Raw genomic sequence first — 57,671 nt, forward strand, 5'->3', positions numbered from 1 at the left:
AAGCAACAAGAACTAGGGCAAGAAAACCTAGATAATTGGAATAAAATGTGCCATATTGCAAAAATGATAAAAGAAGGAAAGGCATACATTGGAGCGGACAAATTCGGAAACAAGTGTGCGAAAAGAAAGGTAAGGCGGTAGTATGAACCGTGCAGAACGAAGAAGAACTGAAAGAGAATCAGCAAAAGATCCAATGATAAGCATGAGGAGAAGCGAGATTGAAGCATTGAAGAAAGAAGCAACGGACAAAGCTGTCGCAACTGCATTTACGCTCATGTTGGGCATACCGACTATGGTATTGCATGACAAGTATGCTGATCTGATGCGAAAGGTTGTAGATGGAAAATCAAGAGAAGAACGATTTACTGATTTTTGCATTGATTTGTATGATTCTTATGACAGAGGATACTTGTCTTTGGAGGATATTAAACAATATTTGCTAGATGAAACTGGTGTAAAGATTGAAAGTAAAAGATAATTAAGTGGTTATATATACAAGTTATAACCTAAATAAGTTATACAAATAAAAAGATTGGAGAATAAGAATATGAAAAAAAGATTATTAGTTTCAGAAAATTTATCAAAAGAAGCCGACAGTTTTAATGTTGTACGTCAACTTACAGTTATTAATTGCATCGAAGGAGATGTGTTGTTCCAAATGACTGGTAAGCTATCAATTACAGCAGATACAGCAGACAATCAGCTTGAGATAATAGTTGAAGATGAAAACGGTAACTATCAAAAGCACTTTGTAGGATTAAGCGACAACGTTACATATGTTGTTGAACAACTAGGGTCAAAGAATGTTTCAAAATACAAGTATACACTTAATTACAATCCGAAGATGTGGATCCCAGTTGAATTTGAGAACATTGATTAAATAAAGGTTTAGGAAAGGAATAGGTGATTATATGAAGAATACTGAATTATCACAGTTTATTGCAGAACTGATTATGTCAGAAAAGGAAACAATACTGGAAGCGTATGAGAAAGATGATATTAACATTATACGTGATGATGTATATGAGTATATTGAGAACTGCATTAATTAGTAGGTTGTAACGTCCGGCAAGTCCGGTTACATCATAGTTGCGGTAGGACAGGCTAGACCGCTACCGTAACGATTTAGTTAATGTTGGAAAGGTATAACAAGCAATTCGCTCATGTGAGCGAGATGGTAGATCATAGATCGGAGGATTAAGAATGGCATATAAACCACATATAAAAATGCAGATGCAACTAGTTAGTTCGGGAATTGCTAATATGGCATATATTGAGTTCGACGAAAAGATACTTTTACTTGATAATGTAAGAGGAACATTTATTAAGAAAGACGAAGTCGTAGTTGACTTGTCTAAGGTGCGAAAAATTGAAGATGGTGTAAAAGTAAGAGGTTTAGATATTGTGACACTTAACCCAAATGCAATCATGAAAAATAGTGTACAGGGTAAAATAACAGATCATGACGAGAAAGGATACTCGAAAGTAGATTGTGAAAACGGTAATTATGCATGGGTAAGTGATTATTACAAGAAGATATTTGGGGCAAAGGCTAGATTTTATGTACAAGGGCCAACTCTTCCTTTGTTAGTTACAGATGGAAGAAAGAAACAAATTGGAATTTTGCTACCGACAAAAGTAGCAAAATGATAGTTTAGGTAAGTAAGAATAATAAAATAGAAAGGAGTAAGAGGTTTGGTGGCCACCAGTAAAGACGTCTTTACTCCGTGAATAGAATGAACGAAAAAGAATTAACATTAGAGGAATTTAGAGAACATAAAAGAGCAAAAAAAAGCGCAAATGACAGCAATGCAACAACTTCCATATGAGGTAAAACTAAAAAGAGCAGAACAAAGAGCTTTTGAGTTTATAAGTGAGCTAGATCGTAGAGGACTGAATGCACATGTTAGCGTTGGAGGACTAGATAGTATTGTATTACTCTTATTCCTTCGAAAGATAGGCATTGATGTTCCTGCTGTATCAGTATCATCACTTGAAGATAAAAGCATTCAGAGAATACATAAAGAGTTAGGAATTATTACAATAGCTCCAGGAAAGAGCAAAGTTGAGATATTGAACGAAGTGGGATTCCCAGTAATCAGCAAAAAGATAGCAGGACGAATTGACACCTTACAGAATCCAACCGATAAGAACAAGACAGTAAGACATGCAATTATTACTGGGGAATGTGGAGAACAAGGTCACTTTGCTAAGAATAGCAGAATGAAGATGCCACAGAAATGGTTAAAGCTATTCGCTGGATATGAGAATGAAAATGAGGGAGTTAATTATCAGATAGCTCCATTCAAGGTATCAAACAAGTGTTGCCTGTACATGAAAGAACAACCTTGCGATAAATGGGCAAAAGAACATAACAGTAAACCTTTTCTTGGATTGATGGCAAGCGAGGGAGGACAAAGAGAAGAAGCATTAACAGAACATGGTTGTAATTACTTCGGGAAAACTGTTATCAGATCAGCACCATTTACTCCATTTTTGAGACAAGACTTGCTACAACTTGCACTTGATCTGAAAGCACCAATACCTGAAATCTATGGAACAATTGAAAGAAAGCCAGATGGAACACTATATACAACAGGAGCACAGAGAACAGGTTGCAGCATGTGCGGATTTGGAATACACATGGAAGCAAGACCACATCGTTTCGATATGCTAAGAGAAAGAAACGAAAAAGAGTGGGAGTTTTATATGTATCGTTGCTGTACTGACCCAGAGACAAAAGAAAAATTCGGTTGGGGCAGGGTACTAGATTATATTGGAGTTGACTGGGAAGATAGATATACAGATGTTTGCTTGAGCAATCAGATTCCTGGTCAAATGACAATAGATCAATTAATCAAGTAAATTGATCTTTAAGAGAGGTGTCAGATGGCATATACAGAACAAGAAAACATCAAACTTAATAACCAGCTTAAGAAATGGCAAGAAAAGCAGCTAAGAGCAGTAAAGCGAAACAACATAGATAATGCTTTTGCTAAGATGAATGACATTGAACGTTTAGTTTGGGAACAAATTGCAATAGCAGAAACCCATAATGAGGTTAACTATTTAGTGTGGAATATGGCAGAAAAGATAATAGACAAGTATTACAAATTAGCAAGATAAATTGATATCTATACTAGCGTAATAATTAAAATTACTAATAGAATTACAGTTAAAATAGCTGAAAAGGAAAAAGAAATAATAGAAATTATTTTTATGATTTTGGGATTATTATGAGTAGCTTTGATTATTGAATATACTACGATTGTAATCAATAGACCAAATAACAAGGGATACAAGATAGACTTCATTATAACTCACCTCTTTATTTATATGTACTATCCAATAGAGTACCATAAAAGGTTGAGTTGGTAAACTAAAATTTGAAGCTGTAAATTAAGAGATTGATATTTTTGGAAAGGAGTTTTAATTGAATGGTAATTAAAGATATGTATAGTCGCAACGCTTATTTTGTTTGCGATAGGAGCAAAAATATAGAATGCCCAAGAGTTAAAAGAAATGAACCTTGTGGTAATTGCAAAGGTACAAGAAATATAAAGTATGCAGATGAAAAAGCTTTGATGTACCCGACAATCGTGTAGGGAACAAGGAAGGAGAATAGATGTATCCAAAGAATGAAGTATGCTGCGCAACATGTAAAAACTACGATTGCGAGCAGTACAGATCAAGTCATGTGTGCGAAGGTTATACATATGACTACAGTAACTACAGTCCAGTAACGTACCATAAGTGGTACGGCGGTAAGTGGAGAAACAGAACATAAACTAAAAACAGAAAGGAGGTCGGAGCTTCCCGGGAAGATGCGCATCGGCTCCTTTCTAAAATGGGGCAACAACGAAATTGGAAAAAAGAAGAAATACAGTATTTAGAAGATAACTGGGGTAAGCTATCAATTATCTCACTAATGAAAAATCTTAATCGTACAGAGAATGCGATATTGATAAAAGCACAGAAATTAGGATTGGGGCCGTTCCTTGAAAGTGGAGACTATGTTACATGGCATCAATTACTTATAGCTTTAGGTATAGATAGCGGTGGATATAAGAATAAGTCATGGATAGAAAATAGAAACTTTCCAATACACAGAAAAAGAGTTAACAATTGCTCATTCAAAATAGTGTATATTGACGAGTTTTGGAAGTGGGCTGAGAAGAATAAATATCTGCTTGACTTTAGTAAATTTGTTGAAAATACGCTAGGAGCAGAACCAGAGTGGGCGAAAGTAAAAAGAAAACATGATTTTGAAAAGAATAGGAAATATATCATGACTCCATGGACTAAGACAGAAGATGAAAAGTTGCATTACTTACTGAAACAGTACAAGTACACATATGATGATTTGTCAAAGAAGTTGAGAAGAACGAACGGAGCAATACAAAGAAGAATATGCGACCTTGGATTCAAAGAAAGACCAATCAAGGCAGACAATCACATTAAATGGACTGATGAAGAAAAACAAAGGCTCAAGGAGTTAATTATGTTAGGCTATGGATATGAACTAATGGCTGAAATAATAGGAAAATCATCAAAAGCGTTAAGAGGTACAGTTTATAGATTCTACGGAAGTGAGAACCTTGACAAGGTTAGGAGCGTGATTGAGTGACAAAGGAGCAAAAAGAAGCAGAAAAGAGTTTGATAGATAGCTTCGCAAGATGGGATTACTTGATGGAGTACGGAGGAAGTGATCCAAATTGGGAAGATGGGTGCAACTTGAATTGTGTAAGAAACCACATCATATATCAAAAGAAAAACTTAGAAGAACTTGAATACTTTCCTGATATATACAATAGAGAAACTCCACAAGAAGTGGATAACAAGTTCATGGCAAGAGCAGACGAAATCAGAGAACATGCTAAACAATCACTAATAATCTATAAAAGAGACAGAGACTATTTGTATTTGGTTAATAACAGACACAAGGTAAATAAAAAAGATGCAGAACATATACACATAGACAATGTAATTGGATACGTAACTGGATTGGAAATGTTTATTAAACAAGACAATTTGCTAAGAATGAGATTACATGAACACCCAGAGAGGTATCAAGAATCATTCAAACAATGCAGAATCAAAATGGAGAAGCTAATTGGAGAACCCAAGGTAGAAAAGGTAGGACAATTAAGCATTATGGACCTACTTGGAACGCAATTCGACATTGTGAGTTAGGAGAGTGATCGCATGAAGAATCAAGAAGAACCAAAAACAATACATGATAGCGAGTGTTCGAGCTGCAAGAGGTTATTTATATGCAACGGAAAGCCTGTTGATGTTAAGAGATGCATCAACTACAAGGAGATGAAGGGGAAGAATGATGGATATGTGTAATTGGAGAGAAATAGACGATAATTGGAGCCACTACTGGGAAAGTGAATGCGGATTGGTTTGGTGCTTTAACGAAGATAGTACACCTAGCGAAAATGAGATGGTATATTGTCCAAAGTGCGGTAAAAAGATATCCGAACACAAGTTTGAATTTGAACAAGAAGAGGAATAAAGTAGTTAGGTAAACGATGATTTAGTGAAGGAGTGATAAAGTGACAGAGATAGAGTTAAGGCAATATACCAGTATAAAAAGAGAAATAGATGACCTGGAGAAAAGAATCGAGAAAGAGTATGGTAAAGAGATAACAGCAGTTGCAGGAAAGGTAAAAGGGTCCATGAGATGCTTCCCTTACACAGAAGTAAGGACGAGCGTATTGCTAGAAGACCCTACGGAACTTGCAACAAGGGATAAGCTGATAGCAACAAGAGAAAAGAAGAAGAAGGAGCTTGAAGCCAAGGCATTGGAGATTGAAACGTTTATTAACAGTATAGAAGAGAGCGAACTTAGATTGATATTCAGATACCGGTTTATAGATGGATTAAGGCAAACAGAGGTAGGAAATTTAGTCAACTTAGACAGGAGCAGAATATCAAGAAAAATTAGTGATTATCTCCAAAACGCACACAAAGCACAAAAATAGTATGTTATAATTATGATAGAGCAAGTATAACAGAAGATTAGTTTATATCGGATATGGTAGTATAGCTACTCCTCCTTTATCGATAGATTCACCCCGAAAGAAGCACTTATTACTTACATTGAGTAGGTAGTAGGTGCTTTTTTGTGTGGCAAAGAGGAATAAATATACATTTCTGGTTATAAATGTATCATAAAATACGGTGTTATACTAAATATTTTGCATATTAGTGAATAAAAGGAAGGAAGTGAGCCTTGTATGGCTAGATCACCAAATGAGCAAGTACAAAAGGCTCATGATTTATATAAGCAAGGTATGATGTTAGTTGAGATTGCAAGTCAACTAAACATACCAGTAGGAACCGTTCGAAGTTGGAAGAAACGATATAAATGGGAATGCAACGCAACGCAAGAGAAGAAACGCAACGTTGCAAAAGCAAAACAGAATAATAAAGTCAAGAGAGAAGCCTTTGACGATGGGATAAGGGAAACATTAAAGAATGAAAAACTTACCCATGAGCAAAGGCTTTTTTGTGTTTATTATGCCAAAGACCACAACGCAGTACAAAGCTATATCAAAGCTTATAACACAACATATCAAAACGCATGCAGCAATGCCCATAAGCTACTGAAAAATACGGAAATATGCAAAGAGATAGACGAGCTAATCGAACTTAAGGCAAAATCAGTTCACTTCTCTAGTGACGAATTAATCGAGTATCATATGAGGATAGCATTCGCAGATATAGGAAACTATGTTGAGTTCGGACGTAAAGAGATAGAAGATAAAGAGACAGGAATAAAGTTCGAGGTAAATGATGTAAGACTACACGAATCAGACAGCGTAGATACACAATTGATAAAGGAAGTATCAAAGAATGATAAAGGTGCAGTAAGCATCAAGTTGGTTGATCGTTGCGATTCATTAAAATGGTTGGAACAATACTTTATGGTTAACCCACATGATAAACACAAGTCAGAATATGAGTACAAGGAATCAGAATTAAGAATCAAGAAGATGCAACTTGATATAGCTAACCAAACAGGAGATAACAACACTAATGAAGGTATAATGGAGTTCTTAAAAGCAACGAAACCTTCGCAAGAAGATATAAATGCGTTGTACGCAGATGAAGAAGAGGTGACTTACGTTGATTAAGAAAAAGAAGAGTAAGTCATTTAAGTTTCTTCCATTCTCTCCAAAACAGAATAAACTCTTGAATTGGTGGAGGGAAGAGAGCCCACACCATGATAAGGACATGATAATAGCAGATGGTTCAATTAGATCGGGAAAGACAATAGCTTGCATTTGCTCATTCTTATTGTTCACGCAGGAGACATTTCCGAATGGTGAGAACTTCATACTTGCGGGCAAGACAATGGGAGCATTGAAGAAGAATGTAGTAAAACCAATGATACAGATACTTACCGCGTGGGGGTGGACGTACAATTACAACAGATCAGAGAACTACATTGAGATTGGTAACAATACATATTACATGTATGGAGCAAATACAGAAGCTTCACAAGATGCACTACAAGGTTTAACAGCTGCAGGAGCTTACGCAGATGAAGCAGCACTGTTCCCACAATCATTCATAGATCAGATGATAGGCCGTTGTTCAGTTGAGGGCGCAAAGGTATTTATGAACTGTAATCCAGAGGGACCTCACCACTATGTTAAGGCAGAGTTCATAGACAAAGCAAAAGAAAAGAATGTGTATCATCTACACTTCACCATGGACGATAACCTTAGCTTATCTCAGAAGGTTAAGGACAGATTCCGAAGAATGTTTACAGGAGTATTCTTCAAACGCTTTATCCTTGGTTTGTGGGTAGCAAGTGACGGATTGATTTATCAGCAGTTTGCAGATAATCCAGACGAATTTATGATTGATGATGAGTGGCTGCAGAAGAATCCAATCATGTATGGTACGATTGGAGTGGACTTCGGTGGAAACACATCAGCACATTCCTTCAAGTTTACAGGATTCACTTATCAGTACAAAGAAGTGGTAACAGTCATGGAATACTACCGACATGAGCGTATCACACCGAAACAGCTCAATGAGGATTTCATAGACTTTGTTAGGAGAGTTCAATCAAAGTATAAGTGCTATGAAGCATATTGTGATTCTGCAGAACAGACACTTATTTCAGGTATGGAAGCGGCGATTGTGGAAGCAGGTATCACATTGGATATTAAGAATGCAATCAAAGGACCAATCAATGACCGAATTGCATTCTACAACAGCATGATGGCACAAGGAAGATATAAGATACATAAGTCGTGCACACATCTTAAGAGTGCATTCGAGGAAGCTGTGTACGATGAAGATGAACCAACAAAAGATGTTCGTTTGGACGATGGTAAGATGGATATTGACTCATTGGATAGTCAAGAGTACTCCACAGAATACATCCAGAACGACATTATGTATATTAACGTAGCATAAAGGTAGGTGATGGAATGAAAACGATTAGAGAAGCATTAGAGAGTTTAGGATATACGACATCGAACAGTGAAACATATGATCATTTAGAAGAGTGGAAAGATTGGTACGAAGGATATGTAAAAGAATTTCACTCTTATAATGTCTATAATGGTGTAACAACAACAAAACAAGAACGAGAACGATTGAACATGGCTAAGACAATATGCGAAGATTGGGCAGGTTTGATACTTAATGAAAAAGTAGAAATAACAGCAGGAGAACAGCTAAAGAATGACTTAGATCATGTGTTTGAGTACAACGATTTCAGAACAAAAGCTAATCAGTTAATAGAGTTAGCATTCGCATTCGGTACAGGGGCCTTTGTTGAGTACCTTGACGAGAATAAGGAAGTTGTTATTGACTACATAAGAGCCGACATGATTTATCCTATTTCATGGGAAAATGGCTATATTAATGAATGCGCGTTTGGTTCTGTAAAGGAAGGCAAAAACGGAAAACAGATATACTTACAGATACATCGGCTTGATGATAATGCGAAGTTGTATGTAATCGAAAACCATATGCTAGATGGTGAAACAGGGGAGGAACTTGAACTATCTGAAAACATGGTTGATGAAGTTATAACGGGTTCTGATAAACCATTATTTCAGATTATATCACCTAACATTATTAATAACATTGACTTAGACAGCCCGTTGGGGATAAGCGTGTTTGGTAACGCTATAAGTCAAATTAAGGGTTGTGATCTCGTATATGACAGCTACATGAACGAGTTCAAGTTAGGAAGAAGAAGGATATTAGTACCGCTTAGTATGGCAAAAGTACAAATGTCAGAACAAGGCACAGGAAAGCCAGTGTTTGACCCTAATGATACAATGTTCTATGCCGTGCCAGATGATAGAAACAATCAGCAAAAGATTGAACCTATGGACATGTCTATACGAGCAGAAGAACATGAAAAGGGAATCAACAGAGCATTAGACATGTTATCATTTAAGTGCGGCATGGGGACAGGAAGATATAAGTTCGAGAACGGGTCAGTAAAGACAGCAACCGAGGTAATATCAAGCAAATCCGACCTGTATAGAACATTATGCAAGCATGAAATACCGATAGGACGAGCACTGAAATCACTTGTTGATAGAATAGCATTTTTACTAGGTAAATCGATCCCAAACAAGATTGATATTAAGTTTGATGATAGTATTATACAAGATGAGGACAGCGAAAGACTGAGAGACAGACAAGATGTAGCCATGGGAGTTATGAGGTTAGTTGAATATCGTGCAAAGTGGTATGGAGAAACAGAGGAAGAAGCTGCTAAGAAACTACCACAGCAAGCAGACACATTGGACGGTGATATTTAGTGTTCACACCTAGCGAATTGGAACGCTTACCAAAACAAGTAGAGCGATACATGAGAGATCTCGAGCAGACTATACTACTTGATGTTGTACATCGTATTAAGAAAAACAACGAGATTACTTCCACTGCCGACAATATGCTATATAGGCTGATGCAATATACACAGTTTGATAAAAGCGTTAAGGAGTATATTCGAAGCACATTAGAGCTTGCAAACGAAGAAATAGACAATATATTTGACAATGCGTTAAGTAGTGGTTATGCAAGAGATAAGTCGCTTTATGAAGCGAGTGGAAAACAATTCACAGAGTACAAGGATAATACTGATCTGCAACAACTTGTAAAGGCTGTAAAAGAACAAACAAAGAATGATATTAGGAACATCACTCAAACAACAGGCTTCATGGCTAATGTTAATGGTAAGAAAATGTATACACCTGCTTCCCAGTACCTTCAAGATAAGCTTGATAAGGCATCTTTTGAGGTATCTACAGGAATAAAAAGTTATGATCAAGTCATTAAAGAAACCATTACAGAATTAGCCAATAGTGGCATTCGTACAATAGATTATGCTACTGGAAGAAGCGTGAACACCGTTTCTGCAGTCCGAATGTGTGTTGTGACTGGTATTAATCAAGTTGTTGGTAAAATGACAGAGAGCAATGCTGAAAAGCTAGAAACAGAGCATTTCGAAGTTTCATGGCATGCTACCGCAAGACCTTCACATCAAGTATGGCAAGGCAGGGTATACAGTAAGGAAGAACTTAAAACGGTGTGCGGACTTGGAACACCCGCGGGACTTCTTGGAGTGAACTGTTACCATTCGTACTATCCATTTGTAAAAGGCGTATCAAAGCGCACATACACTGATAAAGAGCTTGAAGATATGCAGGCAGAGGAAAACAAGAAGGTTTCATATGGTGGCAAGGAATACACCAAATACGAAGCCACACGGCAAATGCGAAAGCTCGAGGATTTGATGCGAAAGCAACGTATGAAGATTAAGTTACTTAAAGAATCGGGCGCAAGTGCTGATGATATACTCGATGCACAATGCAAGTATAGAGCAACAAGTCAACAATATGCAAAGTTCGCAGAGAAAATGCAATTACCAATGGAAAGGCAGAGGGTTTATGCGGACGGATTAGGAAGGGTGTAAGATGAATATAACATTATGTGCTTCAGTATTTACAGTATCTTTTATAACATCAATAATAACTAATAAAATTATTGATAATAAGAGAGAGAAAAACAGCGTTAATAAAATGAAGAAAGCGTTGAAAGATGCCTATGACAAGAATAACACCAATTAAACAAAACAATAAGCTTGTAGGCTTTAAATTAGATGGTCATGCAAGCTTTAGATATTACGGTTATGACATTGTATGCGCTGCAATATCGTGCTTGTCAATTAACACGATTAACTCGTTGGAACAGATAGCGCATAAGGAAGTAGATGTATACCAAGGTAATGGATTTATCGAGTATAGATTACATTGCAAGGCAAGCGTACAGAGCAACATATTACTAGAATCGGCACGGTTAGGATATATAAGTATAGCAGAAGATTATCCTGACTATGTGCAATATGAAAGGATATGATACAATTTGAAAGCTTTGAAACAGATAGCATATAACTTATTCATGTTTGCGCTAACAATTATAGTATTAATATTAATAATGATTCTATTATAGCAAAAATAATTAATGAAAGGCGGTGATTACATGGCGTGTAAGCCAAAAGCCAAAGGAACAAAGAAACCAGGCAAGAAGAAATAGGAAGGCGGTGATCCTTTTTATCTCGTTCAAGGCATACGTTAATGTCTTATTTTTTATGTGAAAGTAGGTGCAATATGCTGAATTGGTTAAGAAAGCTACTATGCGACCATGAGCCATACAGTGGCTTAAGAAGTGAACAGGTAGCAAAGCACAAGAAAAGACACTATTACGAGTGCAAGAAGTGTGGTAAGAGAGTATATGTTGATTAGGAGGTAGTTACTTGAATATACCAGATAAAGTAAAGGTTGGATATAAGGAGTACGAAGTGCAAATGGAAAAACATCTTGATGATGAAACAAATCTATTGTACGGTTGCTGCTATTACGAAGAAGAAACAATCAAATTATGTACTAAATACACAGAGAACCAGCAAAAATGTACTCTTGTGCATGAGCTTGTACATGCTATTGACAATATGAACGATATTGGACTTACAGAAGATCAAGTTGTAAAGCTAGGTAAGGGATTATATCAATTAATCAAAGATAATCCAAATATGTTTGATTAGGTCGTGGAAACACGGCTTTTTATTATGTCCATAAACGTGCGGTGACGTTAAACTCACGGATAAAATGCTGACGAGCAAAAAACGGAAGGGAGACGCACAATGAAATTAATGAATCAAAAACTTAGATTTAACTTACAGATGTTCGCTGATGAAAGCGGTGCAGATGGCGCAGACGATGGTGCAGATAGCACTAACGATGCAGATGGTGACGATAACCAAGACGATAAGTCTAAAGAATCGGGCAAGAAAGGATTCACGCAAGAGGAAGTCGACAAAATGATTGCTGACAGACTGAAACGTGAACGTGCAAAAGAGAAGAGAGCAAAAGAAAAAGCAGAAGCTGATAAGAGCAGGACACCAGAAGATAAGAAAGCGGAAGCTGACAAAGAGCAAGCTGCCAAGGTATCTGCACTTGAAGCAAAACTTCTTTGTTTTGAACATGATGTAGCAAAAGAATCTGTTACAGATGTAGTAGCATTGGCCAAGGCTTATATTGATGAAGATACAGATTTCGAAGCTGCTATTGAGAAAGTGATTAAGAAATATCCTCAATTCGTTAAAGGTGCAAAATCAAGCAATGATGATGAAGAGGAAGAAGGAAACAACAGTAAATCATGGGGCAAGAGACAAAACGGTTCACCTAAGAAACAAGATGGAGTAGAAGCTGCGTTCCTTGCTAAAAACCCAGGACTAAAAATTGATTAATGAAAGGTTAATAAGGTGAAAGAATGAACAGATCAAGAATGATTATGAACTTACAAACATTTGCACATGAGCATCAAGAAAGATGGTCAAAGCTTGTACTAGCAAAATTAAGAAATGAATTACTTCTTAAAGATGGGGTTGTGTTCAACAATGATTACGAAGGGTCTCCAGCCGCAGGCGCTGTAAAAATTCCAGTACGTGATGGAGAAGTAGCTGTATCTGATTACGATAAAGCAAATGGAATCTCTGGAACACATGGTTCTACAGCTTACGAAACAATGACAATTGACAAGGACAAAGCGGTTAATGAAATCATTGACGGATACGATGCGAAGGCTGTCCCAGATGCATTAGTAGCTGACAGATTGGATTCTGCTACATACTCATTAGCAGCACAAGTTGATACAGACGGTTCTACTTGTCTATTAGCAGCTGCAACCGTTGATAATGAATCAAGTCTTACTTCGGACAACATCTATGACAAGATTGTAGACTTAAGAGAACGTATGTCAAAAGCTAAGATTCCAAACGATGGGAAGAGATACTTATTATGCACGCCAAGTACATATTCTTTAATCTTAAAGGACAAAGATCACTTTGTTCATGCAACTGATTTGGGAGATAAAGTTGTTGCTACTGGTGCTGTAGGTAAGATTGCAGGATTCTTAGTATTTGAATGGAACGATGAAACAGCTAATCTTGCTATGTTGGCAGGGCACCCACGTTTTGCTACTCGTGCTATGGAGTTTGCTGTACCTATTAAAGTACAAGATTTAAGTGGATCTGGTAAGTATATTGGTGCTTCTGCTGTACAAGGACGTAATGTATATGCTCATAAAGTATTACGTTCGGTTGCCATACGTGCTGTGTATGCACCTGGTTCAGTTACTATCTCACTTGCTCAAGGTGCTACAAGCGGTACTACTATCGCAACAGTAACAGGAAGCACAGGAACACTTAAATATACTGTTAATCCAACATCAAGAGCAACTTACAACCAAACAGCTACTTCATATGGTGGAACAGCATTGACTTCTGGAACAACAGAGATTGCCGTATCAGCAGGTGATGTTATTGAGGTTGTAGATCTAGTATCATCTAAAGTTGCAAAAGTTGGTTATATCACTGTAGAATCTGCGAAGATTAAATAATAAGGAGCGTGATGTGTCATGGTAACAGCACTAACAGATAGCACGTTCTACGATGGCACATACAAGGACGCAATGGGGGAATGTACAATTCCCTCTACTGCGTTCGATAAATGGTCCATCAAGGCAAGCAATATTGTTAGAGCGTACACATTCAACAATATTGACGAAACAACAACGATTTCTGAATTGGTGCAGATGTGTGTATGCGAAGTTGCTGAGCACCTTTACTCATGCTATCAACGTGACAATGGAAGTGATTCCAGTATAGCAAGTGAAAAAGATGGTTCGTGGTCGGTATCGTACAAGGATAGAAAAACAGTAGAGCAAGAGGACAATGCGAAGTCATATAATATTGTTCGTACATGGCTTGCATACACTGGTTTATTGTTTTGTGGGGTGTAGCCTATGAAGAATACAGTTAAGGTTACGATATTCCATCAAGGAGCAGATAGTAAATATACAAAGGCGGTATATGATCACTGCTTTTGGGACGAGGACCAAGCACAGGCAATCAAGAAGTCTGGACTATCAAGTGTAGATTCGTTATATGTTTCTATCCCATACACGACCGTACAGAGCCTTGATATTACAAAGGGTAAGGATTATATCATTAAAGGTGAAACAGACATTATATATGACAATACGTCGCAATCAACGCAATCTGCTAGTCTTAAGGATTTAAAAGCAAGTCACAACGTGTTTACTCTTAATTCAATATCTCTTAAGAACCATGGTAGCCGTAAGTTATGGCACTGGGAACTTAGTGGAAAGTAGGGTGATAACATGCAATTTAACGCACACCTAGACATGAAGCCTACTGCTGAAATGGTAAAATCCCACGGACTTGGAAAATATGGAGAGATACAGAAATTTGTTGATAGCGAGTGCTTACGAGTAATGTCAAATTACACTCCAATGCTAACAGGAGCCATGGAGAAATCTGCTACAGCTGGAACAGTAATAGGAAGTGGTGTAATTGAGTATATAAGCCCTTCTGCACGATTCCAGTACTATGGCAATGTCATGATTGACCCTAATACTGGTAGCACATGGGCACCAAAAGGCGGTAAGAAGGTAGTTACGGATAGAAAACTTGTACACAACAAATCTCGTCACCCACAGGCAGGTCCTTTATGGTTCGAAAGAGCCATGAAAGACCATAAAGAAGAAATACTTAAGGGTGCACAAGAAATTGCAAGTAGGGGGTAGATATGAACGTCATAGAGGTAATGAAACAAATACTTACTGATTACCCTAACATATCTGATTTTATCAATGGAGAAGTACACATTGACTTAAGTGAGGAAGCAGATCATGATTACGGATTATCCTCTACCAACGATAACTTGGTAAAGAAAGATATTTTAGGTAATCAAACAAGGGAAAACAATATGGTACTGTATGCAACGAATCAATCAGTAAATGATTATGATCGGTTGCAGAACAGTACTTTTTTATTGGACTTAGGTTATTACTTAGATGATATCAAAGGTCATCAAGTAACGGCAACTATAAACGATAAGCAATACACTGGTGAAATCACGAAGTTTTCTATTGGAAATGGAATGCCATGGACCAAGTCCGAAGATGGCCAGTATATCACATATCAATTACAGATTAAGGTTACATATACCTTGGAAAGAGAGGAATAAGCATGAAAAAGAAAAAGCTTATGAAAATGCAATTACAAACATTTGCCGATACAATGGCTACAGGTGCAAAGTTCGAAAGACAATGGCTTTTGCACTACATCGATAGTTCGTTCGGTGGCGAAACTGCATCTTATGTAAGACTAGGAACAGATCTAGAAGAGTACAACATCGAAATGAATGCAGATATTGAAACGAAAAAGAATATCCTTGGAGAAACATCGAATACCGTAAAAGGATATGAGCCAAGTTCAGAAGTCGAAACATATTACGCTCGTAAAGGTGATGCGCTGTATACGCAACTTGCAACTATCGTAAATAACAGAAGCACAGGATCAGCACTTGAAACAAAGGTTGTTGATATTCTTGTGGAATCGGACGGTACACAAGTTTGGGCATACCAAGAAGATGCAATTATTATTCCTAAATCAATCGGTGGTGATGGTGGTGGAGTTAATATCCCATTCGAGATCAAGTATAACGGTAATCGTAAAGCAGGAACATGGAACAACTCAACAAAAACATTCACAGAGACAGTAGTAGGAGAATAATATTGTAGGGCACTCGAAAGGGTGTCCTTTTCTTTAGGGAGGAATAAACATGGCAAGATTGCAGATTAATACTGGTGTTAAGTCGTATGAGATTGAAGATGAAAACGGAAAACTTCTTGGAACTATCTATATTTACCCAAATGATTTCAACTTTGGCAAGAGAGCAGAAGATGCAAGAAAGAACATTGTTACACTTGTAGAAAAAGCCGAGGAAATTGCAAACGATGAAACAAAAGATGCAGCCAATGAAATCTTTGAACTTGATCGTAAGATTAAAGCTGAATTAGATACAATGTTTAACTCTAATGTATCAGAAACCGTGTTTAATGGGCTTAATTGCCTTAATTTGAACAATGGCGAGTATTTCATCATTAGATTTCTGAATTTGATTGTACCTGTAATCACAAAAGAAATGGAAAAGTCAGCAAAAGAATCAAATAACCGCATCGACAAGTACGCTTCACAGGCATCTAAACGATGATAGGTAGATTACCAAAAACACTTGTTGTAGGTGGGACAGAATTTGAAATCAGAACTGATTATCGGGACTGTCTACTAATTTTACAAGTGTTTGATGATCCTGATATGAGCATAGATGAAATGTACGAATCTATGTTACGTATCTTGTATTATGATCGTAATCTTATCAAGGAAGAGTATACGCAAGAAGCGGTTGAAAAGGCAATTTGGTTTCTGAATTGTGGTGACAGGATAGAAGATAGTAAAAAGACATCTAGCAGGCTGTACGATTGGGAACAAGACGAACAAATGATATTCAGTGCAATAAATAAAGTAGCATGTAAGGAAGTCCGAGAGTGTGAATATGTACATTTTTGGACTTTTATTTCGTACTTTTATGAGATTGGAGAAGGACTCTTCTCTACAGTAATGAATATCAGATCTAAGAAGAATAAGCATAAGAAACTCGAAAAGCATGAACAGGAGTATTGGAACGAGAACCGTTCTTTATGCGAGCTGAAAAAGAAATATACGCATGAGCAGAAAGTAGAGATAGACCTTATTAACTCACTATATACGTAAGGAGGTGAGAACATAGATGGCAGATGGAACACTTAAGTTTGATACTAAAGTAGATAATACTGGGTTCGTTGAAGGTGTACAGAAAATGTCAAGTAAGCAAGTCAAGCTACAGAATGACATTAAAAAGACACAAGCTGAAATGAGCAAGTTAGAAAAGTCTATGAAGGACATGCAGAATACAAAGGTTCCAACACAAGAATACCAGGATATTCAGAAACAAATTGAGCAGGCAGAATCACAGCTTAACAAGTACCTTGCTACAGAAGAACGTCTTAAGGCTATTGGTGGAATCAATACAAAGTCAAAATCATGGAAAGTATTACAATACAACATAAATGAAGCTAGGGCAACATTAAATGCTGCAAAGGCAGATATGGCAGACCTTAGTGCAAGTGGTGGCGATTTTACCATTGGCGGAGATACAACAAAACTAGATGCCATGCAGTCTAAGTATAGGGTCCTATCAGATCAATTAGAACTGTATAAAATAAAACTTCAAGAAACAAATAGTGCAGAATCAATGAAGAGTGCTAAGAATGTTAAAAGTGCAATAAACAGCAAGCAATCTGTTGATCTTGATAAAACAAGCAGTTCTTCAAACAGACTTAATGCTATATTTAACAAACTAAAGATTACTTGTGGAGCTACAGCTAATGGATTAAAGAAAGTCGGTAATGTTGCAAATGTAGTAAGTCGTTCTTTTGGAACAATAGTTCGTAGTGTAGGCAAAGCAACTTCGGCTGTTGTACGTGGTGGAAAGAGAATGCTACAGGCAATGAACCCATTGAACGGTATTAAGAATATGTTTAGTGGAATGCTTGGAAGAATGATGATCATGTCATTAGGATTTATGGCATTTACTAAAGCACTGCAGGGAATTGGTGCAGGAATGTCGGCAGTAATACGAACAAGTCCTCAATTGAGCGCGAATTTGGCTCAAATCAAGGGCAATTTGTACACTGCCTTCCAACCAATCCTAGAAGCTTGTTTGCCTGCCTTAAATGCCTTATTCAGCGTTTTAGTAAAAGTAACAGCAGCATTAGCACAATTCCTAAGCATGTTGTTTGGAAAGAGCGTAAAAGCAAGCCAAGCAGCCGCAAAATCACAATATGATCAAGCGAAAGCTCTTGACGCTACAGCAGGAAGTGCAAAAAAAGCAAAGAAAGAGTTGAAAGGTCTTGCAGACTTTGATGAACTACATAATACGAATAGTACAGACAATTCTTCTGGCGGCGGTGGAGGTGGTGCAGACGGTTCTGGTGTTACTCCTGACTTCACTACCCCTATTGATGAAAGTGGTGGTGTTTCAGACTTTGTAAAAGCATTAAAAGAAGCATGGAAAGCATCTGACTTTACCGAAATAGGAGTTATCATAGGAGAAAAGTTGAACAGCGCGCTAGAATCCATTCCATGGGACGGAATACAAGCCAATTGTAATAAGATTGCGCAGTGCATTGCAACGTTTATCAATGGATTCATGAGTGTCAAGAAACTATGGACCAATATTGGTAAAACCATAGGTGAAGGCATAAACACAGCGTTAGGATTTGCTAATACGCTAGTAAATACTCTTGATTGGGATAGCCTTGGAAATAGTCTAGGGTTAGCATTTGGCGCGTTATTTGATACCGTAGACTGGGATATGCTTGCTAACACTGTATACGTAGGACTAAATGGTGTATTTACTGCAATCCGTAGCTTTTTAGAAACCGTAGATTTTGGCACTATAGGGACCAACATAGGTTCATCTATACAAAGCATTTTTAACGGTATAGATTGGGCAAATATCGGTATTACTTTAGGAACAGGAATCAATAGCATTACTTCACTTTTCAATAATATGTGTACACAAATAGATTTCATTGGCATAGGTAGCAACTTTGCGATAAGCCTTAACAATATGATTACTTCAATCAATTGGAATGCACTTGGTAAAACTATATCAAATGGATTCAATCTTGTTATCCAAAGCTTATATGGATTCGTTACGACATTTGACTGGTCATCATTTGGCACAAGCGTAGGAGAATGTATTAATACCGCATTAACTAACACAGATTGGGTTGCGTTAGCTGCAGGAGCAAGCGCACTTGTAACAGGACTAATCGATGCAATAGATGGATTTATACGGTCAATTGATTGGGGCTCTATAGGAACTACAATCGGTGAAATGATTAAAACCATAGACTGGATTGGAATTGCAACAAAATTATTAAATTTGCTTATTAGTGCAGTAAAAGCATTGGCTAATTTGCTTATTGGACTAGGAAGCAGTTTAGGCGGTTGGATATGGAACGGAATCAAAACTGGATTAGCTTCTATAGGGGCATGGTTCGGCAAAATATTTAGTGGGGCATGGACAAGCGTAAAAAATGCTTTTACAGGTGTAGGAACATTCTTCGGCGGTGTTAGAGACGGAATAAAGAAAGCATTTAGCGGTATATCTAATTGGTTTAAGACTACATTTAGTACAGCATGGGAGAACGTAAAGAAGGTGTTCAGCTCTGGTGGTAAAGTATTTACTGGAATCAAAGACGGTATACTAAACGGATTAAAGGCTGTAATAAACGCACTAATCGGCGGTATTAACAAAGTAATTGCAGTACCTTTCAATGGAATCAATGCAGCACTTAAGAAAATCCATGATATTAACATACTAGGCGCAAAACCATTCAGCTTCATAGGACAGATTTCAGTGCCTAAGATTCCCGCATTGGCAACTGGTACGGTTGTACCTGCTAACTACGGTAATTTCCTTGCAACCTTAGGTGATAACAAGAAGGCTCCCGAAGTTGTATCTCCTATTCCTACTATGAAACAAGCTTTTAAAGAAGCGCTTACTGAGATGGGCGGAAGTAGTAACGGATCTCCAGTTCAGGTACAAGTTATTATAGGTAAAAAAACGATAATGAATGAAGTTATATCAGCTAATAGCGAAAACTATAAAGCTGGTAAGGTTTCATTTCAACTAGCTTAGAAAGGGGATAGTATGGGAACATTTCAAGGATATCTAGTTAAGAATAACACAAACAATACTATCCTCGATAACTCGATTCTAGCAGAGGAAGGTTACAAGAGTAATCCAGATCAGCAGACGGACGAGGATAGTTACACAGATGGAGACGGCAAACTCCACAGAAATATATTAAGTCATTTACGGTCCAAGATATGGATTAAGACACTAGAGCTTAGTGAAACTAATAAAACTCATATACAGACTGTATTTCCAAGTCGTACAACAGTAAATATTACATACTGGAATGACGAACGTAACGACTATGTATCAGGGGATTTTTATATCCCAGATATTGATTGGGTAATAAAGAACATCAAAGTAGGAGGAACAACAAGTAATCCTACTTACACAAGAACGTATTCAGCAATCGACCTAACGCTGATTGAATACTAGAAAGGGGAGATAATTTGCTTGATATATCCACAGAGTTAAAGAACTTATATAAGACCGATTATCTTCCTTATCGGTCAGCGCCGATACAGAAAAACTTAACATTTACTTTTACGGATCACGAGTTAGTAATAACAAATACGCAAGTTGTAGCAAATAGCTTTAGTTTATCAGAATCACTTAATTCTAGTGAAGATTTGGTATTTGGTTCGTGCGAATCAGCTTGTTTAAAGGTAAAATTTGCAGATGTAACACAAGATTTGAAAGATAGGACATTTACACTTACTCAAACTGTAAATAATACAGTAATTAAGTTAGGGACGTTCACAGTAGATAGTGCAGTCAAAGAAGATGAAAGACGATTTGTCACAATAACAGCTTACGACAACATGCGTAAGTTTGATAAAGATGTTATTGAATGGTATAACGGATTAACTCTTCCAATGGCACTAAAAGCGTTCAGGCAGTCTCTTTGTACGTATTGTGGTGTTGAATATGAAGATAGTGACTTACCAAACGACACAATGAATGTTGAACGAACCATAAGTGCAAATACTCTTAATGGTTTAGAAGTGTTAAGATGTTGCGAAGCTATCAATGGAGCATTTGGACACATCAATCGTGATGGGAAATTGGCTCATATCGTGCTTAAACAATCAACGGTAGATGAAACGATACCTAGTAGCACTTTTAAAGGCGATAGGCTGAAATACGAGAAGTACAGTACTACTCCAATCGACAAATTGCAAATACTACAAGAAGATGGAGACATCGGAGCAATCGTTGGCGCAGGAACTAACTGTTATCAGATACAAGACAATATGCTTGTGTATGGCAAGAGTGCATCATCACTACAAACTATTGCTGATAATGTATCTTCTAACATAATTGGTGTAACATATGTACCTTTCACTTGTGAATTACTAGGCTTGCCTTATATAGAGGTTGGTGACAGAGTAACTCTTAACAATACAGTTACTTCTTATATACTCACAAGGGAAATGAGTGGTATTCAATCGTTATCAGATTCTTTTGAATCACAAGGAAATAAAGAGATTACACAAGTCACATCGGTTAATACAGAGGTAAGACAGTTAAAAAGCAAGACAAACGTACTTACACGTACGGTTGAAAGCATGAATAGCAAGGTATCAGAAGTATATGAGAACACACATGTTTTATTACCTGGTAATTGGTATCCTGATAATACAATATTACCTTGCGAAAACCTTATTACAAATCTGCGTAAAGAACTTTATACAGAGATTAACCAAACAGCTACAAGCTTAACAACAGAGGTTAATAACGTATCTGAACAGTTAAATAGTAAGATTGAGCAGACAGCTACAAGCATCAATGCTACTGTTTCTAATCTAGCAGCCAATACCTCTGCGCAATTTCAAATAACTAGTGATGAGATAAGTAGTAAGGTTGAGAAAGACGGTATTATATCAGCTATTAATCAAAGTGCAGAGAGTGTAACTATCAATGCTAATAAGATTAACCTACAAGGGTATGTAACATACACTGGGTTATCAGATGGAACTACTACAATTGACGGTGGGTGTATTAAGACTGGAACTATATTAGCAGATCGAGTAAGAGGTGGTACATTATCTGGAGTTGATGTTGTAGGAAATACTATTTCAGCCGAAGAATTTAAATCAGGATTAGGTTCGTTTTATTCTTTTTTAAACAGTGGTGGTTTAGTAGTTAATGGTGGCGGATACGGAAGCGTTGACATAGGATATAACTATATTACCGTAAACGGTTCTGGTGTTAGTACAGAAGGACATTCGCATTATTCAACTTCAATAAATACTTCGCTTACTTCTTATGGTAATATTAGTTTCAATGGTGAGAATGGTGCTAGTGTAACTTATGTACAGAATAATTTCCAACGTATATCAAGTTCAGATGCAAGGCTTAAATACAATATACAATCACTAGATGATACTTTGGAATTGTTTTACAAAGATTTAAAATCAAAATCGTATAGATTTAAAGATAGACAAGTTGACAATAACATTCATTATGGATTATTAGCTCAAGAGATATTAACACTCATAGATAAATACAAGTTACCTAATGACATAAATTTAGTAGAAGAATATGAATGTAGAGATTACATGGACGAGGGAATGTATATTAATAATGGTAAAGCATATCGCGTTAATTACGAAGAGTTACATGCTTTGCACATATACATGATACAGAAACTTTATAAAAGAGTAGAAGAATTGGAGGAAAAGCATGCAAATAGGAATTAATTTAGCAACAGCAAGGTTTAAAAATGAGGTAATTAAGTTAGTTAACGAAAGCGGACTTCCTCCAACTATCGCATCGGTTGTACTTGGAGAAGTCAAAGGAACGGTAGATATACAAGCTGATAAAGTAATTGCAGCCGAAGAAAAGAAGTACAACGAGGACTTAGCAAAGGAGAGTGAGAAAGATGGCGAAGAGATATGCAAGGCTTAACTGGAATAGTACAAGTACTTACGTAAGTCCTGATAACCTTAACAAAATGGACAAAGGTATTGATGATTGCGATAATGCAATTGAAACGCTAAACACACAGGTTAATACGCTAAATAATAATTTGATGAATGAATCCACTAAGGATTTTGTAGTATCTGATTTCAGTTTATCGTCAATAATTCAACTAGATAATTGTTATGCTCAACGTAAAGGTAAACACATAAATCTAAGACTAACATTTTATAATAATGCAATTATCCCATATAATACTAGCATTATAACCTTACCTCAGCTATATCGCCCTGCTAAACCAGTGAAAACGTTTTTCGCATCGAACAACAGTGTTATAAACTATGCAACCGTTGGAACTGATGGCACGGTTAAATGTGATGGCGACATAGCAATTAATGTATGGTCATTCATCTACATAAGTTATTAATTAGCTATTTACTCGAATACTCTCCATGTTCCGAACGTCTTTGTACTTATTTGCATCATATTATATGCGAATCTGGAGTATCCTAGCTGCCCACAAAATAATGATGCAAAATCACCACTTACAATAGCGAAAACATTGTATGCATCGCCTGCTTGATTTTGAGTTGGGAAATGAGCTTTATTATTTTCGTTTAAAGTTATTGTATACACTCCACTACTAGTAATCCAATCTAACCAATCTAGTTGTTGTGGAACAAATACATTGTTTAAATTATTATTTAGAGAACATAACGAATAGAAAGGAGTGATATTTTGATAGAAAAAATCACATTTGGCACCACGAATGTTACACCAAAGAGAATCTTAGAAAACTCTGAATCTCTTACGATTACTTTTGAATCAAGCTTAACTTATGAGCAGATTAAAACACTATTATCAAACAAGGATAATACAAGAGTAATTACATACACAAGAGATTCGGAAGGACAGACACCTTATACACACAACTACAACGGTTATACGGTCCTACAACCGACGATTGGAGTAGGTGAAGGCGAATATACAGTTACGCTTAATCAGCCTAACTTACAGCAGAAATACGATGAACTAAAGGAAGAGAACGAACAACTAAAGGCATATAAGGTTGCATTAGAAGAAAGAATTACAATAGCAGAAGGCTGTATTCTTGAATTAAGTGAGGTTATATATGCAACAGAAACTACAACGGAAGGTGGTGAATAGTATGGTAGCATTATTATGGGCAAACAAGATTATTGCACTAGAAAAGACTTTTAGTGATGTTCCTGCAGGGTTAAAAAAGCAAGTTGCTAAAGAATTGAAACTAGCAGGCTGTGAAGAACTAATCACAGAAGAAAAATACAAATAAAAATAATAAAGGCGGTTACTGTAAAAGGTAATCGTCTTTTTAGTTGCATTGAGCAACGGAAAGGAATTTATGCCAGAGAATAATTTTGAGAGAGAAGTATTAGATAGACTTACGAAAATAGAAGTCAAGCTAGATTCCTACGACAAGATAAAGGATCAAGTTTATGAGAACCAGAGAACAATCATAAAGTTGTATGAGAAGTCTGAGCAACAACAAAAGGATATAAATGATTTGGTCGAACGCAACAAATGGCTTGCTAGAGCTATAGCAGGCGCAGTAATAACAGCAGGAATAGGTATCGTTGTATGCTTTATTAAAATTGGAATAGGGGTGTAATTATGATAAAAGAGAAAGTAGCAAAACTAATTAATGTAAAATCGCTCGTTACAATAACGCTTACTGCAGCATTTACATATCTAAGCGTTACTGGAACAGTAAGTGCATCACAATTTGTCGAGATTTTCTTAATGGTAATTGGATTCTACTTCGGAACGCAAAGCAAGAAAGAAGGTGCCACAGATGAAAACAAGCAATAAAGGAATCAAGCTTATAACCTCGTTTGAGGGATATAGAAACAAGGCTTACAAGTGCCCCGCAGGAGTTTGGACAATCGGTTATGGAACTACAGTATATCCGAGCGGTAAGAAAGTAAAAAGCGGAGATACATGTACAAAGAAGCAAGCAATCGCATACTTAAAACATGATCTAGAGAAATTCGAGAAGATTGTTGCTAAGAAGGTTAACGTAAAGAAGTTGAATCAGAACCAATTTGATGCGCTTGTGTCGTTTGCTTACAACACAGGTACAGTCGGAGTTACGATGTGCGCTTGTATCAAGGTTAAAAACTATAAAGGTTGTGCAAAGTCTATGTTATCGTGGAACAAGACTACTGTAAACGGGAAGAAAGTTGTGCTAGCAGGACTTACTAGAAGAAGAAAAGCAGAATCGGATCTATTCTTATCATAATAAAAAACAACCCTCGTTAATCGGGGGTTGTAACAAAAATTATTTCATACCTATCATAATTATCAACAGGAATTTCTTTATCTTCTATCATCTTTACATTCTCCTCTGTAACAAAACTATTACAGAATTCTAATTTACCAACTACATTATCATCTTTATCGTAAAAAATAGCAATTGGTTGAAATTCTTCGAACGAGAAATTTGGTGTATAAGTCAATTTCATTACCCCGTCTTTTATTTCAACCTTATAACTTTTTACTTTGTCTATGACTTTTACTTTAACATAATACTTTTTCCCGTCACTTTTTGCAATAATTCTTGTTTCACCAATTTTGACGGCTTTTATTAGCCCCTTTTTTGAAACCTTCGCTACTTTTTTATCCTCTGAACTCCATTTAATTTTTTTGCATACCCTATAGCTATCCATTTGAAATGTATCTCCAGGATATAAAACAACTTCCGTTGCATTTAGTAGCACTTCATAAGCTTGTCCGACTTTAGGGATAACTAAAGAGATTACGATTATTATAGTCAACAATAAACTTAACCTTTTCTTCATGAAACCACCCTCCATGTAATATAATGTATATATTATACTATTATATCCCAAATATAGCAAGCTGATACATACTAAAAATAAAGAGAACCGTATGCGTGCCTACGATTCTCTCTCTTCTATTTCTGACTATTTAATTTTACAATATATAACAATTTTTGTCAACTTGATTATTATGATCATTTGACTTTCAATTTGACTTCTTTTTGACTTCCACAGACTATAAAAAGTGATATAATATACATCAAAGTGTGTGCTAGCAAAAGTGAAGAAAACTCAATAAAATAAGGGCTTTAGTGCATGTTTGCGATAAAAGTAAAAAACAACTGTGATTCTTGAAGGGGGAACCGTATCATAAGTAGGGGCGTACCTTTTGAAATAATCTAAATAAGAATATTACATGATTTATAGAAAAGTATTTAACTTTATATAGACAATGTAATATTTTTTAATAGACTAGTTTAGTGGCAAAGTGAAGATTAATAAATAGAGCATAGGGATAAAAACCTTGTAGAGAATATAAAGGTGCGCTTGGACCACATTGTTTAGAATGTGATTAGCTAAGTTGGACACCAGCTGAAAATGAATTTGTATATGTGAATGAAACTAGCACAGTTGAGAGTATGGATGTAATTGAGTTTGGAGATGAGATAGAGGCGGATGACTTTAACTCTGACAAATATATTGAGTTATGGCGTAAAATATATAAAAAAATTTATGAGACATATGAGAAATTCATGGAGTATAGAAATGCTGGAATAGATGAACTAAAGAAATGAGTTGCTTGCATTGTTTGGTTAGCACGATCAACCTGATCCAGATACAGGTGAAACAGATATATTGAGATTTTCTATTATTTGTGATATGCAAAGATGCATGGGTGTACGGTTTTGACAGGGATATTTTGATGCACTATATAGTTCATAGATTTGTATAGTACATTTAAATATCCTATTGAATATAATTGATTTTATGAGAAGTAAGTTGAATTTGGATATTATGGATAAAGATTTATGTAAATCATTCTTGTATAGTTGCAATCTATTCTGATTCAATTGAAAGAAGAAATATTTTAGATATACTTGTCAGTAGGAGGTGATTACTTGAAAATTAAATTAAGGCTCAGCAATGCCAGAAAGGACCAATTAGCTGAAGACTTGTCGAATAGGGGCATAGAAATAACTGAGAATTCAGACTTGATTTTGACGGAGGATGGTTATTACGGAGGTGAATTATACTGCAAGGAGGGTACAGATACAGTAATAGTTGCTCATCCTGATATTCTATATATTGAGTCTTTGGGAAAGGATGTATATGTTCATACAATAAATAAAAGCTTTACCACTACCACAAGGATTTATGTGTTAGAGAAGAATCTCCCAAATGAACAGTTTGTGAGAATTAGTAATTCTGTAATAATAAGAAAAAATGCGATACAGAGGATACGTCCTGGGTTTAGTCAGAAGTTTTATTTAACATTAAAAAATGGAGATACTGTAGATGTTACCCGTACATATTATTATAGGTTTAAAGAGTATTACGGTATTTAGAAGGAGAAAGATTATGTTTTCAATTTTGGGTGTGATTGTAATGGTTACTTTTATAGTAGCTATTGCAGTATTTGGTTATTATTTGATTTATGTCAACAATATAAATAAAAAAATACAACGTGGACAAGTAAGTAATAAAAAATTGATAGATATGCCTAAAATAATTATGATTGCGATAATAGTACTGTTATTATTTTACTCAATCATTCTGTCTGTAGAACTAAGCCACAGTAATAAAGATGTAGCAATTGTAAATCACAATAACTTTGCGGTTATAGATTTATCAGATTATACATTTTTTGAACATTCAGGTTTAAGAGAGAATGATGATGCAAGTTTTGCAAAAGTTTATTCAAAAGAAGTTAATAAAGGATATGATAAATCTGTAGTCAGAGATGGTGATTTTGTTTTTACGATATTTGTAAGAAATACTGATCAAGATGATTTCCATCCAGATTATCTTTGTTATGTTGATTATGTTGGTGAAGTTAAAGACGAATTGTTAAGGTATAATAATTGTGAGTATATAGATGGTGTAAGTGGTAAAGAGACAGGAGGTAGATCTGGTGGCGGAGGAGCTGTACAGACAAAGTTGTTATATATTGGAAATTTGAACGAAGGATCATCTTTTAGAATAACAGAATGTATACTTGATGCAGCAGGGGAACGGGAGTTTGCCCAAGCAGAAGAGGAGGCATATAAGGCTGATAAAGGTGAGTTCCCTTCATTCGCAGAATATGCGCTATCAAGTGGAAGTACAACGATCACGATAGAATAATCTGTGTAGATGTATTTATTATAGACAAAATGAGCATAAGACGAAGTCCAGCATAGCTTAATTTGTAATATTATTACTAAACTAAACTCCGCTATAGTTGGAATGCTAGTAAAATAAAATGAATTTTAATCAGGACAGTGAATCTGGCACATAGAGGGTAATATCTTTCTATCTGTTTTTCATATTAACGGTACGCCCATGATACTGATACGGAGAACCGTATCATAAGTAGAGGGGAGTTTTACAGTTATCGGAAGTTATTAGTGATATAACTGAATAAGATTTTAGAAAATAGGCCAATATATCTACAATGTTGAGATATATTGGTTCTTTTTTTGAAATTTATATGAGCCAATACAAAAGCAATACAAAAGTATAGATATAGCATTTGATACGGCTATATGCTTTACTGGTATATATACTTGGTAAGAATCTGTAGAAATATTTACATAAATAGTATAAAATTATTGATATGATGAATTAAGGCGACTAAGTAATTCATTTAGAATTGGTATTATAATACTCAATGCTGAAGATATTGATGAAAGTGAAATACTCTTCCCAGCAAAAGAGAAGGAATTTATAATTATGACTACTGAAGCAGATGAAATTGAATAAACTACGATAAGGAGCATTTATAGATATGAGAATATTAGTTTTTGGATCAAGTGGTTATGCTGGACAGAAAATAAAGAGTAGGCTTGCTCAGGAATACAAGTATGTTTTTGGTACATATCATAATTCTGTGTCGGAATTTGAATTAGAAGACGCCACAATGTATTCATTTGACTTGCGTTCGCTTGGTTCGCTTACCAATCTTTTATTGGAAACAAAACCAACTGTAATTATTTATTGTCTCAGGGGTGATTTTGCACAACAGCTTAGTGCAGTTCGTGTAATGGCACAATATATACAAGAGAAAGAAACTGGGAAAATGGTATTTCTTTCTACATCGAATGTTTTTGATGGTGCACTTAGTGCCCCTCATTACGAGGATGAACCTCCGAAAGCAGATACTGATTATGGTAAGTTTAAAATAGAATGTGAAAATATTTTACAAACTACTATTATGAACAAGAGCGTAATTTTGCGTATTCCTCAGATTTATGGTAAAAACTGTCCACGCCTTAACAGACTAAAGGAAGCAAGTTCCAACGGTGAAACATTGAATACAATTAAGAATCTATTTGTTAACTATACGACTGATGAATACATTGCTGATTGGATTCTATATATATTAAAAAATAATCTGACAGGTGTTTTCCACATAGGATCAGAGGATATCATTGATTACTATGCTTTTCAAGTTATGTTGCTTAATGCTTTGAAGATTCCAGCTCCTTTGTTTTCAATCGAGGAGGAAAAAGAGGCATCATACCAAGCGGTTCTTCCACATAGGAATGATATTCCTGATTGGCTAAAGTTCAAAGTTGTTGATGTGATTCATCAAATGATGCCATTGTAATTAGCTTAATGACCGAAGGGGGGAGAATTGAAAATGTTATGTAGTTATAAATATGTTAATGGTAATTAAATGTTTCAAAGTTTTCTGGTAGGAAGTCACATTGATCATCAGGTACACCAAGTGTCTTAGCATATCTGATCATCTCATCCCATTTATCCTTATCGACAGCCTGCGAAGTATCTAGCATTTGATAGTGGATTGGATAAAGACCGACCGTTGACATTCTAAAGATCCTGTTTCTAAAAAGTATAATAGCATCTTTATCCGTATGTATGGTTATGTACCATTCTTTATGAAGTTTTGTACTCATATTACTTTGAAGGCTTAAAATTGTAGATTCAAGTTGTTCTTCTGGTATTGCAATCGAATATATCTTAAGCAATCCTAAAAAACGTTTCCGAATGGTTAGTATAGTAAATTGCTTGAGAAAAGAGTCTTTCTTAAGGCTTAAATTAATTACTTCTGCTATATAATTCATGATATATCTCCTTTTTGTACAGAACATTTGTTCCTATTACATTGTAATTTTATACCTTATTACATGAAATTACAATACTTAATGATAACTCTTTTGCAACTTACTTTTATTAATTGTAACTTACCGTCTAAATTCCTGCGTTCATTTTATCGGGTAAAAAGGTAATTATTGATTAATTAATTTACATATGCTAGACTCTAATAGTATTATTATGAGATATGCAATCAATAAAATTATATAGATAGATTGGGAAAGGAGGATTTGTTATGCATAAAATAGAAAAAATTAATCGAAGGAGGGCATTGCCTTTCTAGAATAGGAGTACTCAATGAGAGATGAAAATAAAAAAGAAATTATAGGAAAGAAAGTAATTCTTCGTGAGCAGAGAAAAGAAGATGCAAAATATTTTGCATATTGGTTTAATCAGCCGGATGTAATGTTTAAATGTGGATTTACAGATTTGACAGATGAGGCACAAGAGATTGCAAGTATTGAGAGAAAGACAGAAGATTCTGATTGGTATACAATTACAGATCTAAAAGGTAATATAGTAGGAGAAACAGGTCTTCTTCGTATGTGGCCAGTATGGCATTGTACAGACATCTCTATTATGCTGCCAGATCCCAAAAACCAAGGGCAGGGTTATGGGACAGAGGCAATTCAAATGATGTTTGAACTTGCATTTGACAAATATGAGATGAATCGGATTGCCATCGGTGTGGTGGCAAAGAATACATATGCATTGGAGTTTTATGAAAAAGTAGGTTTTAGGAAAGAGGGGATCCAGGAGCAGGGATACTACTATGATAATGAATACAGTGATTTTATTATGATGAGATTATTAAAGCAAGAGTGGATGGCACAAAGAAAATAAAGTACCAATAACCATTTGGCTTAAGAGTTGGACTAAAAAACAGAATTAGGAGAGTTTATCCTAATTCTGTTTTTGGTTTAAGATATATTATCGAGCAATTTACAAAAGTATTTATTAAAGAATAGTCCGTATATAGCTCCTATAGTATTATTAAATACTCTATAGAAGATAGCTGCTGGAAACCCTAGAATTGTTGCTGCAATAGATATAGCCCCGAAGGTATTAAACATTGATTGAAATCCATAAGTTGCTGAAAGGCCTACACAGATTCCGCCAATAATTCCAATATTATTATAAACAACATCAGGACAGTATTTATAAATAAGAAAAACTAGTAAGGCACCAAAAATATTACCTATAATTCTTGCTTTTACTTTTTCTTTTTGACCTGTTGGGAATGGAGTAATTATAGACATAACAGCAATACCTATCCACATAGGTCTTGGTAGATGAATTAATCTTGCAATAAACAAAATAGAAGATATGGCAATAGTAAGAGATATCTGCCATTTTGTTCTATCAGATTTAAGATTGAATTCTTCAATAAAATTTGAGAGATTTAATTCATATGTTTTTTTTCTATGGTTTCTATAATATATTACTATAGTGATTAGAGCACCTACAGCAAGTCCTTCTATTCTTTTGATATATGAATATCCAGATACATCATAACCATATAGTAATAAATAACTTAAAATTAATGTAGAGTGATTAAACATCTTTACATTATGGCACCCGATAAACAATAATATAAAAATACATATAATATTAACTAATAATTCAACAAAAATGTTACCAGCATTACATAAGCGTGGTCCTAAAGCTAAAATAAAAAATATAGCTATTAAATAAGCAATTGCGTGTGAGGTCTTTACTGATAAATCCACATTTCTAAATACTAAAACAAAAAGTAGCACAACAACCCCAACAATACTATTTGGATTACCCCAAATTTTACTATAAGCAATTACAAAAGTCATACAAAATACCATGGTAATAAAAATCTTAAATAGATAAATAACAATATGCCTTAATTTTTCTTTATTGTTTTGTGCATTTCTAATAAGTTCTTTGGAACCAGCTTGGTTTAATTTTAATTCTTGATAAAATGTCATATATTAAAGCCGCCTTTTTATAAGTCATATATTTTTTTATAGCAAAGAAGTATTATACTATTGAAAAAATAAAATGTCAAAAAACTAGAATAAATGAAAAACATTGAGCCTATTTAATTAAGTTTAAATATTACTTGTGATACGATGAACCGTATTATATGATTGCTTTATTGCTATAGATGGGTAATAATAGAGTAAATAGATACTATTATGAAATAAATATATAAAGCTACAGAAGAGCAGTCTAAGTAGCACGAAAAGGATGAAGAAAATGATAAGGAGAAACAAAGAATACAGCGTTGCAGTTATGCTAATATGTCCTAAAATATCAAAATTATGTTAGAAAATAATGATAGGATATACAGAAGGGAGAATAATTATCATCTATACTGATATTGTTGAGAAAACTAAAAAATTAATAAAAGATGAGCTTGAACAAATCAATTGTGAGAGGGTCGCAGAATATAATAATTACTCCATGAAGCAGATGAATCGCATTTTTTTGTCCCAGACCGATATGAGTCTGGGCGAGTATATTAATGATAAAAGGCTTGCACAGGCAGTAATGGATTTGAGGTATACCAATTTGCCTATACTGCAGATTGCACAGAAAAATGGATATAGTACACAGGAGAGCTTTACTAGAGCGGTAAAGAAAACTTTCCATGTTACCCCATACCAATTTCGTAAGGATCATGTATGGAGTGAGGATGACATGGAAGAAAAACTGGCAGAAGTGATAGAAGAAACATCCCATGAAGCTGCAAGGCAGGATAGAGTGGAACTTCCAGAACCTCATGTTCGTTTTGTACATAAACAAAAAAGTCTTTGGTACTATATCGCAATGAATAAGACTGATTTGTTCCCTCATAACTTCTATGTACAATGTCAAAAAGATCATCTTTATGAAAGACTACATTACATAAGTAATGAGAATCCAATTGGAGGAGCTTATTTAACACACATCTATAAGAACATAAAGTTTGCTGCCTTAACATTAGGATTTGAGACGGATGATGCGGAGAGTTATAAAACAAACAAGGAACTTGAAGTCTGCATTATGCCTGAATCAGACTATTTAGTTGTGAATGTACCTCCATATAGACATTATGAATTAGGTGCTCATGTACTTGCTGCATGGAATGTTTTTTCGGAATTTGATTATAGTAGATATCATTTAAAAAGAGATCTTGATCATGCCCCGATTTATGAATGGGACTCAAAAGTAGATGGATATACCTTATATTTCCCTGTAACGAAATGAATTGGAGGGCCAATAAAATGAAATTCGATCTTATATTAGCTTATCGGAATCTAAGTAGCTATATAGCAGAAGGCACAGGTGAGGATGCCTGGAATAAGACTATGATAGATCCTTTTTGGGGAATGCTCACGCAAGGAGCACCATTCCCGATGGATCATATGAAACCACTCTGCAATATGGAACGTGAAATAGCAGAAAAACAATTAGAACTACTAGAAGGTATGGATTGGGGAACATACTCTAACATTTTTGAAGAGATTTGTTCTAGACTACCGAAAGAAGACGAGGATACAATGCATATTGCAATCTATCCGTCAACAAATACAATGCCAGAAGGAATCTATGGTACCGGAGTGTGGGGAAATATTATACTAAATATAAATCCTATGATTGAGAGTGCAACCAGATGGATCCCGTATGTATTTGCTCATGAGTTTCATCATGCTGTATGGGGAGATTATTGGTACTGCAAACAAGGTGGAGCAGGATTAACGGATTCATTCCTAGAAAGATTGATTATTGAGGGAGAAGCTGACGCTTTTGCCAGAAGCCTGAATCCGGCTTTTATTCCGTCTTGGCATAAAGGAGTCAGACATGAAGAAGAACAGGAAGTATGGATTAAATTTCAAAAAATTTTGAACGAAACATTAAACCCAGATGAGATTTCGAAGTATATGTTTGGATGTAGAGAGCTTGGCATACCTGAAAACGCAGGATATTATTATGCAATACAAATCATTGATTCCTATCTAAAGGACAGAGATGGTATGACATTCTTACAATTGCTGAAAATATCTCCAGATACAATTTATAAGGAAGCACAGTTTAGGCTTGGTGATACAAATTAGTTTGTTAGAATTATTCGGGTTAAACTGATTTACATAATAGGATAACTCTCCTTTTGTATGATACGGTGAACCATACAATAAGTAGGGGGGATTTACTGAAATAGGGCGAGATAGGAATATAATAACTTAATATGAATAAGCCAATTTATCTGTAATTGTGAGGAACATATGGTTATGTAGGGAGATGATAGTATGAGGATGCTTAATAAATCGAAGTACAATCGAATTAGACAGCTTCTAACGGTCAATAATAAGTACCTTCCATTACTGGAAGACTTTATTTTGCAAAAAAAAGAAGCTGATATATTTGTAGATAATGAAAATGAGCCGAGAGCGGCTTTGGTCATATCGAAAACAAACTGGACATATCTTATAGGGGAAGCCAGGGAAGAGATCTTGAAAGAAGCTTTAGAATTGTTACAGAAAGAAAAGAAAGAATTCTACTATTGGTTTGGTATGAGCAGTGAACAGCTAAACAAGTTTTCAAGAGAAATAGAAGCATTTGAGTTAGGTGATTTTCCAAGATACATGTTTCAATTTCAAAAGAATAAGTTTTTGAATTTACCCAAGAGGATAACTAAGTATCAGCTTGTAGAGATTAATCAAGCAAATATAGAAGAAGCAATGAGATTTGATAGTTCTATCGAAGCTTTTTATGGGACAAAAGAAGCATTTTTAGAGAAAGGTTTTGGGTTCGTTTTATATAATGGGCAGAAAATGATTGGACAAGTGATCAGCGCGGGAATCAGTACAGAAGGAGATGTTGAAATAGATATATCCACAGAAAGTGAATATAGGGGAATGGGCTTAGGATTCAATATGGGGGTAGCATTTATTGAACGCTGCTTAGAAAAAAAACTGGTACCTAAATGGGATTGTATGGTCTCCAATGAGGCTTCCAAAAGATTGGCGTTACGTCTTGGTTTTGATGTTATGAAAGAATACCCCGTGACTTATTTGGTGACAAAGAAAGAATTTTAATATACTAGATATCGTAAATCTCTCCATTTACACCATACGGAGAAACGTATCACAAATAACGGAGAGCTATGGGAGAAATATCAATTGTGACTTGACAAATGAAATAGAAAAGACTATTATAAAAAATATATTATAGATCTATAATTTAATAACGTAAGCGTTCACGTAAGCCAACGTACTTTCTAACTATTAATTAGGGGAGAGTACGTTTTTTTTGTCTCTCCCTATAGAAATTATGAGATTAAAGGAGAGATTTATTATGGAAAAGCGAAATGATTTAGGAATTGACAATTTAGTAAAGTATCAGAATTATATTGAGGACTTATATAAGGAAAGCGGCACATTAAGTCAAAAAAGTTTTATTGATAAAACAGAGTGGAAAGACTTTGTACCTGTGATAGAAGATGATGTTGTTCGTTTCCTGAAAATAATGTTGCAGGTAAAGAAACCGATGAAGATTCTAGAGATTGGCACTAGTATAGGTTTTTCAGCAACATCAATGGCATTAATTGCAAAGAAATATGGTGGAACGATTACAACGATTGAATTTAATCCGTTAGCCCAAAAACAAGCAGAAAAAAATTTCTTAAGGTATGGAGTTGATAAGACAGTACAAATTATGTATGGGGATGCATGCAAAATTCTTCCCCAGATTGCAGATGAGAGTTTTGATCTTATTTTTCAAGATGTTGAAAACCGGCTATATCCGCAGTTACAACAAGATTGCGTACGAATTCTGAAGACGGGAGGAATTTTTATCGCAGATGATACCCTTTTTCCTGTCATGGATCTTGGGGAACAGTTGAAGGATCAAGTAGAGCCAACGAATCAATTTAATCATATGATAGCTAATTCTAGCCAATTGGAAAGCACATTGTTGCCGATTGGCGACGGGGTAGTAATTGGAATAAAGAGATAGTGGTAAATCAATATAAACTATACTTTCAAGTAGATACGATGAACGGTACCGCAAATAAGTTGTGGTCTTCCAGAATACAGAAATATTAGTAAATAAAATAAGAGGATAATCACTTTTGATATGGTGGTTATCTTCTTATTTTTGTAAAAACGAATTTTTACTCTTCTTTCATATGATAAGGATTATACCCATATTTTTATGATTTGCGATGACCAGAAATAGTAAGTGAGTAAAGACCTGTTTAAAAGACTAAAATTGAAAGTTATATAATGAAGGATGTTACTAAAGAAAATATAGACTATATTTGGAAATGTGGTAATATTTAATTAGATAAAAGTATGAAGGAGAGAGCTGGATGTTTTTACCGAGATTAGAAGTGTCACCAATTGATAGGCAAGTAAACGCACAATTGATTTGTAGATATGTGAGCCCTGAACAACAAAAAAACAAGACAAGGCCATTTTTAGAAAAAACATTGGCTATGTATCCAGAGTTACGAGAAACGGTACGAATTAAAGATGATAAGATTAGAAATGCTCACATATATGAAGCCGTATATTGCCGATTAGATCGTGAGAAAGAAAAGATAAATGATAGAATTCTTTATTTTTCACAAAAATTTGATACCTTTATATATGATTTTATTGCGGCACAATGCAATACATATAATTATATCTGGAAGAAAAAAGATCCTGTTATTCTATGCGATGTAGGATATATTCCATTCTATCCGAGAAGTACAAAGAACAAACAATTTTTTGTTTCATTTAATGATGAAGAAAGAGTATTTTCAGGTGCAGTTCATGAGATAAACCATATGATTTTTTATGAAAAGTGGAATGAAATGCAAGGTGTAGAGAATGCAGAGGAAAAATACTTTCCCGATCCATTATGGTTTTTGGAAGAAATCATTGTTGATCCAACGTTAAATGATAAAAACGTAAAACCATATACGTTATACGAAAATAGGGCTTATGATCAATTTTATCAACCATTGATACAAAATAGAAGTCCAATGAATTATATAAAAGAAATGTATGAATCAAAGGTATCTATTGAAAGATTTCTTGAAGAGGCATATGTCTTTGTATGCAACAATATGGATAGTTTTATGAAATAGAATATACTGAGTTAGCAAAATAAAATGAAAGAATCGATTGGACGCCTCACATTCGTAGTACCATTTATCAAAGCAGAGAGAGAGTATGTCGCCATTTTTCAATATAAGGGATAGGCAATGTGAGTATATGTTCGATTTGTATTATTATAATGAATTTATAGGGAGAAAACAGATATGGAGTTAGGCATGACGCTATATATAAAGAATACGGTAGAGGCAGTCGATTTCTATATGAAATCATTTGGATTATCCTTGGGCTACCATGAAAAATTTCCAAATGGTACATATATGCACGCAGAGCTACAAAAGGATGGAAAAACTATATTTGCAGTTAGTGAATCTTCAAATGATGAATTAGTTGAGAATATGAAACAGTTAGCAAAGAATAATTTTTCACCAACTACGAGTTGCGGGATTAACTTTAATTCAGAGGACGAGATAATTAATGCATACAATATGCTTAAAGAGGAGGGAATAGTATGTAGACCAATTGGACCGCTTCCTTGGAGTGTTTGTAGTGCAGATGTATTAGATAAATATGGTGTGTATTGGTATATATATATGTGATATACTTATGTAACGAATAAATATTTTATTTTAACAAGTGCTAAGAAACCGACCATAAGTAAGTGGAGAGGCACGAAATAAAAGATCAAGTATAGATACTTGGTCTTTTTTAGTGACCTAGGAAAAGAGTATAAAACGGAGTTAGTTTATAGTTTATATTATTCTGATTATAGAAAAGTTAACATATAGTAGATTAAACATTGTATCACTAGATTAGATTAATGATAAGGAAATGAACTAGGATAGTAATGAATGACAGGATAGATTGAAGAGAGAGTAATTATGCTCTATACTAAAAGTGTAGAAATTAAGACGTTTAAGGAAGGAGAAAACAGTTAATCAAATACTGCAATATAGAGAAGATGACGGAGAAGGAAAAGAAGAATGCATTAATCAAAGAAGTAATCCGACCATTACTTAAATCCGCGGGATTTAAAGGTACGGGGACAACATTTTATAGTGAACGTGAGAAGTGTTATATTGTTATCAATATCCAATCCTCTCAGTTTAATTTGGAAGCGCTAGGATATAGTTTTTGGTACAATATTAAAAGATTTGATAAAAGTGAAATAAAGGATCTGAATGATGTGAAAAAATATCGTGGTGGTGGATTCGGCGTTATCCACGAATCCTTTTTTTTGCCAAATCACGGATACTTTCATCCTTACCACAAACCTGCAGGATATAACATTGGAGGTACGAAGAGATATCAACCAATTATTACTGATTATGAGGATGCAAAAGAGCGATTATCGAATGATTTAACTCAGTACATATTACCAAGATTGCAGCCAGTTCAAAAGGAAGAGGATTGGAATACGATGGTTCATAAGATGAATGAGGAAACCGACGTGGAGAAAATTAAGATGATTTCATTTTTCTTTGATCTGGTGGGTTCAGCAAACTCACGTTCCAATGTAAGTGGAAGGATACGGAATATGAACTCGGCTAATATAACGAAGGAAGATGTAGTTAAGAACATGGATTTACTTCCTAAAGTATTAGAATATCAAGATACCTATGATTTGACGGTCGAAGAGATTAAATCATTTATAGCAATAGTACTAGATGAGTATGAAAAACAGAAAACATGTGAAAAGGGAGAGAACTTTTTCGTGTGAACGTAAAGTTTCATAAAGGGGTCAGACGTGAAGAAGAACGTGAAATATGGAGTTGAATTTCTGCAGATTTTAGCAATATCATGTCCGATTGGATAAAGAGAAAAACATTAGGATTGAATCGAGAGGTTCAATCCTTTTATATTTGAGAAAGTAGTCCTTCCACCAACCGGACAGCTGGTGGAAGGAGCTACAGATTATTCAATTGGAGATTACTGGAGATTGTTAACAAGAAATATTTATATTTGTATAATATAAATTACAAAAAATGGATAAAAATAGTTGCAATATATCCCATTTTTCGGTAAAATAGTATGAGTGAAGAATAAGTTATAATACTTAGTGATGGATATGCAATGCCAAAGGTATAGGATGAAAATGAGTATGAAATGAATTACAAGAAGATAATAAACAAAATAAGGGGGATTGTCTTTGAAGAAATTAATATTTACAAATGATGATTGCAAAGGTTGTAATCATTGTATTTGCACTTGTCCAGTACTATTAGCAAATGCTTCGGTGGTAGTCGACGAAAAACAAAGAATCGAAGTAAATGATGCGTATTGTATCCAATGTGGTTCCTGTTTTGATGCGTGTACACATCAGGCAAGGGAATACGAGGACGATACGGAGAAGTTCTTTCAGGATTTGAAGGAAGGGAAAGAAATCTCTTTGTTGATCGCACCAGCATTTCGTGCTAATTATGTAAGAGATTACGAAAGAATCCTAGGTGGACTGAAAAAATTAGGTGTAAAGAAGATCATAAGTGTTGGATTCGGAGCGGATATTACGACTTGGGCGTATATCAATTATATTACCAAAAACGAGTTTTACGGCGGTATCTCTCAGCCATGCCCTGCTGTGGTTAGTTATATTGAAAAATACATACCAGAGCTGATACCAAAGTTGATACCAATTCAGAGCCCGATGATGTGTGCTGCAATTTATGCAAAGAAGTATGAGAAAATAACAGATCGTCTTGCGTTCATAAGCCCATGTATCGCAAAAAAATATGAAATTGAAGATCCGAATACGCACGGTATGGTGTCCTATAACATTACGTTTGATCATTTGGTGGCATATATGAAACAACACAACCTGTTAAATGGTGAAATTAAATTCGAGGTGACAGAGGGACTTGGAGCAGTCTATCCTATGCCAGGTGGTCTGAAAGAAAATATTGCATGGTTTTGCGGACATGATAAGATGGTACGTCAAATCGAGGGCAATTCAGTATATGCATTTCTGGAAAATTATAAAGAACGAGTGCAAAAGAATGAAAAGCTTCCATTTATCGTGGATGCTCTAAACTGTACGAATGGTTGTATCTATGGAACGGGGATAGAACAAGAGAAAAAGCAAGGGGAGGATCATCTTTACAACCTATATGAAATTAAGAAACAGTGTATGTCAAATGGTAACGAACCTTTTAGTAAAAAAATAGATTCGAAAAAGCGTTTGGTGTTTTTAAATAAGAAATTTAATAATCTGAATTTAAATGATTTTCTTCGTAGTTATACGGATCAATCTCAAAAACATAAAATATGTAATCCATCGATCAACGAAATGAATGAAATATTTCAAACAATGAAAAAAGATACCAAAGAAAAACAGAAAATTAATTGTGGAGCATGTGGTTATGCAACTTGTCAGGAGATGACCATTGCGATCTATAATAAATGCAATCATAAAGAAAGTTGTATTCACTATCTGAAAGATTCAGTAGAAGAAGAAACAAAAATCATTCAAGATACAATCGAACAAGTGAAACAGCGAAATACGGAACTGGAACAAAAGAAAGATGAACTTGCTCACTTTATATCAGAGGATTTTAAGTATATGGATGATGCTGTGGTTGAACTGGTACATGGTAACAGTAATTGTGCTCAAGAATGTGAAGCAGTCCAGAAGAATATGGATGATATCTATCAGTTCAGTAATGATCTTTTGAAAGCGTTTCATGCGATCCGAGCATTATTGGACCAACTGGAAAAGAATAATAATGATATAACGAATGTTGCAAATCAAACAAATCTTCTTGCACTAAATGCCTCGATTGAAGCTGCTCGTGCTGGAGATGCCGGAAAAGGATTCTCCGTTGTTGCAGAACAGATTAAGCTTTTATCCGAATCCAGTAAAGTTACTTCTGAGGACAGCAATCACAATAAATTAGAAATATCGCAAGCCATTGAGTCTTTATCAAAAAAGGCAGAGGTCTTGAAAGAATCAATGAATGAGATGTCAGAACAGATTGCGAATATGACTTCAAGTACAAAGGGAATAGCGCAAACTGCTGAAAGTTTGGAAAATATCGTACAGAATGTAAATGACAGATTGGTTGCAATTAAAGAGAATGAATCGTAGTTCCTGTTGAATAAAATGATTGGTGTCAAGTAGATAAAGACGACGATCAATTAACAAAAAGGAGGATGCTGCAAAACTAACTCGTTACTAGTTTTGCAACATCCTCCTTTTTTTGTTATAACAAAGTATGATATGCCAATAAGATACTATTCAAATGGATGTTCTGTAAAATAGATTTCGTTAAAAAAACCACGATAAGGAATATCATCTAGGATACATTTCTCGAGGTAGATTAGTTCTTCATCCCACTCAATCTTTTGACCTTCTCGTAACATAGTTTCAATTTCATCCACAATATTCTCAAGAATTGTTACATTAATAAACAGAGGTAGTTTTTGCAGTAAGGTTTCATCCAGATTATTCTCAGAACGATAGCCTTCCAGCACGTAATGAAAATATTCCTCCATAAAATCTCTACGTTTTCTGGCATTTGGTTCAAATTGAATCCAGCCAACACCATGTGTCCATACATCTGCAAGATCATACATATAAAAGCCCATGCAACAATTATCAAAATCGTAAACCGTAATATTACCAGTCTCGAAATCAATGGAATAATTGGAATCACCAAAGTCAAAATGAATCATTCCGTAAGAAGTTCTGTTTTGGTCAATGTATCGTAGTTCTTGTATGGTTTCGTTGAATTTTAGCTTGAGTAAAGCATGCTCATCGGGGATTAATTGATTTAAATATTCTTCATTAAATCGATCAAAGAAACTATATCGTTGATGGATTGGTGTATAGTCACTAGATATACGATGAATCTTCCCAAGGACTTTTCCGCAATTGAAAAAATACTCATGAAGGGAGACGCCCTCTCGATAACGGTAATTGTTTTCTGCTAGTAACATTCCTTTTGCTCTTTCAAACATACAAACTGTAAAGGTGTTACTACATATATCAAATTGTTCTAGGAGATTATGGTGGTTTGACTCAATAACATTTGCTACACTAGCACCATTTTTATGTAAGAATTGTACGAACTCTAACTCTGCAAGATAATCCTCTTTTGTACGATCTCCTAAGTTTGAGATTCTAAGAACTACATCTTTAAGTTCTTTGTTATGAAGAATATAGATTTTGTTTCGTCCACCTTCATGCTCCTGAATTGGAGTGAATTCATAACCAGCTAAATCATATCGTCCAGATATGGCAGCCAATAACATGCTTTTCTCTACTTCATTATATAACATAGTTACCTCCTTACTTTTAGGAGGGGTCTGCATCGTCACCCTCCTAATTTAGTCAAGATTGACAGATACAGCCTTTTTCATTAAAACACAACCTTTCAATATGTAATTTTTTTCTATAAATTCAACGTTATTATAGCATGTTAGATTGTTGTTAGCAAGGAATAATTCAGTACCGGATATAGGAATTAGAATATGATATATTGCTAACCCTGCCGTGATATGACTTCCATTTAATGTTTCTACTGTTGAACAATCATATAAGTCGATAATTGTAAAAATTGAGTATGGATCCATCGTTTCCTGATAATAGGAATAAGAAAAAAGGGTTGACTTTTATAAAGCTAAAAGTTAAAATAGTTTCATTGCTCACTAATTGGTGTCATATGAAACTAATATTATAACTAAATGTAAAGGGAGAAGCTATGGAAAAATTAAACAAGCTTTTAGGAATAACAGCTAGGAAAAGCCAAGTCTATTATGGAAATGAATTAGCTGACTTAGATATATCTACAGGGCAATATATGTTTATTGTATCCATTTGCGAAAATGCTGGATTGTCTCAAGAAGAGTTAGGTGAAAAAATCGGTATCAATAAGAGTACCGTTGCCAAAGTAATCGCGCAGTTAAAGCAAGATGGCTATGTTGTGCGCGAGGTAGATGAGCTTGACAAACGAGGATATAAATTATATCCAACCGAAAAGGCGAAAGACGTATATCCTAAAATTGTTGAAATATTGGATCAATGGAAGGAGTATTTAGTCATGGGCCTGACAGATGAGGAAATTACAACATTACTTACATTGATGACTAAGGTTGAAAGCAATGCAAGAAAATATTCAAAAATAAATAGGAGAAACAAAGATGAATTTAAATAATCAAGAAACTTTAAATCCAATGGCGACAGAACCGATTAAAAAGTTACTTTTAAAATTTTCGATTCCATGTATTATATCAATGCTTGTAAGTGCCTTATATAATATTGTGGATCAGGTTTTTATTGGTCAAGGGGTAGGATATTTAGGGAATGCAGCTACGAGTGTAGCCTTTCCACTTGTTGTCATTGCTCTAGCATTAGCGCTGATGATTGGTGATGGTGGTGGTGCATTCTTTAGTTTAAAAGTCGGTGAAGATGATAAAGAAGCAACAGGAAGTATTGTTGGAAATGTAGTAAGTATGTTATTCATTGCAGGTATCGTATTAGCAATTGTAAGTAGTGTCTTTTTAGAAGAGATATTGGTTATGTTTGGTGCTACAAAAGCAGTTATGCCATATGCAGTTGACTATACGAGAATTATTGCAATAGGCTTACCTTTTGCAATCTTTGGAACAGGATTCAACTCAGTAATTCGTGCAGACGGTAATCCGAAGTATGCAGCGATTTCAATGTTAAGCGGTGCTCTTTTAAATACGGTACTAGATCCAATCTTTATTTTTGTATTTAAAATGGGGGTACAGGGTGCAGCGATTGCTACAATTATTGGACAGATCGTTTCGGCAGTATTGGCATTTTTATATCTAAGAAGATTCAATAACATTACCTTTTCATACAAAAATCTAAAAATGAAATGGCAAATCTGTAAGACTACCATGTTATTTGGTATTTCAAGTCTTTTTACACAACTATCCATTGCAGTGGTAGCTATCTGTACGAATAATGTATTAACAAAGTACGGTGCAACATCCATTTATGGAAAAGAGATTCCATTATCCGTATTCGGTATTGTGACAAAAGTAAATCAAATCGTATTATCCGTTTTACTTGGTATTGCTGTTGGTGCTCAGCCAATCTATGGATTTAACTATGGAGCTGGAAAATTAAAACGTGTAAAAGAAACCTATAAATTGGCATTAATAAGTTCAGTGATTATTTCTATGGTCGGAGTATTCTTCTTTGAAGTATTTCCGCAGCAGATTATCAATATATTTGGTGCTGGAGATGCATTGTATAATGAATTTGCAGTAATGTACTTTCGAATCTTTTTGGTATTCATAGCATTTAATGGAGTTCAGATTGTATGTACAATATTCTTCCAAGCGATAGGGCAATCTGGTCATGCGGCAATCCTATCTCTTTCAAGACAGATTATCTTCTACTTGCCATTTTTATTTATCTTACCTAGATTTGTAGGAATTAAAGGTGCATTATATGCAGGACCAATCGCTGATTTATTAGCATTTATCTTATCTGCTATTTTTATGGTGATTAAATGGAAGAATATGAATCTACAGATACAAAAGAATGGAGACTCACAAGAAACGGTATATGAAGAATTCGAGAATGATTCCTGTCTTGTGGAATAAGTAGAATAGGTATTTTAGTATGATAAATAAGTAGAGTTTTACAAATTATAGAATATGAATAAATAAATTGAATTTTAAAGAGCGAATATTTCTTAAAATGTAAGAAATATTTGCTCTTTAACTATATAATTTTAGATCAAAAATGGAGTAGCATAAATTAGATGTAGAACATGATAACATAAAGAAGTAAAATGAAAATAAGTACAAAGTAATTCGATGAAAAAGTAAGAGCCATAGTCAATTCTAAACGTAGACTTTAATTTATGTAAAACTCTCCTTTAGATACGATACGGGGAACCGTATCAGAAAATTAAATTTGTTTGTAAGATTATTTGATTTGACTAGTCTAATAAAGGAAAGGAGTGAAAAAGTGACAAATGCAGAATTTGAAGAAATCTATAACAGATATTTTAGCATCGTACACAAATATCTATTGGGACTAAGTAAAAATGAGCATCTTGCAGAAGAAATGACAAGTGAGACATTCTTCAAAGCAATGAATGCCATTGAACAATTTGATGGACGATGTGAAATTACGACATGGTTATGTCAGATTGCAAAGAATTCCTATTATACGTATCTACAAAAGAATAAGAAAATGGAGCTTAGTGATACAATACCAGAACAAATGGAGTGTAGAGCAAGGACGATCGAAGAACTTATGGTGGATCAAGATGCGGTAATGAGGATTCATGGAATACTACATAAAATAAAAGAACCATATAAAGAAGTATTCATGTTGCGAGTCTTTGGAGAACTAAGCTTTCATCAGATAGGAGCAATATTTCAGAAAACAGAGAACTGGGCATGTGTAACCTATCATCGTGCAAGGATGCAGATTGAAAAGGAAATGGGGGAATATTAATGAAAGTATCATGTAATGTAATAAAAGATATTATGCCTCTTTATGTCGAGGAGTTAGCAAGTCAGGATAGTATTCAAATGATTGAAGAGCATATGAAAAGTTGTGAAATGTGTAAAGAAGAGTTAGAAAGAATGAAAAAAGGACAGATGCATATTGTAGATAAAGAGAAGGCAGAACGTTCATTACAGTCCGTTAAGAAAACGATAAAAAATAAAAGAAGCAGAGCAATTGCATTTTTTTCGCTGCTTGTATTCGTTGTCATGTTGACCGTATTTTCTTATGTCGTTAGCCCTATTTATATCTCTTACGAAGAAAGTGGAATGGAGATCGATACAAGGGAGGATGGAAAATTAACAATCCATTTTTCAGAAGGAGTAACGGGTTTTCGTATAGAGAAAGGATATTGGGATTCCTATCCAGATGCGAATGTAAAAGAAATAATCGTATGGACGTCTTTGTGGGATCAATATTTAAAAAAGCCATCCGCAGAGTTAACCGTATCTGCAGATACCGATGTGCTTATATTTGACGATTATGCAGAGGATGGCGAGATGAAAATGGTCTATCCAAGGGAGGGACAAAAAAGCACTGGAGGTGGAGTGGTACTGAAAAGAAATATTTTAAAAGCGTATTTAATGCTTGCTGTGCTACTAACAATCGTTCTTGCCATAGTGTGTCTCCTAGTACGTAAACATCGTAAGGTATTTCAGGTTGTATGGAAGATATGCATGATTCCAGTAGCATATAGCTTAAGCTCATTATTGCAGTTTGGAAATCTATCATCCTATGAATTATCCAATACATTTTATACAATCATCCTGTGCGGCTGTGCGATTTATGCAATACTTCTGTTAGCAGGTGGACGAGATAGATGGTTAAGTTAAAAGTACGCCTATGTGCAAAAAGTGAATGCAGTGATGGAAAGTCTTTCTGAATAGAGAAAGACTATCCATCATTTTTGTATGATGGATAGTAAGTCATCAATCATCACAGTCGCAGTTGGATTATCGCCAGCCCCTTGCCCATAGAATGCACGAAGACCTGATCGGGTACCTTCTGTGCAGATGATATTGTACGTATCGTTTACACAATTCAAGATACTATCTTCAGAGATTCGTTTTGGTTCAACACTTATTTTTAGTTCACCATTACTTTCTAGGCTTGCTGATGCTATCTGTTTGAATACCTCATGACATTTTTTCGCTTCCATAATCATATCTGGCGTAATTGAACGTATGCTTACGCGACGGACTTGGTTGATAGAAATGGAACGCCCCATCGTTTCCTGTACAAGCAGAGTAAGTTTATATGCTGCATCAAGCCCATCTACATCTTCAGTAGAATTATTTTCTGTATAGCCTGCCTTTTTTGCTAGTTCAAGAGCCATTTGATAACTCATATTGTCTGAAGTCATTTTGGACAAAATATAGTTCGAGGTAGCATTTAAAATACCGTATACTTTATGAATCTGTTCGCCGTAAGAACTGTTCTGTATGGACTGGATAATTGGAATACCGCCACCGACAGTTGCTTCGAAATGTATAGTTCGTCGATAGGTATTTGCAACAGATAGAATTTCGTTTCGATAAAGAGAAAGACATTTTTTGCTTGCCATAATGATATCTTTTCCATTTTTTAATAACTGAAGTATGTAACTTTTTGTTAACAAAACACCATTTCCACCCATACATTCAAAACATATCTGAATCTGTGGATCGTAAACCAAATCATCAATATTCTCCGTTAAGTATTTGGAATCAATTAAGACAGAACGCGGTTTCTTTTTGTTATGGACCAAGACTTTTCTTACTTGCACATCAATGCCATACTTGTCCATCCAAGTTTCATGATTTTCCTGAAGTATTTCATAAACTTTGCTTCCTACCACACCAAAGCCTAGAAACGCAACGCTATATATTCTCATATCGAACCCCTCCTAAATTTATGTTTACTGTATCTTGTTAGAAGTGTATCATAGAATTAAGTATAAGAAAAATTCATAGAATTGATAGGTTGGTTCAATAATTTTGATAGGAGGGTAACTACATGGAATTGCGTAATATCAATTCATTTCTAAAGCTTGCGGAAGTTTTAAGCTTTTCAAAGACTGCAGAACTATTAGGCTACAGCCAGTCGAATATTACAATGCAGATGAAACAATTAGAAACGGAACTGGGAATACAGCTTTTTGACCGTATCGGAAAGTCGGTTCAGTTAACGCAGGAAGGGAAAATTTTCAGACAATATGCGTTGGAAGCAGTCAATAGCCTTGAAACAGGTATTGCTGCATTATCTAAAGAACCACAGCCTTGTGGTGAGTTAAGAATTGGTTTGTTGGAATCGCTTTGTATTACATATCTTCCCGAACTTATCACCAGCTATCATCAACAATATCCTCTTGTCAATACGATCATAAAAATTGGTACCGTAGAACAATTGGAACGTATGTTAAATCATAACGAGATTGATTTAATGTGGATCTATAATCCGTTGCAGCAATATCCGGATTGGAACAATGCATTCACCTATCCCAATCCCATTCATATTATTGCATCGCCGGAATCTCCATATCGTGGCAGACAGCTGAAACTTTGTGATTTACAGAATGAAACGTTTATTCTGACAGAAAGCAATTGTAGTTACCGCAACTGCTTTTCAACAATAATGAGACAAAAAGAAGTGTCGTATCAATTATTTCTTGAGATTGGTAACACAGAGATTATCAAACGTTTTGTTGTTTCAGGAATCGCATTATCGATACTTCCAGAATTCACCATACAACATGAGATAAGAAATAACTTAATAATAAGTTTGGACGTGGAAGACTTCCAAGTAACCATGTATGGTCAGGTGTTTTATCATAAACGAAAAATGTTTACGCCAGCAATGCAGACATTTATTGAATCAATCAAACAAGTTTTCTCTTAGAATTTTAGGAATCATCCTTGTTGGATTAGAAGCAATGAACTAGTAAAATTTATAACGAAAACAAAAGCTCCCATCAATCTTGACCAAAATTTGATTGATGGGAGCTTTTACATAGATCTTATGAAGCTTGACGTAAGGAATCAAGTGGTTGCTAGAGAATGGATTTTGCAGTAAGATGGAAATATACTGAAGAGGCAAGTAATGAAATTCAAAGAAATAAAACAGAGAACCCCAATATTAAAAGCAAAACAGGAGAGGAGAGCAATTATGAATTGGATAGATATATCGGAGGAATATACATTACAAGTTGCTCAATTGATTGGAATGATTGATGCAGGAGAACGCAGAATGTACGAATATGGAGAACAGGATGAGGAGTTTCATGGTTTCCTATGCAATAAAATGCTTGTAAATGAAAAGGAAACAGTGATTGGAGTTATCAGTGCACAGAATTATAGTGATTATCTACATATTAGTGTTTGCTTTAAAGAGGATTTACCAACAGAGGCATATGATGTAACAAGGGTGTTATTATGTGAACTGATTTCTGCGGCGTCAGGAAATACAAGAATATGGAGTAGGAGAGAAAATGTAAATCTAATCAGTTTATTGTATGATATGTATCAGGTGAAACCGGATTTTGCTTCTCGTGAAATGAGTATATCAAAAAAAGAATTTAAAAAATGGGAAAGACCATCGATTTTGTCGGATTATGTAATGCGTGAATATGAAGCAGAGCATCATATGGATTATATCAATTTATTGGATATAAATATGTGGCATGTAACAGAACCTGGTACACATCCATACTTAGATGACGCAAAATATTTGGAAACATATTTTCATGAATTAAGTCTGCAGAAGCGTTTTCACGCGTTATGGAAACAAGAGCGTCTAATTGGAATCTGTTATACGGATGGAAGGGAAATTGATACAATTGTAGTGGATGAGATGGAGCGAGGCAAAGATTTGGGATACTATCTTCTCTATACGGGGTTAGAGAGTGTATTCAAAAACAATGAATATGATCTGTTTTTATATGTTGTAGATGGTAATAACAATGCGCTTGGATTCTATCAGCATTGTGGAATGCGTTGTACCGCTCATAGTGTAAGAATTTGTGTATAATACGCCGGGAGTATTATTGACTTTCGATATGGGGATAAACAAAACATCTATATTGAAGAACGCAGAACAAACGAATATAATAGAAGTATGATGCTAGGAAAAAAAGGTCATTTCAAAATCTACTTTTAGCATTTACATCATAATATACATTAAGATAAAGAAATGAGGAATATCGTGAAGAATATAGTGAAGAAAAAAGCGATGTACAAAAGCATAGTACTTCTATTTGTGTTGTTCTGCCTTATTGGTCAATATAATAAAGTATCTGCGGTAAAGAATGCGATTGTTGAAAAGAATCTTATCCTGATAAAAGATGAGTCATATGAATTAACGGCGGATCTAGATTATGAGGATGAGATGGAATATTATTGGGAGAGTAAAAATCCTGAGATTGCCGAAGTAGATGCGGATACCGGGGTTGTTAAGGCAATTGCTAAAGGAAAGACAACGGTGGAATTATATGTTGATGAGGAAATCGTAGGAACCTGTACGGTCAGAGTTGAGATACCGAGTTTAAATGTAAAGAAAAAAACAGTAGAGATTACCGATACGTTTCAGTTGACAGTGGGAAAAACAGAACAAGAAGTATCGTATCACTCCGCCAAAAGCAGTATTGCAAAGGTTTCAGCGGATGGAGTCGTTACGGCGGTCAGCGCAGGCAGTACCAAGATAACTGCTACATTGTTCAATAAAACGACTAATACAAAAACAAAGTATACATGTACGGTGAAAGTGAAGAATACGAAATTAATTGCATTAACTTTTGATGATGGTCCAAGTATCTATACGCCGATTGTCCTAGATGCATTAGAAAAGAATCAGGCAAAAGCAACATTTTTTGTTGTAGGGTCCCGAATTACAGATAAGACAAAGGGACATATCAAAAGAGCAGAAGAGCTTGGATGTGAGATTGGAAATCATACCTATAGCCATATCAATATGTCATCAAGTTCATTAGAGAAAATCCAATCTGAAATCAAGAAAACAGACAAGAAGGTAAAATCTATAATCGGTAGTCCAACATATATCATGCGTCCGCCTTATGGAAGTCTTACAGAAAAGACGCAAAAAAACATAGACAAAGCAATGGTGTTTTGGAATGTTGATACATTAGATTGGAAATATCGAAATACAGACTATGTAATTAATTATGTATTAGCAAATGCAAAAGACGGAGATATTGTTTTAATGCATGATCTATATAAATCAACAGCCAATGCAGTAGATACTATAATAAGGGGACTTCAAGAGAAAGGTTTTAAGGTGGTTACAGTTAGCGAGTTAGCGCAGGCAAAAGGGAAAGAATTAGTATCAGGGAAGAAATATTATAGTTTTAAAAAATCGTGATTACACTTTTTATTGCTATTTCCCAATAGGTAAGATAGTATTTATACTAGACTGAGTACATAGTAAAGGAGATCTATAAAAATGAATGAAAAGGATTACAAGTTTTCTGACCTAGTTTATGTAAGACCAGATTATACTGCGATTCAAAATAGGATAAATGAACTTACAGAACAAATAAAAGAAGCGAAAGAATATAAGACCATACGTGATGTGATTTTAAAGAGTAATGAGATTCAGATCGAACAGTCTTATGCAGAAAATGTTGCATGTATCCGCATGTATCAAGATTGCACCAATACGTTTTATGAAGAAGAAAGTCTAAAGAATTCTGAAGAGGCTACATATTTGGATTGGAATAAGCTAAGTAAAGCATTAATTGACTCTCCATTTGTAGGGCAGATTGAAGAAGAATTCGGAGTGCAGTACATCACCTTGCTTAAAAATAAGATTCAATTATTTGAAGAGGGAAAGGATCTAATTGTAAAAAGCCAGGCACTGGAAATGAAGTATCAACAGCTAAAAGCTAGCTTGAAGTTTGAAATAGACGGAAAGGTAGTAGGAGAAGCAGAGCTACTAAAATATTATGAGAGTCTAAACCGTGAGCAGAGAAAGAAAGCGGTAGAAGAACGGTACAAAGTTTACATAAATCACAAAGACGAATTTGAAGACATCTTAAATCAATTAGTGGATCTTCGAATTGAGATTGCAAAGGCAAATGGGTTTGATAGTTATTTAGATTATATGAATCTTGAAAAAGGAAGAGTCGGTTATGGAGAAAAAGAACTGACGGGATTTTGCGATCAGGTAAAAGAAGTATTGGTTCCATTTTGCACGAAATTAAATGAAGCAAAGAAGAGAAGATTAGGATTAACGGAGTTAAAAATCTACGATAATAGTATTCTATTTGCTGATGGAAACCCAGAACCAAAGGGGTCAAACAAAGAATTATTTGAGGCAGCAAGAAAAATGTATCATGAGTTATCAAAAGAAGCAGGAGAATTTTTTGATTTGATGCTTGCACATGAAATGATCGATGCAGAGCCATCACAGAACAAGGTGGCAGGAATGGGATTCTGTGCAGATATTGCAAAAATTAAAATGCCATTTGTATTTGGTAATTTCAATGGGACGATTTCGGATGTAACGGTACTAACACATGAGATTGGACACGCATTCCAAATGTATGCGTCAATGCAGAAACAGTCGTTAATACAATATAATGTTGCTGTTAATGATATGGCTGAGGTTCCATCAAAGACAATGGAGCAATTTGCATATCCATTTGCAGAATATTTCTTTGGTGAGGATGCAGATAAGTTTCGATTTATGCATTTAAGTAATGTAATGGAGGAAATCTGTAGCTATTGTATGATACATGAGTATGAAACATATTTATACAATACTCCAGAAGCAACATCTAAGGAACGGGCATTGGAATACGCAAATGTGTATAAGAGATATATGCCAGATTACGACTTTGGTGAACTTGAAGATTACATCGAGCAAGGTGCAATGTTATATGGCAATATGGGAATTTATATGTTCCCACGATACTTAATTAGCTATTCTTTATCCAATATGTGTGCCTTAGAATTTAAGCAGAAGATGATTGAAAATCCGAAAGAAGCTTGGGAAGACTATAGCAAGCTTTGTAGTGCCGGTGGCAGTTTGGGATACCCAGAACTATTACATACAGCAGGTTTGAGCCTTGCATATGAAGAGGGTGTCGTTACACGAGTAACAAAGCGTGCGCAAGAGATTTTGGAAGAGTATATGGAAAAAGAATTGATATAGGCTCCACATGTACTTCTCCTTTCATATAGATACGGGGAACTCGATCAAATAGGAGATAGTATTACAGAAATTACAAATACAACTTAAAATAAGTGAAATAAGGGTGCAATCCAATTTGTTTTATTTGGATGTACCTTTATTTTTATGTTTGGAACTATTAGGCTAAGAATAATTAACGGAAAAGTGTACCAAAGTCTAATTTGGTATGTGGTTGTAAAGAATAAACGACAGGAAGTAAGAAATGCTGCTATGCTGATTGGATCTCCTATTTATTGTAGTGCGAAGTTTGAGCGAATAATAAGGAACGAGAATTAAATATAAAATGATTGAGAATAATAGAATGAGAATGTTATGAAATGCAAGCAATTTGGTGAACAACTTGCAAATATATAAAATATAGAAGTGGAGTAATACTGTTATGTCATGTCGAGAATGCAGCAGAAACAATTGTACGGACAAGGTATTCATCTTTTCTTCTCTTTCGAATAAAGAATTACAAGAAATTTTTTTGCTAATCGAACATCAGACCATCAAGAAAGGCGAACTTTTACTTCGGGATGGAGAAGAGGTAAAAGCTTTAATTATCATAAATGAAGGTCGGTTAAAGAGATTTCAGTATACCAAAGAGGGAAGAGAACAAATTTTGGATATTATGAAGAGTGGTGATTGCATTGGAGAGTTACATTTGTTGAAAGATGATAAATTCGATGGGTACGTACAAGCAATTACCGATTGCAAAATCTGTACATTAAAGAAAGAAAAGTTTCATAATTTGTTGATTCACAATCCTGAAATGAGTTTCAAAGTATTGGAGTTATTAGGTGAGCGTCTTCAACAAATGGAGCGACTTGCGATTGCCCTAGCGGATAAGGATGGTGAGGTGAAACTGGCATACATTCTAGACGATCTAGCCAGTAACTACGGAAAGAAGGAGGGAAACAAAGTTGTGATTGAACTTCCGTTGTCCAAGGAAGAGATGGCATTTTATGCAGGAGTTACAAGAGAAACGTTAAGTAGAAAATTAAAAAAATTTTGCGATTATAAAATAATAAATATGGTTGGGCATAAACAAATTGAGATTCTTGATTATGAGGCATTACAGAATTATTTATAGTAATAGAATGAAAAGAACAGTATGAGAAACACACTGAAAGCTGGATTAGTAGATCAGCTTTTGGGGTGTTTTTTTAGATAGGAAAGTTTTTAAATCACATCGAAGAAACCTTCCAGGGGATACACACAAAATGATTTTTTTAAATTTGATTTAAGTCACAGAAGGAAAGATAAAAGTCAGATATAATGAGCTCATCAAAGCAAGTAAAAAACAGAAAGGGAAAAGCTATGGATCATAACAAAATTAATATAAATTCCCCAATTTCAAATAAATTGATTGGACAAGTAGATGCAATGTCCAAAGAAGAAGTAGATAGCATTATAGGTAAAGCAAGAAAAAGTTGGCCTGAATGGAACAACAAAAGCAGTTCTGAGAGAATGAAATATTTATATCGTGCTGCTGAGCTTCTATTAGAACGAGCTGATGAATTATCGGATCTAATGGTTCTTGAGGTAGGCAAAGATAAAAAGAGTGCGTATTCAGAAGTAGTAAGAACAGCGGAAATGATTCAATCTACAGCAGATATAGCAAAAAGCCTAAATGGAGGAATGATTCCTGCAGACAATTTCCCAGGGGGGGCTAAAGGAAAGTTTGCTATAACCAAAAGAGAATCACTAGGAGTAGTACTTGCCGTTTCACCATTTAATTATCCAGTTAATTTAGCGGCATCAAAAATTGCACCAGCATTAGTTGCAGGGAATGTAGTAGTATTTAAGCCGGCAACACAAGGTAGTCTTTCCGGAATATTTCTTGCAAATGTTTTTAAGGAAGCAGGGATTCCAGATGGGGTGCTTAGTGTAGTTACAGGAAAAGGTAGCGAAATAGGTGATTATATCGTAACGCATGCAGGAATTGACTTTATTAATTTCACAGGTAGTACGGAGGTTGGACAGCATATAGCATCACAATCAAGGATGATTCCTTTACTCATGGAGTTAGGCGGAAAGGACGCTGCAATCGTACTAGAAGATGCAGATTTAGAATTGGCTGCAAAACATATTGTAGCAGGTGCATTTTCTTACTCAGGACAACGTTGTACGGCAATCAAACGAATACTTGTATTGGAAAGTAAAGCAGAAGATTTAATTAAGAAGATTCTGGTACGTTTGGGTGAATTAAAAGTTGGAAATCCAATCGATACGAAAGACGGAATCGATGTTGTTCCACTTATTAGCCAAAATGCAGCTGATTTTGTAGAAGAATTAATTGTAGATGCAAAAGAAAAAGGTGCTAAGGTATTGTTTGGGGGACAAAGAGAAGGAAATCTAATTCACCCTACTTTGCTTGATCATGTAACAACGGATATGAGAGTGGCATGGGAAGAACCCTTTGGTCCAGTATTACCAATTCTTCGTGTGAAATCTATGGAAGAAGCAATTGACCTTGCCAATCAGTCGGAATATGGACTACAGAGTGCAGTATTTACCACAGATATGAATAAAGCATTGGAAGTAGCAGAGAAATTAGAGGTAGGAACCGTTCAGATTAACAATAAGACAGAGAGAGGACCAGATAACTTACCATTCTTAGGAGTAAAGAATTCTGGTTTGGGCGTTCAAGGAATTCAGTATTCCATTGAAGCAATGACAAGATTGAAATCAACAGTAATTAATTTATAAGGATAGGAGTATTGAAATGGAAAGATGGAAAGGATTTCGGGAAGCAAAAGTTGTAAAAAGAGTTGAAGAGAATAAATATATTGTCTCTTTATATATAAAAGTGATGGATGAGGAAGGGGAACTTCCAGATTATTTGCCAGGGCAATTTATTGCAGTAAAAGTCCCAATGGACGATGGAACTTTATCAAAATCTAGACAATATACGTTGTCGTCTATATCCAATGGAGAGTATTATAGAATCAGTGTAAAGCGTGAAGAAGAGGGCCAAGTCAGCAAATTTGTATTTGATCATGTAAAAGAAGGAAATACTATTCACATTACTGCACCTGCAGGTAAATTTGTTCTCAAAGAAGGGAACAAGCCGGTTGTATTAATCGGAGGCGGTATTGGTATTACACCGATGTTAACAATGGCCATGGCGGCAGAGAAAGAAAAGCGTTCTTCTCATCTGATCTATAGTCTTCCTAATACAGAGTTTATGGCATTTAGAGATGAAATTAATAAACTTTCGGGTGCTCATGTCAATACAACAATTGTTTATACCAGACCACTAGAAACCGATGTAATGGGGAAAGACTATGATGAAAAAGGACGATTAACAAAAGAGTGGTTGGAACGTAACATCCAGAAAGATGCAGAGGTTTATTTCTGTGGACCGGTTCCATTTATGAAAGCGATGTATCAAAACTTACTTCAGATTGGCTTTTCAGACGATAACATCAGTTTTGAAATGTTTGTACCAGGTGTTGATATAAGAAAATAACAGAATGGAAAATGGGGAGAGCATTGGTGCTCTCCTCGTTTAAGTCCTATAATAGGAAACTCGTTTTTACCAACTTCCTTGTATATAATCGGTTAATATGATAGTATAGAAAAAAGGTGCAATTGATACAGTATATACATGAATTCGTAGTTGAAAGACTCGATCGATTGTAATAATTAGGTATCAGTATTTTAGCTGAGTTGCTCAGTATGAGACATGCTAGAACAGTAACCAAAATAGAAAGGAGGAGCTTTTACATCAATTAAGAGAAGTTCGACTTGAAGACTTAGAAATTTTAACTAGAGATGAAATAATTAAGTACAAAGGAGAAGGAAGATATGGAGAAAAAAACACTAATTGAAGAATACATGGAGAAGATTTCGAAGATTCTAATTGTTGTGTATATGATAATTACTTATCTTATTGGACTTACATATACTGGATTAAAGATGATAGGCTGGTATACACGCCCAAAAATCTGGCAATTTGTTGTGTATTTTGGTTGCTGTACATTTTATCTTGTTTTTGGTCTATATATATTACGAAAAGTGAAAGATTACCATAAGAAATTAAGATACACAAAAATCTATTTTATAATTTTGTTGGCATTACAGACGACAACTTGCTTTGGGTTCTTTCCTGGGAAAACAAATTGGGCAATCATAATATTCTTTTTTATGTGTTCGGGTATGCTGATGGATTTTAAATATCAATTAAAAACATCGATTGTTCTTACCGTCTGTATGGTTATCCAGATAGCCTTGCAACCGAACTTATTCTTACCTAGTCGTGGAGATAATTTTATTAGCGAATTAGTAATGGCAGTAGCAGTTTATGTCTGTGCTTTTGGGGCTATGTTATTAATGAATTACTTTGTGGAAGCATTTTTAGTTAATGCGAAAAAAGAAGAGATTGCAAAGAATGAAAATCGAATGAAAATTATATTAGACAAGTCCAGTGAAGTTTCACTCACCTTAGTAGAAAGTACGGGGGAGATCTCGAGTTTGATTCAATCAGAAAGTGCTGCTTCAGAGGAATTGAGTGCAATTACGGAAGAACTAGATTCTTTAAATGAAGAGATGGTAAAAAGAGCAGATCAAAGTCATAGTAATCTGAAACAGCTTGTAGATGAAGGTCATAATCTTACGTCATTTGTACAAGATAGTATGGAAGCATTTTCAAAGTTAACAACTATGGCTATGTCTAGCGAGAGTGCGATTAAGAATTTGATGGATTCGAATCAAGAAGTAATGAAAG

General features: G+C 35.1%; 68 protein-coding genes (2 of these 68 cut by a window edge). 62 read left to right on the top strand and 6 right to left on the bottom strand.

Features of this window, described 5'->3' with window-relative positions:
* The 37 genes from HBB17_RS13090 to HBB17_RS13270 all read left to right on the top strand — a co-directional run.
* A protein-coding gene (locus HBB17_RS13090; RefSeq protein WP_167957945.1) for a hypothetical protein crosses the window boundary here: on the top strand, positions 1–141 show its 3' portion. 33 nt of this gene lie to the left of the window's left edge; the window shows 141 of its 174 coding nt (coding positions 34–174); the start codon falls outside the window, past its left edge; the stop codon is at positions 139–141.
* 1 nt (position 142) lies between these two features.
* Positions 143–478: a hypothetical protein gene (locus HBB17_RS13095; protein ID WP_167957946.1), complete on the top strand. Its 336-nt coding sequence runs from the start codon at positions 143–145 to the stop codon at positions 476–478.
* Between the two features lie 69 nt (positions 479–547).
* Positions 548–880: a beta-sandwich lipoprotein gene (locus tag HBB17_RS13100; protein WP_238483748.1), complete on the top strand. Its 333-nt coding sequence runs from the start codon at positions 548–550 to the stop codon at positions 878–880.
* Positions 881–911: 31 nt separating this feature from the next.
* Entirely contained in the window at positions 912–1,052 is a 141-nt protein-coding gene (locus HBB17_RS13105) for a hypothetical protein (protein WP_167957947.1), read from the top strand.
* Positions 1,053–1,203: 151 nt separating this feature from the next.
* Complete coding sequence (locus HBB17_RS13110; protein ID WP_167957948.1) at positions 1,204–1,650, top strand: hypothetical protein; 447 nt, start codon at positions 1,204–1,206, stop codon at positions 1,648–1,650.
* Positions 1,651–1,800: 150 nt separating this feature from the next.
* Positions 1,801–2,865 carry a hypothetical protein gene (locus HBB17_RS13115; RefSeq protein ID WP_238483749.1) on the top strand — a complete coding sequence of 355 codons (1,065 nt, stop codon included), beginning with the start codon at positions 1,801–1,803 and terminating at the stop codon, positions 2,863–2,865.
* A 24-nt stretch (positions 2,866–2,889) separates the two neighbouring features.
* Complete coding sequence (locus HBB17_RS13120; RefSeq protein ID WP_167955102.1) at positions 2,890–3,126, top strand: hypothetical protein; 237 nt, start codon at positions 2,890–2,892, stop codon at positions 3,124–3,126.
* 721 nt (positions 3,127–3,847) lie between these two features.
* A complete protein-coding gene (locus tag HBB17_RS13125; RefSeq protein WP_167957949.1) occupies positions 3,848–4,627 on the top strand; it encodes a hypothetical protein in 780 nt (259 codons plus the stop codon).
* Positions 4,624–5,193 carry a hypothetical protein gene (locus HBB17_RS13130; RefSeq protein ID WP_167957950.1) on the top strand — a complete coding sequence of 190 codons (570 nt, stop codon included), beginning with the start codon at positions 4,624–4,626 and terminating at the stop codon, positions 5,191–5,193. The genes HBB17_RS13125 and HBB17_RS13130 overlap by 4 nt, the downstream gene beginning before the upstream one ends.
* Before the next feature lie 12 nt (positions 5,194–5,205).
* Complete coding sequence (locus HBB17_RS13135) at positions 5,206–5,352, top strand: hypothetical protein (RefSeq protein ID WP_167957951.1); 147 nt, start codon at positions 5,206–5,208, stop codon at positions 5,350–5,352.
* Positions 5,336–5,521, top strand: coding sequence for a hypothetical protein (locus tag HBB17_RS13140; RefSeq protein WP_167957952.1), 186 nt, complete (start codon positions 5,336–5,338; stop codon positions 5,519–5,521). The genes HBB17_RS13135 and HBB17_RS13140 overlap by 17 nt, the downstream gene beginning before the upstream one ends.
* 40 nt (positions 5,522–5,561) lie before the next feature.
* Positions 5,562–5,990: a hypothetical protein gene (locus HBB17_RS13145; RefSeq protein WP_167957953.1), complete on the top strand. Its 429-nt coding sequence runs from the start codon at positions 5,562–5,564 to the stop codon at positions 5,988–5,990.
* A gap of 255 nt (positions 5,991–6,245) precedes the next feature.
* Positions 6,246–7,145 carry a terminase small subunit gene (locus tag HBB17_RS13150; RefSeq protein WP_167957954.1) on the top strand — a complete coding sequence of 300 codons (900 nt, stop codon included), beginning with the start codon at positions 6,246–6,248 and terminating at the stop codon, positions 7,143–7,145.
* Complete coding sequence (locus HBB17_RS13155) at positions 7,138–8,442, top strand: PBSX family phage terminase large subunit (protein ID WP_207717351.1); 1,305 nt, start codon at positions 7,138–7,140, stop codon at positions 8,440–8,442. The genes HBB17_RS13150 and HBB17_RS13155 overlap by 8 nt, the downstream gene beginning before the upstream one ends.
* Positions 8,443–8,456: 14 nt before the next feature.
* A complete protein-coding gene (locus tag HBB17_RS13160) occupies positions 8,457–9,809 on the top strand; it encodes a phage portal protein (RefSeq protein ID WP_167957955.1) in 1,353 nt (450 codons plus the stop codon).
* Positions 9,809–10,966 carry a phage minor capsid protein gene (locus HBB17_RS13165; RefSeq protein ID WP_167957956.1) on the top strand — a complete coding sequence of 386 codons (1,158 nt, stop codon included), beginning with the start codon at positions 9,809–9,811 and terminating at the stop codon, positions 10,964–10,966. Before HBB17_RS13160 ends, HBB17_RS13165 begins: the two co-directional genes overlap by 1 nt.
* A 131-nt stretch (positions 10,967–11,097) precedes the next feature.
* A complete protein-coding gene (locus HBB17_RS13170; RefSeq protein ID WP_167957957.1) occupies positions 11,098–11,409 on the top strand; it encodes a ribosomal-processing cysteine protease Prp in 312 nt (103 codons plus the stop codon).
* 397 nt (positions 11,410–11,806) lie between these two features.
* On the top strand, positions 11,807–12,094 hold the full coding sequence (locus HBB17_RS13175) for a hypothetical protein (protein WP_167957958.1): 288 nt from the start codon (positions 11,807–11,809) through the stop codon (positions 12,092–12,094).
* Positions 12,095–12,193: 99 nt separating this feature from the next.
* Positions 12,194–12,799, top strand: a complete 606-nt coding sequence (locus HBB17_RS13180; RefSeq protein ID WP_167957959.1) for a hypothetical protein — start codon at positions 12,194–12,196, stop codon at positions 12,797–12,799.
* Positions 12,800–12,843: 44 nt separating this feature from the next.
* Positions 12,844–13,950, top strand: coding sequence for a hypothetical protein (locus HBB17_RS13185; protein WP_167957960.1), 1,107 nt, complete (start codon positions 12,844–12,846; stop codon positions 13,948–13,950).
* A gap of 18 nt (positions 13,951–13,968) precedes the next feature.
* Positions 13,969–14,352: a head-tail connector protein gene (locus tag HBB17_RS13190; protein WP_167957961.1), complete on the top strand. Its 384-nt coding sequence runs from the start codon at positions 13,969–13,971 to the stop codon at positions 14,350–14,352.
* 3 nt (positions 14,353–14,355) lie between these two features.
* The gene (locus HBB17_RS13195; protein WP_167957962.1) at positions 14,356–14,724 is read left to right on the top strand and encodes a DUF6751 family protein; all 369 of its coding nucleotides are present in this window, start codon (positions 14,356–14,358) and stop codon (positions 14,722–14,724) included.
* Between the two features lie 9 nt (positions 14,725–14,733).
* On the top strand, positions 14,734–15,159 hold the full coding sequence (locus HBB17_RS13200; protein ID WP_167957963.1) for a minor capsid protein: 426 nt from the start codon (positions 14,734–14,736) through the stop codon (positions 15,157–15,159).
* Positions 15,160–15,161: 2 nt separating this feature from the next.
* On the top strand, positions 15,162–15,602 hold the full coding sequence (locus HBB17_RS13205) for a hypothetical protein (protein WP_167957964.1): 441 nt from the start codon (positions 15,162–15,164) through the stop codon (positions 15,600–15,602).
* A 2-nt stretch (positions 15,603–15,604) separates the two neighbouring features.
* Positions 15,605–16,150, top strand: coding sequence for a hypothetical protein (locus tag HBB17_RS13210; protein WP_167957965.1), 546 nt, complete (start codon positions 15,605–15,607; stop codon positions 16,148–16,150).
* A 49-nt stretch (positions 16,151–16,199) separates the two neighbouring features.
* Positions 16,200–16,631 (top strand): hypothetical protein, encoded by a 432-nt coding sequence (locus tag HBB17_RS13215; protein ID WP_167957966.1) that lies wholly within the window; start codon positions 16,200–16,202, stop codon positions 16,629–16,631.
* Positions 16,628–17,191 carry a Gp15 family bacteriophage protein gene (locus tag HBB17_RS13220; protein WP_167957967.1) on the top strand — a complete coding sequence of 188 codons (564 nt, stop codon included), beginning with the start codon at positions 16,628–16,630 and terminating at the stop codon, positions 17,189–17,191. Before HBB17_RS13215 ends, HBB17_RS13220 begins: the two co-directional genes overlap by 4 nt.
* Positions 17,192–17,207: 16 nt before the next feature.
* Positions 17,208–20,168 carry a hypothetical protein gene (locus HBB17_RS13225; protein ID WP_167957968.1) on the top strand — a complete coding sequence of 987 codons (2,961 nt, stop codon included), beginning with the start codon at positions 17,208–17,210 and terminating at the stop codon, positions 20,166–20,168.
* A gap of 12 nt (positions 20,169–20,180) precedes the next feature.
* The gene (locus HBB17_RS13230) at positions 20,181–20,600 is read left to right on the top strand and encodes a DUF6711 family protein (protein ID WP_167957969.1); all 420 of its coding nucleotides are present in this window, start codon (positions 20,181–20,183) and stop codon (positions 20,598–20,600) included.
* A gap of 14 nt (positions 20,601–20,614) precedes the next feature.
* Entirely contained in the window at positions 20,615–22,867 is a 2,253-nt protein-coding gene (locus HBB17_RS13235; RefSeq protein WP_167957970.1) for a tail fiber domain-containing protein, read from the top strand.
* The gene (locus HBB17_RS13240; RefSeq protein ID WP_167957971.1) at positions 22,851–23,075 is read left to right on the top strand and encodes a hypothetical protein; all 225 of its coding nucleotides are present in this window, start codon (positions 22,851–22,853) and stop codon (positions 23,073–23,075) included. The genes HBB17_RS13235 and HBB17_RS13240 overlap by 17 nt, the downstream gene beginning before the upstream one ends.
* Positions 23,050–23,514 (top strand): hypothetical protein, encoded by a 465-nt coding sequence (locus HBB17_RS13245; protein WP_167957972.1) that lies wholly within the window; start codon positions 23,050–23,052, stop codon positions 23,512–23,514. The genes HBB17_RS13240 and HBB17_RS13245 overlap by 26 nt, the downstream gene beginning before the upstream one ends.
* Positions 23,515–23,825: 311 nt before the next feature.
* Positions 23,826–24,254, top strand: coding sequence for a hypothetical protein (locus HBB17_RS13250; protein ID WP_167957973.1), 429 nt, complete (start codon positions 23,826–23,828; stop codon positions 24,252–24,254).
* Position 24,255: 1 nt separating this feature from the next.
* The gene (locus HBB17_RS13255; RefSeq protein ID WP_167957974.1) at positions 24,256–24,399 is read left to right on the top strand and encodes a hypothetical protein; all 144 of its coding nucleotides are present in this window, start codon (positions 24,256–24,258) and stop codon (positions 24,397–24,399) included.
* Positions 24,400–24,447: 48 nt separating this feature from the next.
* Complete coding sequence (locus HBB17_RS13260) at positions 24,448–24,735, top strand: hemolysin XhlA family protein (RefSeq protein ID WP_167957975.1); 288 nt, start codon at positions 24,448–24,450, stop codon at positions 24,733–24,735.
* A gap of 2 nt (positions 24,736–24,737) precedes the next feature.
* On the top strand, positions 24,738–24,935 hold the full coding sequence (locus HBB17_RS13265) for a hypothetical protein (RefSeq protein WP_330588228.1): 198 nt from the start codon (positions 24,738–24,740) through the stop codon (positions 24,933–24,935).
* Complete coding sequence (locus HBB17_RS13270) at positions 24,919–25,365, top strand: lysozyme (RefSeq protein ID WP_167957976.1); 447 nt, start codon at positions 24,919–24,921, stop codon at positions 25,363–25,365. The genes HBB17_RS13265 and HBB17_RS13270 overlap by 17 nt, the downstream gene beginning before the upstream one ends.
* A 16-nt stretch (positions 25,366–25,381) precedes the next feature.
* Here HBB17_RS13270 and HBB17_RS13275 read toward each other — a convergent pair whose 3' ends face one another.
* Positions 25,382–25,924, bottom strand: a complete 543-nt coding sequence (locus HBB17_RS13275; RefSeq protein ID WP_167957977.1) for an Ig-like domain-containing protein — start codon at positions 25,922–25,924, stop codon at positions 25,382–25,384.
* Positions 25,925–26,517: 593 nt separating this feature from the next.
* Between HBB17_RS13275 and HBB17_RS13280 the strand changes: the two genes are divergently transcribed.
* From HBB17_RS13280 to HBB17_RS13295, 4 genes are all read left to right on the top strand, one after another.
* Positions 26,518–26,700 (top strand): hypothetical protein, encoded by a 183-nt coding sequence (locus tag HBB17_RS13280; protein WP_167957978.1) that lies wholly within the window; start codon positions 26,518–26,520, stop codon positions 26,698–26,700.
* A 324-nt stretch (positions 26,701–27,024) separates the two neighbouring features.
* Complete coding sequence (locus tag HBB17_RS13285; protein WP_167957979.1) at positions 27,025–27,471, top strand: LytR/AlgR family response regulator transcription factor; 447 nt, start codon at positions 27,025–27,027, stop codon at positions 27,469–27,471.
* Between the two features lie 13 nt (positions 27,472–27,484).
* Positions 27,485–28,249, top strand: coding sequence for a hypothetical protein (locus tag HBB17_RS13290; RefSeq protein ID WP_167957980.1), 765 nt, complete (start codon positions 27,485–27,487; stop codon positions 28,247–28,249).
* Between the two features lie 643 nt (positions 28,250–28,892).
* Complete coding sequence (locus HBB17_RS13295; RefSeq protein WP_167957981.1) at positions 28,893–29,714, top strand: sugar nucleotide-binding protein; 822 nt, start codon at positions 28,893–28,895, stop codon at positions 29,712–29,714.
* Between the two features lie 55 nt (positions 29,715–29,769).
* On the opposite strand, the gene HBB17_RS13300 is transcribed toward HBB17_RS13295, so the two are convergent.
* Positions 29,770–30,192 carry a hypothetical protein gene (locus HBB17_RS13300; protein ID WP_167957982.1) on the bottom strand — a complete coding sequence of 141 codons (423 nt, stop codon included), beginning with the start codon at positions 30,190–30,192 and terminating at the stop codon, positions 29,770–29,772.
* Between the two features lie 328 nt (positions 30,193–30,520).
* On the opposite strand from HBB17_RS13300, the gene HBB17_RS13305 reads away from it, so the two are divergent.
* Positions 30,521–31,066, top strand: coding sequence for a GNAT family N-acetyltransferase (locus HBB17_RS13305; protein WP_167957983.1), 546 nt, complete (start codon positions 30,521–30,523; stop codon positions 31,064–31,066).
* 77 nt (positions 31,067–31,143) lie between these two features.
* Here HBB17_RS13305 and HBB17_RS13310 read toward each other — a convergent pair whose 3' ends face one another.
* Positions 31,144–32,181 (bottom strand): FUSC family protein, encoded by a 1,038-nt coding sequence (locus HBB17_RS13310; RefSeq protein WP_167957984.1) that lies wholly within the window; start codon positions 32,179–32,181, stop codon positions 31,144–31,146.
* A 349-nt stretch (positions 32,182–32,530) separates the two neighbouring features.
* Between HBB17_RS13310 and HBB17_RS13315 the strand changes: the two genes are divergently transcribed.
* The 8 genes from HBB17_RS13315 (at position 32,531) to HBB17_RS13350 (ending at position 41,362) form a co-directional block, all read left to right on the top strand.
* A complete protein-coding gene (locus HBB17_RS13315) occupies positions 32,531–33,445 on the top strand; it encodes a helix-turn-helix transcriptional regulator (protein WP_167957985.1) in 915 nt (304 codons plus the stop codon).
* 17 nt (positions 33,446–33,462) lie between these two features.
* Positions 33,463–34,293, top strand: a complete 831-nt coding sequence (locus tag HBB17_RS13320) for a DUF2268 domain-containing putative Zn-dependent protease (RefSeq protein ID WP_167957986.1) — start codon at positions 33,463–33,465, stop codon at positions 34,291–34,293.
* A gap of 192 nt (positions 34,294–34,485) precedes the next feature.
* The gene (locus tag HBB17_RS13325) at positions 34,486–35,274 is read left to right on the top strand and encodes a GNAT family N-acetyltransferase (RefSeq protein ID WP_167957987.1); all 789 of its coding nucleotides are present in this window, start codon (positions 34,486–34,488) and stop codon (positions 35,272–35,274) included.
* Positions 35,275–35,533: 259 nt separating this feature from the next.
* Positions 35,534–36,193, top strand: a complete 660-nt coding sequence (locus tag HBB17_RS13330; RefSeq protein ID WP_167957988.1) for an O-methyltransferase — start codon at positions 35,534–35,536, stop codon at positions 36,191–36,193.
* Between the two features lie 355 nt (positions 36,194–36,548).
* Positions 36,549–37,313 carry a hypothetical protein gene (locus HBB17_RS13335; RefSeq protein ID WP_167957989.1) on the top strand — a complete coding sequence of 255 codons (765 nt, stop codon included), beginning with the start codon at positions 36,549–36,551 and terminating at the stop codon, positions 37,311–37,313.
* A 174-nt stretch (positions 37,314–37,487) separates the two neighbouring features.
* Positions 37,488–37,880, top strand: a complete 393-nt coding sequence (locus HBB17_RS13340; protein ID WP_167957990.1) for a VOC family protein — start codon at positions 37,488–37,490, stop codon at positions 37,878–37,880.
* Between the two features lie 362 nt (positions 37,881–38,242).
* Positions 38,243–39,001 carry a DUF4304 domain-containing protein gene (locus HBB17_RS13345; protein ID WP_167957991.1) on the top strand — a complete coding sequence of 253 codons (759 nt, stop codon included), beginning with the start codon at positions 38,243–38,245 and terminating at the stop codon, positions 38,999–39,001.
* Positions 39,002–39,430: 429 nt separating this feature from the next.
* On the top strand, positions 39,431–41,362 hold the full coding sequence (locus HBB17_RS13350) for a [Fe-Fe] hydrogenase large subunit C-terminal domain-containing protein (RefSeq protein WP_167957992.1): 1,932 nt from the start codon (positions 39,431–39,433) through the stop codon (positions 41,360–41,362).
* A gap of 146 nt (positions 41,363–41,508) precedes the next feature.
* Here HBB17_RS13350 and HBB17_RS13355 read toward each other — a convergent pair whose 3' ends face one another.
* Entirely contained in the window at positions 41,509–42,555 is a 1,047-nt protein-coding gene (locus tag HBB17_RS13355; RefSeq protein WP_238483751.1) for a phosphotransferase enzyme family protein, read from the bottom strand.
* A 48-nt stretch (positions 42,556–42,603) separates the two neighbouring features.
* Positions 42,604–42,849, bottom strand: a complete 246-nt coding sequence (locus HBB17_RS13360) for a hypothetical protein (protein ID WP_167957994.1) — start codon at positions 42,847–42,849, stop codon at positions 42,604–42,606.
* Positions 42,850–42,977: 128 nt separating this feature from the next.
* Between HBB17_RS13360 and HBB17_RS13365 the strand changes: the two genes are divergently transcribed.
* The 4 genes from HBB17_RS13365 (at position 42,978) to HBB17_RS13380 (ending at position 46,605) form a co-directional block, all read left to right on the top strand.
* Positions 42,978–43,430 (top strand): MarR family winged helix-turn-helix transcriptional regulator, encoded by a 453-nt coding sequence (locus tag HBB17_RS13365; RefSeq protein ID WP_167957995.1) that lies wholly within the window; start codon positions 42,978–42,980, stop codon positions 43,428–43,430.
* Positions 43,417–44,856, top strand: a complete 1,440-nt coding sequence (locus tag HBB17_RS13370; protein WP_167957996.1) for an MATE family efflux transporter — start codon at positions 43,417–43,419, stop codon at positions 44,854–44,856. Before HBB17_RS13365 ends, HBB17_RS13370 begins: the two co-directional genes overlap by 14 nt.
* A gap of 370 nt (positions 44,857–45,226) precedes the next feature.
* On the top strand, positions 45,227–45,721 hold the full coding sequence (locus tag HBB17_RS13375; RefSeq protein WP_167957997.1) for an RNA polymerase sigma factor: 495 nt from the start codon (positions 45,227–45,229) through the stop codon (positions 45,719–45,721).
* Positions 45,721–46,605, top strand: a complete 885-nt coding sequence (locus HBB17_RS13380) for an anti-sigma factor (RefSeq protein WP_167957998.1) — start codon at positions 45,721–45,723, stop codon at positions 46,603–46,605. Before HBB17_RS13375 ends, HBB17_RS13380 begins: the two co-directional genes overlap by 1 nt.
* A 68-nt stretch (positions 46,606–46,673) precedes the next feature.
* Here HBB17_RS13380 and HBB17_RS13385 read toward each other — a convergent pair whose 3' ends face one another.
* Positions 46,674–47,645: a homoserine dehydrogenase gene (locus HBB17_RS13385; RefSeq protein ID WP_167957999.1), complete on the bottom strand. Its 972-nt coding sequence runs from the start codon at positions 47,643–47,645 to the stop codon at positions 46,674–46,676.
* A gap of 122 nt (positions 47,646–47,767) precedes the next feature.
* Here HBB17_RS13385 and HBB17_RS13390 point away from each other — a divergent pair, with 122 nt between their 5' ends.
* The 8 genes from HBB17_RS13390 to HBB17_RS13425 all read left to right on the top strand — a co-directional run.
* Positions 47,768–48,649 (top strand): LysR family transcriptional regulator, encoded by an 882-nt coding sequence (locus tag HBB17_RS13390; protein WP_167958000.1) that lies wholly within the window; start codon positions 47,768–47,770, stop codon positions 48,647–48,649.
* Positions 48,650–48,916: 267 nt separating this feature from the next.
* A complete protein-coding gene (locus tag HBB17_RS13395) occupies positions 48,917–49,777 on the top strand; it encodes a GNAT family N-acetyltransferase (protein WP_167958001.1) in 861 nt (286 codons plus the stop codon).
* Positions 49,778–49,951: 174 nt separating this feature from the next.
* Positions 49,952–51,124, top strand: a complete 1,173-nt coding sequence (locus HBB17_RS13400; protein ID WP_167958002.1) for a polysaccharide deacetylase family protein — start codon at positions 49,952–49,954, stop codon at positions 51,122–51,124.
* An 81-nt stretch (positions 51,125–51,205) separates the two neighbouring features.
* A complete protein-coding gene (locus HBB17_RS13405) occupies positions 51,206–52,918 on the top strand; it encodes a M3 family oligoendopeptidase (RefSeq protein ID WP_167958003.1) in 1,713 nt (570 codons plus the stop codon).
* 418 nt (positions 52,919–53,336) lie between these two features.
* On the top strand, positions 53,337–54,032 hold the full coding sequence (locus tag HBB17_RS13410; RefSeq protein ID WP_167958004.1) for a Crp/Fnr family transcriptional regulator: 696 nt from the start codon (positions 53,337–53,339) through the stop codon (positions 54,030–54,032).
* Between the two features lie 185 nt (positions 54,033–54,217).
* A complete protein-coding gene (locus tag HBB17_RS13415) occupies positions 54,218–55,651 on the top strand; it encodes an NADP-dependent glyceraldehyde-3-phosphate dehydrogenase (protein ID WP_167958005.1) in 1,434 nt (477 codons plus the stop codon).
* A gap of 16 nt (positions 55,652–55,667) precedes the next feature.
* Positions 55,668–56,414 carry an FAD-binding oxidoreductase gene (locus HBB17_RS13420; protein ID WP_167958006.1) on the top strand — a complete coding sequence of 249 codons (747 nt, stop codon included), beginning with the start codon at positions 55,668–55,670 and terminating at the stop codon, positions 56,412–56,414.
* A 338-nt stretch (positions 56,415–56,752) separates the two neighbouring features.
* Positions 56,753–57,671 carry the 5' portion of a methyl-accepting chemotaxis protein gene (locus tag HBB17_RS13425; protein WP_167958007.1) on the top strand. It continues 605 nt past the right edge of the window, so only the first 919 of its 1,524 coding nucleotides appear in the window; it begins with the start codon at positions 56,753–56,755; its stop codon lies beyond the right edge, outside the window.

The sequence above is a fragment of the Anaerosporobacter faecicola genome, from assembly GCF_012070565.1.
Taxonomy (GTDB): domain Bacteria; phylum Bacillota; class Clostridia; order Lachnospirales; family Lachnospiraceae; genus Anaerosporobacter; species Anaerosporobacter faecicola.

Coding starts and splice junctions, on each gene's coding strand:
- HBB17_RS13105 (WP_167957947.1), top strand. CDS start 912: ATGAAGAATACTGAATTATCACAGTTTATTGCAGAACTGATTATGTCA.
- HBB17_RS13200 (WP_167957963.1), top strand. CDS start 14,734: ATGCAATTTAACGCACACCTAGACATGAAGCCTACTGCTGAAATGGTA.
- HBB17_RS13195 (WP_167957962.1), top strand. CDS start 14,356: ATGAAGAATACAGTTAAGGTTACGATATTCCATCAAGGAGCAGATAGT.
- HBB17_RS13290 (WP_167957980.1), top strand. CDS start 27,485: ATGTTTTCAATTTTGGGTGTGATTGTAATGGTTACTTTTATAGTAGCT.
- HBB17_RS13255 (WP_167957974.1), top strand. CDS start 24,256: ATGGTAGCATTATTATGGGCAAACAAGATTATTGCACTAGAAAAGACT.
- HBB17_RS13330 (WP_167957988.1), top strand. CDS start 35,534: ATGGAAAAGCGAAATGATTTAGGAATTGACAATTTAGTAAAGTATCAG.
- HBB17_RS13270 (WP_167957976.1), top strand. CDS start 24,919: ATGAAAACAAGCAATAAAGGAATCAAGCTTATAACCTCGTTTGAGGGA.
- HBB17_RS13365 (WP_167957995.1), top strand. CDS start 42,978: ATGGAAAAATTAAACAAGCTTTTAGGAATAACAGCTAGGAAAAGCCAA.
- HBB17_RS13240 (WP_167957971.1), top strand. CDS start 22,851: ATGCAAATAGGAATTAATTTAGCAACAGCAAGGTTTAAAAATGAGGTA.
- HBB17_RS13300 (WP_167957982.1), bottom strand. CDS start 30,192: ATGAATTATATAGCAGAAGTAATTAATTTAAGCCTTAAGAAAGACTCT.
- HBB17_RS13345 (WP_167957991.1), top strand. CDS start 38,243: ATGACGGAGAAGGAAAAGAAGAATGCATTAATCAAAGAAGTAATCCGA.
- HBB17_RS13355 (WP_238483751.1), bottom strand. CDS start 42,555: ATGTTATATAATGAAGTAGAGAAAAGCATGTTATTGGCTGCCATATCT.
- HBB17_RS13340 (WP_167957990.1), top strand. CDS start 37,488: ATGGAGTTAGGCATGACGCTATATATAAAGAATACGGTAGAGGCAGTC.
- HBB17_RS13310 (WP_167957984.1), bottom strand. CDS start 32,181: ATGACATTTTATCAAGAATTAAAATTAAACCAAGCTGGTTCCAAAGAA.
- HBB17_RS13125 (WP_167957949.1), top strand. CDS start 3,848: ATGGGGCAACAACGAAATTGGAAAAAAGAAGAAATACAGTATTTAGAA.
- HBB17_RS13370 (WP_167957996.1), top strand. CDS start 43,417: ATGAATTTAAATAATCAAGAAACTTTAAATCCAATGGCGACAGAACCG.
- HBB17_RS13275 (WP_167957977.1), bottom strand. CDS start 25,924: ATGAAGAAAAGGTTAAGTTTATTGTTGACTATAATAATCGTAATCTCT.
- HBB17_RS13100 (WP_238483748.1), top strand. CDS start 548: ATGAAAAAAAGATTATTAGTTTCAGAAAATTTATCAAAAGAAGCCGAC.
- HBB17_RS13325 (WP_167957987.1), top strand. CDS start 34,486: ATGAGGATGCTTAATAAATCGAAGTACAATCGAATTAGACAGCTTCTA.
- HBB17_RS13170 (WP_167957957.1), top strand. CDS start 11,098: ATGACAAGAATAACACCAATTAAACAAAACAATAAGCTTGTAGGCTTT.
- HBB17_RS13295 (WP_167957981.1), top strand. CDS start 28,893: ATGAGAATATTAGTTTTTGGATCAAGTGGTTATGCTGGACAGAAAATA.
- HBB17_RS13405 (WP_167958003.1), top strand. CDS start 51,206: ATGAATGAAAAGGATTACAAGTTTTCTGACCTAGTTTATGTAAGACCA.
- HBB17_RS13305 (WP_167957983.1), top strand. CDS start 30,521: ATGAGAGATGAAAATAAAAAAGAAATTATAGGAAAGAAAGTAATTCTT.
- HBB17_RS13215 (WP_167957966.1), top strand. CDS start 16,200: ATGGCAAGATTGCAGATTAATACTGGTGTTAAGTCGTATGAGATTGAA.
- HBB17_RS13180 (WP_167957959.1), top strand. CDS start 12,194: ATGAAATTAATGAATCAAAAACTTAGATTTAACTTACAGATGTTCGCT.
- HBB17_RS13390 (WP_167958000.1), top strand. CDS start 47,768: ATGGAATTGCGTAATATCAATTCATTTCTAAAGCTTGCGGAAGTTTTA.
- HBB17_RS13095 (WP_167957946.1), top strand. CDS start 143: ATGAACCGTGCAGAACGAAGAAGAACTGAAAGAGAATCAGCAAAAGAT.
- HBB17_RS13135 (WP_167957951.1), top strand. CDS start 5,206: ATGAAGAATCAAGAAGAACCAAAAACAATACATGATAGCGAGTGTTCG.
- HBB17_RS13205 (WP_167957964.1), top strand. CDS start 15,162: ATGAACGTCATAGAGGTAATGAAACAAATACTTACTGATTACCCTAAC.
- HBB17_RS13265 (WP_330588228.1), top strand. CDS start 24,738: ATGATAAAAGAGAAAGTAGCAAAACTAATTAATGTAAAATCGCTCGTT.
- HBB17_RS13185 (WP_167957960.1), top strand. CDS start 12,844: ATGAACTTACAAACATTTGCACATGAGCATCAAGAAAGATGGTCAAAG.
- HBB17_RS13360 (WP_167957994.1), bottom strand. CDS start 42,849: ATGGATCCATACTCAATTTTTACAATTATCGACTTATATGATTGTTCA.
- HBB17_RS13110 (WP_167957948.1), top strand. CDS start 1,204: ATGGCATATAAACCACATATAAAAATGCAGATGCAACTAGTTAGTTCG.
- HBB17_RS13385 (WP_167957999.1), bottom strand. CDS start 47,645: ATGAGAATATATAGCGTTGCGTTTCTAGGCTTTGGTGTGGTAGGAAGC.
- HBB17_RS13380 (WP_167957998.1), top strand. CDS start 45,721: ATGAAAGTATCATGTAATGTAATAAAAGATATTATGCCTCTTTATGTC.
- HBB17_RS13120 (WP_167955102.1), top strand. CDS start 2,890: ATGGCATATACAGAACAAGAAAACATCAAACTTAATAACCAGCTTAAG.
- HBB17_RS13140 (WP_167957952.1), top strand. CDS start 5,336: ATGATGGATATGTGTAATTGGAGAGAAATAGACGATAATTGGAGCCAC.
- HBB17_RS13395 (WP_167958001.1), top strand. CDS start 48,917: ATGAATTGGATAGATATATCGGAGGAATATACATTACAAGTTGCTCAA.
- HBB17_RS13220 (WP_167957967.1), top strand. CDS start 16,628: ATGATAGGTAGATTACCAAAAACACTTGTTGTAGGTGGGACAGAATTT.
- HBB17_RS13190 (WP_167957961.1), top strand. CDS start 13,969: ATGGTAACAGCACTAACAGATAGCACGTTCTACGATGGCACATACAAG.
- HBB17_RS13415 (WP_167958005.1), top strand. CDS start 54,218: ATGAGCTCATCAAAGCAAGTAAAAAACAGAAAGGGAAAAGCTATGGAT.
- HBB17_RS13210 (WP_167957965.1), top strand. CDS start 15,605: ATGAAAAAGAAAAAGCTTATGAAAATGCAATTACAAACATTTGCCGAT.
- HBB17_RS13160 (WP_167957955.1), top strand. CDS start 8,457: ATGAAAACGATTAGAGAAGCATTAGAGAGTTTAGGATATACGACATCG.
- HBB17_RS13245 (WP_167957972.1), top strand. CDS start 23,050: ATGGCGAAGAGATATGCAAGGCTTAACTGGAATAGTACAAGTACTTAC.
- HBB17_RS13150 (WP_167957954.1), top strand. CDS start 6,246: ATGGCTAGATCACCAAATGAGCAAGTACAAAAGGCTCATGATTTATAT.
- HBB17_RS13335 (WP_167957989.1), top strand. CDS start 36,549: ATGTTTTTACCGAGATTAGAAGTGTCACCAATTGATAGGCAAGTAAAC.
- HBB17_RS13315 (WP_167957985.1), top strand. CDS start 32,531: ATGATAGGATATACAGAAGGGAGAATAATTATCATCTATACTGATATT.
- HBB17_RS13320 (WP_167957986.1), top strand. CDS start 33,463: ATGAAATTCGATCTTATATTAGCTTATCGGAATCTAAGTAGCTATATA.
- HBB17_RS13225 (WP_167957968.1), top strand. CDS start 17,208: ATGGCAGATGGAACACTTAAGTTTGATACTAAAGTAGATAATACTGGG.
- HBB17_RS13230 (WP_167957969.1), top strand. CDS start 20,181: ATGGGAACATTTCAAGGATATCTAGTTAAGAATAACACAAACAATACT.
- HBB17_RS13420 (WP_167958006.1), top strand. CDS start 55,668: ATGGAAAGATGGAAAGGATTTCGGGAAGCAAAAGTTGTAAAAAGAGTT.
- HBB17_RS13115 (WP_238483749.1), top strand. CDS start 1,801: ATGACAGCAATGCAACAACTTCCATATGAGGTAAAACTAAAAAGAGCA.
- HBB17_RS13410 (WP_167958004.1), top strand. CDS start 53,337: ATGTCATGTCGAGAATGCAGCAGAAACAATTGTACGGACAAGGTATTC.